The organism is Gammaproteobacteria bacterium, assembly GCA_029862005.1.
Classification (GTDB): domain Bacteria; phylum Pseudomonadota; class Gammaproteobacteria.
This window is the reverse complement of sequence record JAOTYD010000004.1, coordinates 115344-173014: the sequence shown is the minus strand read 5'-3', so window position 1 is coordinate 173014 and position 57671 is coordinate 115344. Positions and strand designations below refer to the sequence as shown.

The 57671-nt window shown below is 53.9% G+C and carries 56 protein-coding genes and 1 tRNA gene (2 of these 57 cut by a window edge); 27 read left to right on the top strand and 30 right to left on the bottom strand.

Translation table 11 applies throughout. The features are described from left to right. Positions 1-5 carry the 3' portion of an ATP-binding cassette domain-containing protein gene (locus OES20_04790; GenBank protein MDH3634004.1) on the top strand. The gene continues 1855 nt to the left of window position 1, outside the view, so 5 of the gene's 1860 nt are visible here — the last part of the coding sequence; its start codon lies beyond the left edge, outside the window; it ends in the stop codon at positions 3-5. On the opposite strand, the gene OES20_04785 is transcribed toward OES20_04790, so the two are convergent. Both OES20_04785 and OES20_04780 read right to left on the bottom strand, forming a co-directional pair. Further along, positions 2-1441, bottom strand: a complete 1440-nt coding sequence (locus tag OES20_04785) for a PLP-dependent aminotransferase family protein (protein ID MDH3634003.1) — start codon at positions 1439-1441, stop codon at positions 2-4. The genes OES20_04790 and OES20_04785 overlap by 4 nt on opposite strands. Before the next feature lie 286 nt (positions 1442-1727). Continuing rightward, positions 1728-1804, bottom strand: a tRNA-Arg gene (locus OES20_04780). A gap of 155 nt (positions 1805-1959) precedes the next feature. Between OES20_04780 and OES20_04775 the strand changes: the two genes are divergently transcribed. Then, positions 1960-2433 carry a c-type cytochrome gene (locus tag OES20_04775; GenBank protein MDH3634002.1) on the top strand — a complete coding sequence of 158 codons (474 nt, stop codon included), beginning with the start codon at positions 1960-1962 and terminating at the stop codon, positions 2431-2433. Between the two features lie 55 nt (positions 2434-2488). Here OES20_04775 and OES20_04770 read toward each other — a convergent pair whose 3' ends face one another. Beyond that, the gene (locus OES20_04770) at positions 2489-3994 is read right to left on the bottom strand and encodes a YifB family Mg chelatase-like AAA ATPase (protein MDH3634001.1); all 1506 of its coding nucleotides are present in this window, start codon (positions 3992-3994) and stop codon (positions 2489-2491) included. A 262-nt stretch (positions 3995-4256) separates the two neighbouring features. Between OES20_04770 and OES20_04765 the strand changes: the two genes are divergently transcribed. Both OES20_04765 and OES20_04760 read left to right on the top strand, forming a co-directional pair. Continuing rightward, a complete protein-coding gene (locus OES20_04765; GenBank protein ID MDH3634000.1) occupies positions 4257-4940 on the top strand; it encodes a hypothetical protein in 684 nt (227 codons plus the stop codon). Between the two features lie 67 nt (positions 4941-5007). Then, positions 5008-5220 carry a DUF2892 domain-containing protein gene (locus tag OES20_04760; protein ID MDH3633999.1) on the top strand — a complete coding sequence of 71 codons (213 nt, stop codon included), beginning with the start codon at positions 5008-5010 and terminating at the stop codon, positions 5218-5220. Positions 5221-5248: 28 nt separating this feature from the next. On the opposite strand, the gene OES20_04755 is transcribed toward OES20_04760, so the two are convergent. Then, on the bottom strand, positions 5249-5494 hold the full coding sequence (locus OES20_04755; protein MDH3633998.1) for an accessory factor UbiK family protein: 246 nt from the start codon (positions 5492-5494) through the stop codon (positions 5249-5251). Positions 5495-5637: 143 nt separating this feature from the next. Between OES20_04755 and glnK the strand changes: the two genes are divergently transcribed. From glnK to OES20_04740, 3 genes are all read left to right on the top strand, one after another. Next, the gene (gene glnK / locus OES20_04750) at positions 5638-5976 is read left to right on the top strand and encodes a P-II family nitrogen regulator (GenBank protein ID MDH3633997.1); all 339 of its coding nucleotides are present in this window, start codon (positions 5638-5640) and stop codon (positions 5974-5976) included. Between the two features lie 9 nt (positions 5977-5985). Beyond that, positions 5986-7239 (top strand): ammonium transporter, encoded by a 1254-nt coding sequence (locus tag OES20_04745; GenBank protein MDH3633996.1) that lies wholly within the window; start codon positions 5986-5988, stop codon positions 7237-7239. A gap of 99 nt (positions 7240-7338) precedes the next feature. Continuing rightward, positions 7339-7608 (top strand): YcgL domain-containing protein, encoded by a 270-nt coding sequence (locus OES20_04740; protein MDH3633995.1) that lies wholly within the window; start codon positions 7339-7341, stop codon positions 7606-7608. Here OES20_04740 and OES20_04735 read toward each other — a convergent pair. Genes OES20_04735 through OES20_04725 form a run of 3 tightly spaced genes read right to left on the bottom strand, consistent with a single transcriptional unit; the run spans position 7605 to position 11650 of the window. Beyond that, positions 7605-8915, bottom strand: a complete 1311-nt coding sequence (locus tag OES20_04735) for an FAD-binding oxidoreductase (GenBank protein MDH3633994.1) — start codon at positions 8913-8915, stop codon at positions 7605-7607. The two genes, OES20_04740 and OES20_04735, sit on opposite strands and share 4 nt — an antisense overlap. A 10-nt stretch (positions 8916-8925) precedes the next feature. Continuing rightward, positions 8926-10296, bottom strand: a complete 1371-nt coding sequence (locus OES20_04730) for an aspartate aminotransferase family protein (protein MDH3633993.1) — start codon at positions 10294-10296, stop codon at positions 8926-8928. Positions 10297-10324: 28 nt separating this feature from the next. Continuing rightward, positions 10325-11650, bottom strand: a complete 1326-nt coding sequence (locus tag OES20_04725; GenBank protein MDH3633992.1) for a glutamine synthetase family protein — start codon at positions 11648-11650, stop codon at positions 10325-10327. 352 nt (positions 11651-12002) lie between these two features. Between OES20_04725 and OES20_04720 the strand changes: the two genes are divergently transcribed. Continuing rightward, positions 12003-12164: a hypothetical protein gene (locus OES20_04720; GenBank protein MDH3633991.1), complete on the top strand. Its 162-nt coding sequence runs from the start codon at positions 12003-12005 to the stop codon at positions 12162-12164. Positions 12165-12230: 66 nt separating this feature from the next. Here the strand turns inward: OES20_04720 and OES20_04715 are convergent, their stop codons facing one another. The 5 genes from OES20_04715 to betI all read right to left on the bottom strand — a co-directional run bounded on the left by OES20_04715 (position 12231) and on the right by betI (position 17187). Further along, positions 12231-13070: an ABC transporter permease subunit gene (locus OES20_04715; protein MDH3633990.1), complete on the bottom strand. Its 840-nt coding sequence runs from the start codon at positions 13068-13070 to the stop codon at positions 12231-12233. Further along, the gene (locus tag OES20_04710; protein MDH3633989.1) at positions 13067-14032 is read right to left on the bottom strand and encodes an ABC transporter permease subunit; all 966 of its coding nucleotides are present in this window, start codon (positions 14030-14032) and stop codon (positions 13067-13069) included. Before OES20_04710 ends, OES20_04715 begins: the two co-directional genes overlap by 4 nt. Then, positions 14020-15165, bottom strand: coding sequence for an ABC transporter ATP-binding protein (locus OES20_04705; protein ID MDH3633988.1), 1146 nt, complete (start codon positions 15163-15165; stop codon positions 14020-14022). The genes OES20_04710 and OES20_04705 overlap by 13 nt, the downstream gene beginning before the upstream one ends. Before the next feature lie 64 nt (positions 15166-15229). Continuing rightward, positions 15230-16339 carry an extracellular solute-binding protein gene (locus OES20_04700; protein ID MDH3633987.1) on the bottom strand — a complete coding sequence of 370 codons (1110 nt, stop codon included), beginning with the start codon at positions 16337-16339 and terminating at the stop codon, positions 15230-15232. Between the two features lie 206 nt (positions 16340-16545). After that, on the bottom strand, positions 16546-17187 hold the full coding sequence (gene betI, locus OES20_04695; GenBank protein MDH3633986.1) for a transcriptional regulator BetI: 642 nt from the start codon (positions 17185-17187) through the stop codon (positions 16546-16548). Positions 17188-17339: 152 nt separating this feature from the next. Between betI and OES20_04690 the strand changes: the two genes are divergently transcribed. From OES20_04690 to OES20_04675, 4 genes are read left to right on the top strand one after another with little or no spacing between them, the layout of a single operon-like run. Continuing rightward, entirely contained in the window at positions 17340-18749 is a 1410-nt protein-coding gene (locus OES20_04690; protein ID MDH3633985.1) for an aminotransferase, read from the top strand. A 55-nt stretch (positions 18750-18804) separates the two neighbouring features. After that, positions 18805-20034 (top strand): aromatic ring-hydroxylating dioxygenase subunit alpha, encoded by a 1230-nt coding sequence (locus OES20_04685; protein MDH3633984.1) that lies wholly within the window; start codon positions 18805-18807, stop codon positions 20032-20034. Continuing rightward, a complete protein-coding gene (locus tag OES20_04680) occupies positions 20024-22063 on the top strand; it encodes an FAD-dependent oxidoreductase (GenBank protein MDH3633983.1) in 2040 nt (679 codons plus the stop codon). The genes OES20_04685 and OES20_04680 overlap by 11 nt, the downstream gene beginning before the upstream one ends. Further along, positions 22063-24117, top strand: coding sequence for an FAD-dependent oxidoreductase (locus OES20_04675; protein ID MDH3633982.1), 2055 nt, complete (start codon positions 22063-22065; stop codon positions 24115-24117). The genes OES20_04680 and OES20_04675 overlap by 1 nt, the downstream gene beginning before the upstream one ends. Before the next feature lie 11 nt (positions 24118-24128). Here OES20_04675 and speB read toward each other — a convergent pair whose 3' ends face one another. The 3 genes from speB to OES20_04660 form a co-directional block, all read right to left on the bottom strand. Then, positions 24129-25046, bottom strand: coding sequence for an agmatinase (gene speB / locus OES20_04670; protein ID MDH3633981.1), 918 nt, complete (start codon positions 25044-25046; stop codon positions 24129-24131). After that, entirely contained in the window at positions 25047-26408 is a 1362-nt protein-coding gene (locus tag OES20_04665; GenBank protein MDH3633980.1) for a glutamine synthetase family protein, read from the bottom strand. Between the two features lie 131 nt (positions 26409-26539). Beyond that, positions 26540-27250, bottom strand: coding sequence for a GntR family transcriptional regulator (locus tag OES20_04660; protein MDH3633979.1), 711 nt, complete (start codon positions 27248-27250; stop codon positions 26540-26542). Between the two features lie 188 nt (positions 27251-27438). Between OES20_04660 and OES20_04655 the strand changes: the two genes are divergently transcribed. Then, complete coding sequence (locus OES20_04655) at positions 27439-28191, top strand: type 1 glutamine amidotransferase (protein MDH3633978.1); 753 nt, start codon at positions 27439-27441, stop codon at positions 28189-28191. 22 nt (positions 28192-28213) lie between these two features. On the opposite strand, the gene OES20_04650 is transcribed toward OES20_04655, so the two are convergent. After that, on the bottom strand, positions 28214-29965 hold the full coding sequence (locus tag OES20_04650; GenBank protein MDH3633977.1) for an EAL domain-containing protein: 1752 nt from the start codon (positions 29963-29965) through the stop codon (positions 28214-28216). A 234-nt stretch (positions 29966-30199) separates the two neighbouring features. Here OES20_04650 and OES20_04645 point away from each other — a divergent pair, with 234 nt between their 5' ends. The 3 genes from OES20_04645 to OES20_04635 all read left to right on the top strand — a co-directional run bounded on the left by OES20_04645 (position 30200) and on the right by OES20_04635 (position 35698). Next, positions 30200-31342: a diguanylate cyclase gene (locus OES20_04645; protein ID MDH3633976.1), complete on the top strand. Its 1143-nt coding sequence runs from the start codon at positions 30200-30202 to the stop codon at positions 31340-31342. Positions 31343-31436: 94 nt separating this feature from the next. Next, positions 31437-33962, top strand: a complete 2526-nt coding sequence (locus OES20_04640) for an acyl-CoA dehydrogenase (protein MDH3633975.1) — start codon at positions 31437-31439, stop codon at positions 33960-33962. 74 nt (positions 33963-34036) lie between these two features. After that, positions 34037-35698 carry an AMP-binding protein gene (locus tag OES20_04635; protein MDH3633974.1) on the top strand — a complete coding sequence of 554 codons (1662 nt, stop codon included), beginning with the start codon at positions 34037-34039 and terminating at the stop codon, positions 35696-35698. Between the two features lie 50 nt (positions 35699-35748). Here OES20_04635 and OES20_04630 read toward each other — a convergent pair whose 3' ends face one another. Beyond that, positions 35749-36063, bottom strand: a complete 315-nt coding sequence (locus OES20_04630; protein ID MDH3633973.1) for a DUF1244 domain-containing protein — start codon at positions 36061-36063, stop codon at positions 35749-35751. A gap of 86 nt (positions 36064-36149) precedes the next feature. On the opposite strand from OES20_04630, the gene OES20_04625 reads away from it, so the two are divergent. From OES20_04625 to OES20_04595, 7 genes are all read left to right on the top strand, one after another. Continuing rightward, positions 36150-38162, top strand: a complete 2013-nt coding sequence (locus tag OES20_04625) for a GNAT family N-acetyltransferase (protein MDH3633972.1) — start codon at positions 36150-36152, stop codon at positions 38160-38162. Between the two features lie 24 nt (positions 38163-38186). Next, positions 38187-38726: a DUF924 domain-containing protein gene (locus OES20_04620; protein ID MDH3633971.1), complete on the top strand. Its 540-nt coding sequence runs from the start codon at positions 38187-38189 to the stop codon at positions 38724-38726. A 9-nt stretch (positions 38727-38735) separates the two neighbouring features. Then, the gene (locus OES20_04615) at positions 38736-40073 is read left to right on the top strand and encodes a YihY/virulence factor BrkB family protein (GenBank protein MDH3633970.1); all 1338 of its coding nucleotides are present in this window, start codon (positions 38736-38738) and stop codon (positions 40071-40073) included. Further along, on the top strand, positions 40054-40878 hold the full coding sequence (gene xthA, locus OES20_04610; protein MDH3633969.1) for an exodeoxyribonuclease III: 825 nt from the start codon (positions 40054-40056) through the stop codon (positions 40876-40878). Before OES20_04615 ends, xthA begins: the two co-directional genes overlap by 20 nt. A gap of 37 nt (positions 40879-40915) precedes the next feature. Next, a complete protein-coding gene (gene msrA, locus OES20_04605; protein MDH3633968.1) occupies positions 40916-41539 on the top strand; it encodes a peptide-methionine (S)-S-oxide reductase MsrA in 624 nt (207 codons plus the stop codon). A gap of 92 nt (positions 41540-41631) precedes the next feature. Next, complete coding sequence (locus tag OES20_04600) at positions 41632-41859, top strand: hypothetical protein (GenBank protein MDH3633967.1); 228 nt, start codon at positions 41632-41634, stop codon at positions 41857-41859. Then, positions 41852-44596 (top strand): EAL domain-containing protein, encoded by a 2745-nt coding sequence (locus OES20_04595; protein ID MDH3633966.1) that lies wholly within the window; start codon positions 41852-41854, stop codon positions 44594-44596. Before OES20_04600 ends, OES20_04595 begins: the two co-directional genes overlap by 8 nt. An 11-nt stretch (positions 44597-44607) precedes the next feature. On the opposite strand, the gene OES20_04590 is transcribed toward OES20_04595, so the two are convergent. The 8 genes from OES20_04590 to OES20_04555 form a co-directional block, all read right to left on the bottom strand. Further along, positions 44608-45321, bottom strand: a complete 714-nt coding sequence (locus OES20_04590) for an SDR family oxidoreductase (protein MDH3633965.1) — start codon at positions 45319-45321, stop codon at positions 44608-44610. Then, positions 45314-46312, bottom strand: coding sequence for a DNA photolyase (locus OES20_04585; protein MDH3633964.1), 999 nt, complete (start codon positions 46310-46312; stop codon positions 45314-45316). The genes OES20_04590 and OES20_04585 overlap by 8 nt, the downstream gene beginning before the upstream one ends. Positions 46313-46314: 2 nt before the next feature. Then, entirely contained in the window at positions 46315-47124 is an 810-nt protein-coding gene (locus tag OES20_04580) for a hypothetical protein (protein ID MDH3633963.1), read from the bottom strand. After that, a complete protein-coding gene (locus OES20_04575) occupies positions 47118-47957 on the bottom strand; it encodes a glycosyltransferase family 2 protein (protein ID MDH3633962.1) in 840 nt (279 codons plus the stop codon). Before OES20_04575 ends, OES20_04580 begins: the two co-directional genes overlap by 7 nt. A 22-nt stretch (positions 47958-47979) precedes the next feature. Continuing rightward, on the bottom strand, positions 47980-48312 hold the full coding sequence (locus OES20_04570; GenBank protein MDH3633961.1) for a DUF1820 family protein: 333 nt from the start codon (positions 48310-48312) through the stop codon (positions 47980-47982). 9 nt (positions 48313-48321) lie between these two features. Then, positions 48322-48582: a glutaredoxin 3 gene (gene grxC / locus OES20_04565; GenBank protein ID MDH3633960.1), complete on the bottom strand. Its 261-nt coding sequence runs from the start codon at positions 48580-48582 to the stop codon at positions 48322-48324. Between the two features lie 112 nt (positions 48583-48694). Further along, the gene (locus OES20_04560; protein ID MDH3633959.1) at positions 48695-49018 is read right to left on the bottom strand and encodes a DUF2288 domain-containing protein; all 324 of its coding nucleotides are present in this window, start codon (positions 49016-49018) and stop codon (positions 48695-48697) included. Next, a complete protein-coding gene (locus OES20_04555) occupies positions 49015-49944 on the bottom strand; it encodes a LysR substrate-binding domain-containing protein (protein ID MDH3633958.1) in 930 nt (309 codons plus the stop codon). Before OES20_04555 ends, OES20_04560 begins: the two co-directional genes overlap by 4 nt. Positions 49945-50016: 72 nt before the next feature. Here OES20_04555 and OES20_04550 point away from each other — a divergent pair, with 72 nt between their 5' ends. Next, positions 50017-50472 (top strand): TerB family tellurite resistance protein, encoded by a 456-nt coding sequence (locus tag OES20_04550; GenBank protein MDH3633957.1) that lies wholly within the window; start codon positions 50017-50019, stop codon positions 50470-50472. Here the strand turns inward: OES20_04550 and OES20_04545 are convergent. The 3 genes from OES20_04545 to OES20_04535 are packed head-to-tail and all read right to left on the bottom strand — an operon-like array spanning position 50469 to position 52584. Then, on the bottom strand, positions 50469-51074 hold the full coding sequence (locus tag OES20_04545) for a YggT family protein (GenBank protein MDH3633956.1): 606 nt from the start codon (positions 51072-51074) through the stop codon (positions 50469-50471). The two genes, OES20_04550 and OES20_04545, sit on opposite strands and share 4 nt — an antisense overlap. A gap of 11 nt (positions 51075-51085) precedes the next feature. Continuing rightward, a complete protein-coding gene (gene proC, locus OES20_04540) occupies positions 51086-51904 on the bottom strand; it encodes a pyrroline-5-carboxylate reductase (protein MDH3633955.1) in 819 nt (272 codons plus the stop codon). After that, positions 51901-52584, bottom strand: a complete 684-nt coding sequence (locus OES20_04535; GenBank protein ID MDH3633954.1) for a YggS family pyridoxal phosphate-dependent enzyme — start codon at positions 52582-52584, stop codon at positions 51901-51903. Before OES20_04535 ends, proC begins: the two co-directional genes overlap by 4 nt. A gap of 129 nt (positions 52585-52713) precedes the next feature. Between OES20_04535 and OES20_04530 the strand changes: the two genes are divergently transcribed. The 3 genes from OES20_04530 to OES20_04520 are packed head-to-tail and all read left to right on the top strand — an operon-like array spanning position 52714 to position 56106. After that, positions 52714-53748, top strand: a complete 1035-nt coding sequence (locus OES20_04530; GenBank protein ID MDH3633953.1) for a type IV pilus twitching motility protein PilT — start codon at positions 52714-52716, stop codon at positions 53746-53748. A 28-nt stretch (positions 53749-53776) separates the two neighbouring features. After that, positions 53777-54946, top strand: coding sequence for a PilT/PilU family type 4a pilus ATPase (locus tag OES20_04525; GenBank protein ID MDH3633952.1), 1170 nt, complete (start codon positions 53777-53779; stop codon positions 54944-54946). After that, positions 54946-56106, top strand: coding sequence for a PilT/PilU family type 4a pilus ATPase (locus OES20_04520; protein MDH3633951.1), 1161 nt, complete (start codon positions 54946-54948; stop codon positions 56104-56106). Before OES20_04525 ends, OES20_04520 begins: the two co-directional genes overlap by 1 nt. A gap of 31 nt (positions 56107-56137) precedes the next feature. On the opposite strand, the gene OES20_04515 is transcribed toward OES20_04520, so the two are convergent. After that, on the bottom strand, positions 56138-57415 hold the full coding sequence (locus tag OES20_04515; protein ID MDH3633950.1) for a dihydroorotase: 1278 nt from the start codon (positions 57413-57415) through the stop codon (positions 56138-56140). Then, positions 57412-57671 carry the 3' portion of an aspartate carbamoyltransferase catalytic subunit gene (locus tag OES20_04510; GenBank protein MDH3633949.1) on the bottom strand. The gene runs 718 nt beyond the window's last position, so 260 of the gene's 978 nt are visible here — the last part of the coding sequence; its start codon lies beyond the right edge, outside the window; its stop codon occupies positions 57412-57414. The genes OES20_04515 and OES20_04510 overlap by 4 nt, the downstream gene beginning before the upstream one ends.

Sequence of the window (57671 nt, the reverse complement as noted above, 5' to 3'; positions counted from 1 at the left end):
ACTAGCCGCTACGACATTTACAGACAATCTGCCCGAGGGTCTTGAGCGCATTTTCGTTGGCTTCATTCCACGGAGAACCGCAGTTGATGCGCAGATGATTGCGGAAACCTCGGGTTGCCGAAAACAGAATTCCCGGGGTTATCGCGATATTGTGCTCTAGTGCGCGATTGAAAATATCGATACTGTCACAACCCTGGGGCATTTCCACCCAGAGTACGTTGCCACCGTGAGGGTGCGAAACGCACGTGCCTTCGGGAAAGTTCTTGGCAATCATGAATCGACCGCGCTCGACCTGTTCGCGCATCGCCAACCGCAGGCGTACCAGGTGCCGGTCGTATTGCCCACTGCTCAGGAACTCGGCTAAAGCGAGCTGGTTGATCGATGACGTGGCCGAAGACCAGGCTTGTTTATACTGTAGAAATTTCTTGTAATAGCGACCCGCAATAACCCAGCCGACTCGATGACCCGGCGCCAGGGTTTTGGAAAAGGATGAACAGCTCAAAACGATGTTGTTGAGGTCGTAGGACTTGGCGGGGCGGGGCGGTTTGTCGCCGAAATAGACGCTGCCGTAGACGTCATCCTCGATTAAGGGGATATTGCGTTCGGCCAGCAGGTTAACCAGCGCACGTTTGTTTTCTTCCGGCATCTGGCAACCCAAAGGATTGTTGGTATTCGGAGATGCCATAACCGCTTTTATATCCATGGTGTCAAAGGCTTCTTCGAGCGCTTCCAGGTTCAACCCGGTAACGGGATCGGTTTCTATTTCAACCGCCAGCATTCCCATCTGCTCGATCATGCGAAGAACGGCAAAGTAAGTGGGGGATTCGACGGCGATGATGTCACCTCGCTTCGCCACGGTACGCAGACTGATGGACAGGGCTTCGGTCGCACCCGAAGTGATAATGACATCGTCTGCGCTGATACGGGTGTGGGTATGCGCGTATTGCTGTGCAATCTGTTCGCGTAGTTTGCGATCTCCGGGCGGAAACAGGTAGTCCATGCTTTTTTGAGGGTAACGGCTGACGATGCTGCGCGTGGCCCGGGTCAGCGATTTGACCGGCATGAAATCCATCGACGGATTCGAGGTACCAAACGGGGTTATGCGAGGATCGTTCGCGTTACGAAACACTTCTTCGAAAAGTTCACCGAAACGCACCCGACGCGCCTGGCGCCCGGTTGTGGTCGATTTGGCGATATCGTTTATCTGGTCGTCGAGGTTGTTGACGTAGAATCCGGATTGCGGTTTCGCGGTTAACACGCCCTGGTCCTCGAGGTTGACATAGGACTGGGTTACCGTCGCTATACTGACCCCGAGCTGCTTGCTGAGCTTGCGCAGCGATGGCACTTTATCGCCGGGTTTGAGTTCTCCTTTCTCGATCAATTCGCTGATATAGCGCGATACCTGGTCGTATTTGTAGGTTTCAGGGCGCGAAACTGTCATGTTAGTGGCCAACTGTATTGTAAGAATTTTAAAAAAACTGTAACTGTTATTGTAACAGTTTCGTCGATAGTATTGCATCATTGCCGGTGCGGCGGAAATGCAGAGCCGGTGAATAAGTTAAAACCCCCTCCTCCTCCTCAGGTTTTGACTGATATTTGACCCACCCTTATAAGGGTGGGTTTTTTTTGCATTTTGAACTACTGCGCTCGCATAGGCGCGATAAATAATTAAGCCGTTTCGTAACGCCCAAGCTGAAAACAGCCAGGCCCGCATTGACGGGGAAAAATGGCGCGCTCGGCGGGAATCGAACCCACGACCTTTGGCTTCGGAGGCCAACACTCTATCCATCTGAGCTACGAGCGCATCGAATTTCCTGAGAACCCTGTCAGGGCTGGGCCGTGATTGTAAACCATAGGTGCACTGTTTAGACAGGATCGCCAAATAATTTTTGCGAATTGCCTGCTTTTGGACGATAATGCCCAGCGTTTCTGAACCCGTCCTTTTCCTGGAGACAACCCGTGAGTGAAGCTCAAGTCGAAACTTTTTCGCCTCGTAATATAACCGTCCTCGGAGGTTTGTTGCTGCTCGCAGTTTTTATCGGAGAGGTTGTGATTGGGCAACACAGTGATGAAGAGGTGGTGGTAAAACCGGCAGATACCGTGGAAGACATGACAATGCGCCTGCAGCCAGTTGTTTCCCTCGAAAAGATGCGTTCGAGTATGACCGTTGCGTCAGCGACAGGAAATGCGGCGGATAAATCACCCGATCAACTCTACCAGAGTGCTTGCCTCGCATGTCATTCAACCGGTGCGGCGGGTGCACCTAAAATCGGTGACGCGGCGGCGTGGAAAACCCGCCTTGGCAAGGGTCTCGATGCAATGATTTCCTCGGCGATCAATGGAATCGGGGCGATGCCCCCACGCGGCGGGTCGCAGTTCAGCGATGACCAGATCCGTGCCACCATCGAGTATATCCTGGCCGAATCGAAGTAACATCGGATCCTCCCCGTAAGCAGTGATCAATAAAGCGGAGCAGGTCTCCGCTTTTTTATAGGTGGCGCTTATCTTGCCTGCGATAGGAAATCGCTTCGGCGATATGTGATTCGGAGATTTGTTCTGCAGCGGCCAGGTCGGCGATGGTTCGCGCCAGCTTGAGGAGTTTGTGATAACTCCGGGTACTCAGACGTAACTTATCGATAGCGGTGATCAGGATTCGTTCAGGCTTGCGGCCGAGACGACACACCCTGATGAGTTCCTGGTTTCCGAGGTGGGCATTGATGCATCCCTGGCGTGCCAACTGAAGGTCGCGGGCCACCGCGACGCGTTCCCGAATTTCGCTGCTGGTTTCTACCGTTTTTTGTTGCTCGACAATCAGTTGTCGGTGCTCGATCCGGGCCAGTTCGATCTGGATGTCGATACGATCCAGCAATGGCGCAGATAGTTTATTTCGATATCGATTCAATTGCTCCGGCGAACAGTCACAGACCTGAATCGAATCACAGCCCCCGGGGCAGGGATTCATCGCCGCGATGAGCTGAAATTGTGCCGGGAAATCAGCCTTTCCGGAGGCGCGCGAAATATGTATGCGCCCGGTTTCGAGCGGTTCACGTAGGACCTCGATTGCACGGCGATCAAACTCGGCCAACTCGTCGAGAAACAATACACCATTATGGGCCAGCGAGATCTCGCCGGGTCGCGGATTTCTGCCACCGCCCACCAGGGCGATGCCGGAAACGGTGTGGTGCGGGGACTGGAATGGTCGCTGCAGCCAGTTATCCGGGTTTACCGGCAGCTGGCAAACCGAACGTATCGTCGCGCTGGCCATCGCTTCATCTTCACTCATGGGCGGCAGAATCGTATTCAAACGTTGCGCCAGCATACTTTTACCGGTTCCCGGTGGTCCCATCATCAGCATATGGTGACCACCGGTAGCCGCAATTTCGAGCGCTCGCTTGCCCCTGTGCTGACCGTAAACATCGGCTAGATCAAGGCTCTCACAACAAGGCCTTGAGGGTTGCAAGGGATCAACCCGGGACAAGGTTCCGCCGCCATTCAGGCTGCTGCAAATTTCGGACAGCGAGGTTGCAAGCTGTATCGGTAAATCGCGTAACAGGGCCGCCTCGGGACAATTTTTTGTCGGAATGATCACGGATTGCCCGGCTTTTTTACTTGCGATCAACGCCGGCAGCAAGCCCTTGATCGGACAGCACTCGCCACTCAATGCCAGTTCACCAAAACACGCGGTGTTTGTCAGTGCAGTCGTATTGATCTGTTCTGAAGCTGCCAGGATTCCGAGCGCAATCGCCAGGTCGTATCGACCGCCTTCCTTCGGCAGGTCGGCGGGCGCGAGGTTGACGGTTATGCGTCGGGCTGGAAATTCGAAACGGGAGTTGAGAATCGCCGAACGCACCCGGTCGCGCGCCTCGCGCACTGCGGTCTCGGGGAGTCCGACCACGGTAAAAGTCGGCAGGCCATTGGAAATGTGCACCTCGACGCGAACTTCGGGTGCCTGCATGCCCAGTTGGGCGCGAGTTTTAAGCTGGGTCAGTGACATGTCAGAATCCTTTCTCAAATAATGATGCAGACCTTGTAGAAGCTATCTGCTGGACGCATCCCGCGTCATCGAGTGCAGTTTATCATGGAATTACCTTCGGTCGCCCCAACCCATTAGGCGACCTGGGAATCAGTTGTAGACGAAGGTTTTACCGACTTACCCGAATGCGTCGGAGGTCTATCCCCGATGGAATATTAGTATATTAGACAATAATTATATAATGTAAATACCATTTTTGAGGATAACTTGAGGGTTAATAACTATGAGTTTAAGAAATCAGATTGCCGCAGTAACGGCAACTATAGTGGTATTAGGTTTTACCGCGGTTAGTTCGGTATCTGTCGCTAGCCAGGACCAGGCAAACGCCTCTGAACACAAGTTCGAGCTTGCCAAGCAATATTACGGACAGTGTGTAGCGACGGACGCATCCGAGTTTGACGCGATTAGGCCCCAGCTGAAAGCATTCACCGATATGGAGGTGATGGCGGAGACCATGGCGGATCCGGCCAAGTTCATGAAGCTGATGGCCGTGGTTAACGATCCGCGCACGATTCACGTTATGACCAAGTGCGCCACCGAACCGGTCATGTGGGACACCTGGATGAACGGTATGACCGATTTCAATAAAATGAGCCGTGCCATGGGATATTTCATGAATCCCAATATGTACATGTCATGGATGATGGCGCCGATGAATCCAGCGATGTACCAGCCGATGATGCAGATGGCTGATCCCGCTTATTACACGCGCTGGATGAACGCGATGGCGAACCCGGCGTTTTACCAGCCGATTACGTCACTCGCTGATCCCAGCTGGTATACGCCGCGCGTTAACTGGATGATGAATCCGCAATCGATGCAGCCGATGTTTAACATGATGAACATGGGCGGTTACTTCGCCCCGGTTCCGACTGCCGATAACGCAACCGTCGAACCTGCAAACTAGGTTATAGTAGGGCGGCTGCGGGGATTTCCCTCGCAGTCGTTATCTTTACCAGGTACGGGAGAGAATCATGAAACCGAATATGGGAACCGCGGACCGGACCATTCGCGCTATTATCGGAATTGCGGCAATTGCAGCCTGGCCGCTTGGTCTTTTGGAAGGAACCCTCGGCATCATCGCGTTGGTGGCTGGTGTTTTATTGATTGCCACCGTGGTAACCGGCTGGTGCCCGCCCTACGATCTGTTAGGCATTAACACTGGCACCAAGGATAGCAGGCAGTAGGCCCAGGGGCCGTAGCTGGCCCCGCGAATTATTCCGGCGTTTTCTCGAGTTCCTTCAAGCGGGACTCGACCGCCTCCAGCTTTTCCCGGGTGCGTGCCAGCACGCGAGCCTGGAGATCGAACTCTTCCCGACTCACCATTTCAAAGTTAGCCAGTTGCTGCTGCAGCAGACTTTTCAGGCGCGCATCAAAGTCGGTTTTCACCTGCTGTAATCCCGGCGGCAGTAACTCGTTGATCTTCTCCGACAGTCGGTTAATGGATTGGTTATCAATCATATATGCCCCAATATAGTGCAATAAATTCTAAATTTGCATCGAGATGGTGCAATTTAGGGTTGTTAAGCCCCGATTCTAACCAGAATTTGCGTGTTTTCCCAGAGTCTCCAAAATCGAGCCCTGTTTTTGCGCGGAGATAACTTATGAAAATCATTACAGCGATCATCAAGCCGTTCAAGCTCGATGATGTTCGCCAGGCACTTGGCGAAATCGGGGTGCAGGGTTTGACCGTCTCGGAAGTCAAGGGATTCGGGCGCCAAAAGGGGCACACCGAACTCTATCGGGGCGCGGAATACGTGGTCGACTTTTTACCCAAGGTAAAACTCGAAGTCGCCATCGATGATGATCTGGTTGACCAGGCAATTGAAGCAATTTCCAGTAGCGCCAACACCGGCAAGATCGGCGACGGCAAGATTTTTATAACGACACTTGAACAGGTTGTTCGTATTCGTACGGGTGAATCTGGTCCGGCAGCGCTTTAGGAGGACAACATGGAAAACCAGATTTTTGAGTTACAGTATGCACTCGATACATTTTATTTTCTTGTCTGTGGTGCTTTGGTCATGTGGATGGCCGCCGGTTTCGCGATGCTCGAGGCTGGCCTAGTGCGCTCCAAGAACACGACCGAGATCCTGACCAAGAACGTCGCATTGTTCGCGGTTGCTTGCACGATGTACATGGTTTGTGGTTACTCGATCATGTACGGCGGTGGGGAATTCACGATGTTCCTGTCGGGCATTCTTGGTGATGGTGTTGCCGGTGCAGAAGAACCTGCGACCTATGCGCCAGCCGCCGACTTTTACTTCCAGGTCGTGTTCGTCGCGACCGCGATGTCAATCGTCTCCGGCGCCGTCGCCGAACGCATGAAGCTCTGGGCATTCCTGCTGTTCGCGGTTGTTATGACCGGCGTGATATATCCCATGGAAGGCAGCTGGACCTGGGGTGGGCAGTCCGTCTTCGGTATGTATACCCTTGGTGACCTTGGCTTCTCTGACTTCGCCGGCTCCGGCATCGTACACATGGCGGGTGCCGCCGCGGCCCTGGCGGGAGTGATACTGTTGGGAGCACGTAAAGGCAAGTACGGTAAACAGGGGCAGATTAAAGCGATTCCGGGCGCCAACCTGCCGCTGGCGACGCTCGGCACCTTCATCCTCTGGTTGGGATGGTTCGGGTTTAACGGCGGTTCCGTGCTGGCGACGTCGTCGGTTGAAAACGCTAACGCGGTCGCCGTCGTCTTCATGAATACCAACGCGGCGGCGGCAGGCGGCTTGATCGCCTCTATGATCGTGGCGCGTCTCATGTTCGGCAAGGCCGATCTGACGATGGCATTAAACGGTGCACTGGCGGGACTCGTGGCGATCACCGCGGAACCGTCGACGCCAACGCCACTGCTGGCCACATTGTTTGGTGCCATCGGCGGTGTACTGGTTGTCTTCAGTATCGTGGTCATGGACAAGCTCAAGATCGATGATCCGGTGGGTGCGATCTCGGTGCATGGCGTGGTCGGCCTGCTTGGCCTGCTACTGGTGCCAGTGACCAATGACGGTGCCAGCTTTTCCGGTCAAATTATCGGGGCATTGACCATTTTCATCTGGGTTTTCGTCGCCAGTTTCGTGACCTGGTTAGTGATCAAGATGATCATGGGAATACGCGTCAGCGAGGAAGAAGAGTACGAAGGTGTCGACCTCGCCGAATGCGGAATGGAAGCCTATCCGGAATTCACCGCTTCCGCCACGACGGTTTAATTCGGCACGATAGTCTAGTTGGAGAAAACGGGGTCGGCGTTCTGCCGACCCCGTCTTTTGTGTGATAACATATGGCCAATCGATCATTCAATGTCCGTCATGTTGTGTCATATTTACCGCAGTAACCTCAAGCTTGATACTTACCTTTACCTGCTCGATAAGGACGATTTTTCGATAATTCCACAGGAGTTACTGCGCGTCTTTGGCCCACCCGAATTCAGCTTCAGTTTTGATTTGACCCAGGAAAGAAAACTCGCCAAGGAAGATGCCGCCGAGGTGCTTGAGAATCTCACGCAGCAGGGTTATCACCTGCAGTTGCAGGATGATATCCTGGTCGAGCAAATGCTCGCGATGAAGGCGATGAACTAGAAACGATCCCTGAGCGCGTAGTAACTCATGCCGAGCACCAGTCCCGGCCAGCGCAGCAAATCGCCTCCCGGGAAAGCACGAGTCGGGATCGTGCCAAATAAATCAAAACTTTCGGCCTCACCGGCGATGGCATCGGCAATTAGTTGGCCCGCCAGTGTTGCCATTGCGACACCCTGGCCGGAATAGCCCTGTGCATAATAGATGTTGTGTTGGCCCAGTCGACCGAAATGCGGCATTCGATTCAGCGTCACCGCGAGGGCGCCGCCCCAGGCGTAGTCGATGCGGCAATCGACGAGCTCCGGGTAGATCTCCAGCATAGGTTTGCGTACAAAGTTTGCGATATCGGCCGGGAAGTTCTGACGGTAGTTTTCACCGCCACCGAACAGCATGCGCTTGTCGGCCGAGAGCCGATAGTAATTGACGACGAAACGTGAATCGGCGATGGCAACATCGCGTGGATTAATCCGTTTGAGCAGTGATTCGCCAAGCGGCTCGGTCGCGATGACAAAGTTATTGATCGGCATGATCCTGCCGGCAAGGCGCTGCTCGAGTTTCCCGAGGTAACCGTTACAGGCGAGTACGATGCTGTCCGCCTCGACCACGCCGTGATTGGTCATAATGCGGTTAGGGCTGCCTTCCTGGTAGCTTTCTACAATCGTCGATCGATACAGTTTGGCACCGGCAGCCAGTGCGGCATCGGCGAGACCCAGCGCATAATTGAGCGGGTGTAAATGCCCGGCACCCATGTCGAGGCTACCACCGTAGTAGCTGTCGCTGCCAACCAGCTCAGCCATCGCATCGCGCTCGAGGTATTCGACTTGATCGTAGTCATACTGGCGCCGCAGGAAGTCGACATAGGCTTCAGATTCCTTCGCGTACCCGGATCTATGGTCTGGATGCGCAATCCCGGGTTTCAAATCACAGTCGATGCGATGGTCGGCAATTATTTTTTTAGCCAGATCCTTGGCGGCCTCGGCCAGCTCCCAGAACTGTCGTGCCGCGTCGGCGCCAACCATTTTAGTGAGCGTGATCTGATCCTTGCGTTGGCCGCTGCAGAGTTGACCACCGTTACGTCCGGAAGCGCCCCAGCCCGGCTGACGTGCTTCCAGCAGCACCACGTCATAGCCCCGCTCGGCAAGGTGTAACGCGGATGAGAGGCCGGTATAGCCGCCACCCACCACGCAGACGTCAGCCCGGCGGGAACCGTCTAGTGGTGTCAGCTCGAGAACCCGGTTTTGACTCGCCTGATAGTAGGAGTTTGGGTAGTCTGCGGTGTCGCTGCGATCCTGGACCAGCTTAAAGGCCATATCGCCGCATTCAGGCAATCGCTTTCTGGGTCAGGTCGAGACACTGCCAGGCGCGTTCGATGAAAATATCGATTTCCGCCAGCTGCACGATCAGTGGTGGCGAAATAATCATGGCGTCGCCGACTGCACGCATCACCAGGTTATTCTCGAAACAAAAATCCCGGCAGATTGTGCCAACACCCTGGTCCTTGTCAAAGCGGACAAAGTTTTCCTTGTCCTTGACCAGTTCGAGTGCGCCTAACATGCCCACGCCGCGCACCTCTCCCACGAGGGGATGGTCGGCGAGCTCGCGCCAACGTTGCTGCAGGTAGGGCGCAGTAGCATCATGCACGATTTGTACAATATTCTCGCGCTGCATCAGTTTTATGTTGGCGATTGCGACCGCGGCACAGACGGGGTGACCCGAGTAGGTGTAGCCATGGTTGAACTCGCCGCCCTTGTTGATCAGGACATCCATGACGCGATCGGCAACCATGACGCCGCCGATTGGCAGGTAGCCTGAGGACAGGCCCTTGGCAATGGGCATCAGGTCGGGCTTCAAATCGTAGTAATTGGAGCCGAACCATTCACCGGTGCGACCGAAACCACAAATGACTTCATCGGCGACCAGCAGGATGTCGTATTGTGCGCAGATTTTTTTGACTTCGGGCCAGTAACTGTCGGGTGGCACGATAACGCCGCCAGCGCCCTGGATGGGCTCGGCAATGAAGGCGGCGACCTTGTCGACCCCGAGTTCCTCGATCTTGTCGGCAAGCGATTGTGCCACCTGGCGACCAAATTCCTCTCGATCTATATCCTTGCCGAGTTCGCAACGTTTCGCAAACCAGTTGGGCTGCTCGACGTGCACGATGTCGGGAATGATCCCGCCCTGTTTATGCATCTCTTCCATACCGCCAAGGCTCGAGCCGGCAATGGTGCTGCCGTGATAGGCGTTCTTGCGACTGATGACGACCCGTTTTTCGGGCTTGCCCATGGCTTCCCAGTAGCGCCACACGAGGCGCAGCACGGTATCGTTAGCTTCCGAACCGGAACTGGTAAAAAAAGCATGATTCAGATGCGTCGGGGTAACGTCCGCAAGCAATGCCGAGAGTTCCGCCGCCGGGGGCGTCGAGGTTTTAAAGAATGCATTGTAATAGGGCAGTTGCTGGATCTGCTGATGTGCTGCGTCGATCAGCTCCTGCCGGCCATAACCCATGTTGACGCACCACAGGCCCGCCATCATATCGAGCAGCTGGTTACCGTCCGAATCGGTCAGGTAAATGCCCTTGGCCGATTCGATAATGCGCGGCGGCTTCTGCAGCAGGTCGTTCGGGTTGGTAAACGGGTGCAGGTGATGGGCGCCATCCTGGGCCTGCCATTTTTCGGTGTTACTGGTTTTCATTGCGGTTGCCTGACTCATAGTATTCACCTCAGACTTTTAACAGTAGATGCTCCCGTTCCCAGGGGCTGATGACATTAAGAAAGTTATCGAATTCGACCTCTTTGACGCCAACATAGACATCGATGAAAGCGTCACTGAGCACGTCGCGCAATTCCCTGCAATCGGCAAGGCGCTGCAGCGAATCGTACCAGTGCCTCGAGAGTTGCATCGGTTGTTCGTAGGCGCTGCCGGTGAGCGCTTCGGTTGGTTTTAATCCCTGCTTCATGCCGATGAGACCACAGGCAAGCGACGTCGCAATTGCCAGGTAGGGATTAACGTCGGCGGATGCGATACGGTTTTCGACGCGCATCGACTTCGGGTTGTTTTCGGGGATGCGAAATCCCGTGGTGCGGTTGTCGTAGCCCCAGTGAAAATTGATCGGTGCCGACATCTCCCGTACGATGCGCCGATAGGAGTTAACGTAGGGGGACATCAGCGCCATCGCCTCCGGCAGATAGCGCTGCAGCCCGGCGATGTGGCTCAGCAGCAAATCGTTGGGCATGCCTTCCGGCGTCGAGAAAATATTTTCGCCCGATTCGATATCCTCGACGCTTTGATGTATATGCATCGCGCTGCCGGGTTGCGCCTCCATCGGTTTGGCCATGAAGGTGGCATACAAATCATGGCGCAGCGCGGATTCGCGCACGGTACGCTTGAACAGGAAGGCCTGGTCGGCGAGTTCCAGTGGATCGCCGTGCAGCAGGTTGATTTCCATCTGGCCCATGCCTTCCTCGTGAATCAGCGTATCGATTTCAAGCCCCTGTCCCTCGCAAAAGTCATACATGTCATCAAACATCGGGTCGAAGTCGTTGACCGCATCGATGTTGAACGATTGCCCGCTGCGCTCGGCCCGACCGGTGCGTCCCACCGGCGGTAACAGCGGATTCTTGGGATCGAGGTTTGGCTGCAGCAAGTAAAATTCCAGTTCTGGCGCGACCACCGGCTTCCAGCCCTCGGCGCGATAAATCTCCAGTACATTGCGCAATACCTGGCGCGGAGAAAAGGAGATCGGATTGCCTTCCATGTCGAAACAGTCGTGTATCACCTGGGCCGATGGTTCCCTGGCCCAGGGCAGCAAGCGGATCGTGTACGGATCGGGATGCAATACCATATCAACGTCGAGTGGATTAATTTCATCCGTGATATCAGGGTAATCACCGGTAACCGATTGCATGAAGATGGACTGGGGCATGCGCAGCGTCGTGGTGTCGGTGAATTTCGACGCCGGCATGATCTTGCCGCGTGCGGCGCCTGCCAGATCGGGCACGATACATTCCACTTCGGTAATCTGGTGTTGCTCGATCCAGTCTTTCATTTAGGGTCACGCGGTTGCAACGATGGAGCCTGGTGACAGGCGCCAGTCAGCAGTCGATAGCAATCAAGAATAGTTGAAAATCGGTAAACCGGGCAATTGTGATCACAAAAATATGCAAAGTCAAATTGTTGTTCTAGGCGGTGACGGTTTACTTAGTTTTGCTTGCGAATTAAGTAAACTGCCTCCGTTAATGAGGGATAATGGAAACCAAAGTCACCGAGATAGTTTTAATATTGTGCGAGAAGATTCTGATCACAAACGGAGGCCGTCGCCAGGGATCGGGACCAGGAGCCTAATTACAACCTGGGTCAAGATCTGTGTTTTTATCCTGGTCGCTTTAATCGGTTTAAAGTTGCTCGGCTTGCAGATATTCGTCAGGATTGATTTTGACGATAAACCCGTTCACGCGGCGCTAACGGAAATCGAGACCTACTATCTTCCACTGGGCCTGATGCTGGTTTACCTGGTGGCAGCATGGTTATGGGACATGTTTCTTGGCCCGAAAGATGATTAGCCTGTCAGTCCGGCGGACCGGACGCGGGGATGGGGCCTTTCGGGGTCACATTTGCCAGAATAATGCTTAAGCTTCCTCGCTCATACTTAACTCCAACGCGCGTTGTTTTTGCTGGCGGAACATGATCCATGCCGCGAGTAATACCCCAATCGCTACGACGAGAATGATGATCGTCGCGAGCGCATTGATATCGGGCCTCAAGCCTAAGCGTACGCGTGAGTAAATCAAAATCGGCAGCGTTGTTGCTCCAGGGCCGGTTACGAAACTCGCGATTACCAGATCATCCAGCGACAGGGTGAACGACAGCAGCCAGCCGGCCAGCATGCCAGGCGCGAGCAACGGCAAGGTAATATCGATTAGGACACGCAGGGGTTTGGCGCCGAGATCCATCGCTGCCTCCTCGAGGTCCTGTGCCATGCCAGCGAGGCGCGACTGAATGATGACCGCGACGTAGGCCATCGAAAAGGTGATGTGCGCGATTGTAATGGTCGTGAAACCGCGCTCATTGGGCCAGCCGATGGAATTCTGCAGCCAGATAAACAGCAGCAGTAATGACAGACCGGTAATGACTTCGGGCATGACCAACGGCGCCGAGATCATGCCGGTGAACAGCGTGCGTCCCTTGAAATGCCCGAAACGCACCAGGGCGAGTCCGGCGAGGGTACCGAGAATGGTCGCGAAGCAGGCATTTACGGTCGCGATTTTCAGGCTTAGCACCACCGCTTCCCAGATTTCCGGACTGTCGAACAGTAATTTCTCGTACCAGCGAACGGAAAATCCACCCCAGACCGGAACCAGCTTGGAATAGTTGAACGAGTAAACGATCAACATGAAAATGGGAATGTATAGAAACGCGATCACGAAGCACACCGCGGTGATCAGGAAAGTGGAGAGTCTGGCATTCACTTGCCTTCAACCTCCTTCGCCTGGATATGCTGGTACAGCATCATCGGAATGACCAGCACCAACAGCAAGGCGATCGCGACCGCGGACGCCACCGGCCAGTCGATATTCTGGTGGAATTCGTTGTACAGCACGCGGCCAATCATCAGCACGTTACCGCCACCGAGCAGGTCCGGGATGACAAATTCACCGGTTGCCGGGATAAACACCAGTAGCGAGCCCGCGATGATGCCCGGCAGTGTCATCGGCAAGGTCACGGTAAAAAAAGTTGTCATCGGCCTGGCGCCGAGGTCGGCTGCCGCTTCGAGGAGGGTCCAGTCGAGTTTTTCCATGTTGGCGTAGAGCGGCAGGATCATGAACGGCACATAGGTATAGACGATGCCGACGTAAACCGCGAAATGGGTGTACATCATGCGTAGCGGTTCGAAGCCCATCCAGGTGAGGATGTCGTTGATCAGGCCCTGGTCGTTGAGGAGGCCCATCCAGGCGTAGACGCGCAGCAGGAACGAAGTCCAGAATGGCAGGATGACCAACATTAACAGGATATGCTTGACGGTATGATTGGAGCGCACGATGGCATAAGCCATCGGGTAGCCGACCAACAAGCACAGGATGGTCGATATAGTCGAAATCTTGACTGAACTCAGATAAGTGTTGACGTAGAGATCGTCTTCCCACAGGTAAGCGAAATTGTCGACCACGACGCGGATTTGCATGACGCCCTCGTCCGCCCATTGGATCAAATCGGTGTACGGCGGGCTCTTCAGCGTGTATTCCGCGAAACTGATCTTGAGCACGAAGAAAAACGGAGCCAGGAAAAACAACAGCAGCCACACAAAGGGAACCAGTAGAACCAACTTGCGCCAGTGATGTTGTAAAAAATGAGTCAGTCGATGATGCAGCCGGTCTTGCGTCGTAACCTGCTCCGCGACAGCAGTTTCCGCCGGCGTGCTCACTTGGTCAATACCACCGAACTGGAAGGCTCCCAGCTCAAGTAGACTTCCTCGTCCCAGTCGATTGGTGGATTGCCGTCCTTTGGTCGATTCAGATTGGGCGATGTGATTTCAACGATGCGCTGATCTCCAATCAGGACACGATAGGTCGAAGTTCCACCCAGGTAACCGATATCGCTTACCATGCCTTTGATGTTGTTGGTGCTGGATTCACCGGGAGCTTGTTTGGAAATTTTTATCTTCTCCGGTCGTAGCGCGACCCAGACTTTACTGCCTTCCGGGATCGACATGCCGTGATCGATATAAAAATTACACGCCGGATCCTTACTCTCGACGACAACGTGATCAGTACCGTTTTCGGTGACACGGCCCTCGAACATGTTGGCGTTACCGATAAAATTGGCAACCAGGCGTGAATTCGGGAATTCGTAAATTTCGGTCGGGGTGCCGATTTGCTGAAAGCGCCCGACATCCATGACTGCGATACGGGTCGACAGGGTCATCGCTTCTTCCTGGTCGTGGGTTACGACGACGAAAGTGACACCGAGTTTTTCCTGGAGATTCATTAACTCGTATTGGGTTTGTTCCCGCAAACGCTTGTCGAGTGCGGCCAGTGGCTCATCGAGCAGCAGCATTTTGGGTTGCTTGATCAGCGCGCGTGCCAGCGCGACGCGCTGTTTCTGCCCGCCCGATAGCTGGTGCGGTTTACGCTTGCGAAACTGGGTCAGCTCGACCATCGCCAGCATCTCCTCGACGCGCTGGGCAATCTCCGCTTTTGAAGTGCCGTCGCGCTTCAAACCATAGGCGACGTTGTTTTCCACCGTCATATGCGGGAACAGCGCGTAGGATTGAAACATCATGTTGACCGGGCGTTCGTAGGGCGGGACATCGTTCATGTTAACGCCGTCGATTAAAATCGAACCGGAGGAGGGGGTTTCGAAGCCGGCGAGCATGCGCAGCAGCGTGGTCTTGCCGCAGCCCGAGCCGCCGAGCAGGCAGAATAACTCACCCTTAAAAATTTCAAGATCGACGTTATCGACCGCGGTGAAGTCGCCGAAGTGCTTGCTGACGCTTTGCACCTTGATGAAGGGTTCGGCGTCAGGGTCGAGCCAGGGACGGTCGTTATAATCTACCTGCTGTGACATATTCTCCCCATTATATGCCGACCAAAAAAATACCGGGGTGACTACTCACCCCGGTTTCGTCTTGCTAGTTTCCGGCCTTGAAGTTGGTCCAGGTCCGGGTGCGGACGCGTTCCGCCTTGGGCGGTAGGGGATTGAGCGTATACATGGTTGAAACTTGTGCCGCGGTCGGGAAAGCAGCTGTGCTGCTGGTAACCGCTTCGTCGATCAGCTTTTGTTGCACTGCGGTCTTGTTGGCGGTCGCATACCAGGTGTAGTTACTGTCGTTGGCGCCAACCTGCGGACGCATCATGTAGTTCAGGAACAAGTGTGCGTTCTCGATATTCTTGGCATCCCCGGGGATGACCCAGCCATCGACCCAGAAGTTCGGAATCGCCGGCAGGAAGAAATCGAGAACCACTCCGGTATTAGCTTCTTCAGCACCGGACATTGCGAGTAAGCCATCAGGCCCCCAGGTGACGGCGACACAAAACTCTTTTTCGGGCATGCGTTGATAGGCATAGTTATCAAAGGTTTTGATGTACGGACGAACCTTTTTCAGCATCTCTTCGACCTTCTGGTAATCGGCTTTGTTGGTTGAGTCCGGTTCCATTCCGAGGTAGGCGAGCGCCATCGGGATGACATCGGTGGGTGAATCGAGGAAAGAAACGCCGCATTTAGCCAACTCCTTCATATGCTTGGGGTCGAAAATCATATCGATCGAACCGATCGGTGCCTCCGGGTAGGTTTCCAGTACCAGTTCCCTGTTATAGGTCACGCCATGAGTGCCCCACATGAATGGCACGAAATAATTGTGGCCCGGATCCCACTTGCTGCCGATCTGCGCCATGACATCGGGGCTCATGTGTTTGAAGTTACTCAGTTTGGTCTTGTCGATTTTGCGTAATATGCCGCCCTTGGCCAGGCGCGCTACTTGCGAAGCCGCATGCGAAACCACATCGTAACCCGAGTTACCGGCGAGTAATTTAGAGTCGATCGCTTCGACGGATTCGTAGGGTGTGAAGGTGACGTCGATGTCATACTCTTTAGCAAAATTCTCGATGGTGTCCTCGGCCATGTACTCGGCCCAGTTACTGACGTTGAGCTTACCGGCTGCCGACGCGATCGACGCGCCTGTTAGCATCGCGACAGCGGTCAAGCCAACCAGCGTGGATTTTAAGGTAGTGTCTTTGTTCATAATTCCTCCTCGGAATTTCGTACTAGTTTTGAATGCCAAACTTATTATTGTGTTTTCAGTCTGTACGCTGGCTTAACGGCGCAAGGGAGCTGAAATATATTCGTAACGCGAAGACCTTAGCATAATGACGAATAGCCTGTCACATCAATAGTTTGAACCGATGTTAACATAAAAAAATCTGTTTTTGTGATCACATGAATTCGTATTCAGCACCTCCTCAGATTTGGGTAAATCGTATCGAATAACTCAAACACGGCCCGAATCGCGCGGTTGCGCTTAAATCCAGGTGGGCCTATGAGAAAGTTTTGCCACAGGCCGTCGATCATGCCCTCGATGCTGAGTGCGGCGGTTGCTGCTTGCAGGCGTGCGCCATGCTGAGCTTCAATGGCCTCGCATAGCGACAACAACTTGTCCGAAAACGCTTTATCGTGAGCGCCACAGACGCGCATGTACTTCGGCCGCGAGCGCGACTCGCCCCAGAAAGCAAACCAGACGCTGATTTTCCTGCGGTTACAGATCTGTGGTGCGAACGATGCCTTGATGAGTGCGCAAAGCTGGGCTAGTGGATCCGAATCGGCGGCTGCCAGTGCCGATTGCCAGTTTGACAGGTATTCATCGCTGAGATAGCGCAGGGTCTGGTCGAGTAATGCTTCCTTGCTTTGAAAATGGAATACGACGTTTCCCTGCGACAGACCGGCGCGTTCGGCAATGCGGGCGAGCGTGGTTTGTGACATGCCGAGCTTATCGATGCAATCCATGGTCGCATCGATCAATTGCCGCTTGCGAAAATCACTCTGGCTTTTGCGATTACGCCCGGCGAAATTTTTTTCGGTAACAGGTGTTGCCAAGATTTATAACCCTGTAATAATTGGGGGTAACCTTACCTATTACTGAGTAAATGGTCAATAAAAATAGCTATATTATTGAAATATATTGCAAAAATATAATAAATAAATAAAATACATGAACTATTGACGAATATTCTCGGGGGCGTACAGACATGAGCACATCAGCAGAACTCAAGCAAAACGACAATTTATTCATTCATCCCTGGGACGATATTGTCAAAATCGGCGGTCATCAACGCACCCTGTTAAATAAGGGTGAGGGCGTTTACGTAACCGATAGCGAGGGTAACCGTCTGCTCGATGCGCCTGCTGGCATGTGGTGTGTCAATATCGGTCATGGCCGTGAAGAGATGGCGCGGGCGGTTTATGACCAGATCATGGAGCTGCCCTACGTCTCGCCGTGGTCGATGACCACGGGGCCCGCGGCGGAGTTTGCGGCAATGATTGCGGAGCAGTCACCCGGTGATCTGAATCATGTTTTCTTTACCACCGGTGGTTCGACCGCGGTCGACTCGGCGCTGCGCTTTGTGCAGTTTTACAACAACGTGCGTGGCAAACCGAGCAAGAAAAAAATCATCGCGCAAAAGCGGGGTTACCACGGCAGCACCTATCTCGGTGGCAACGTTTCCGGCAAGGAGCGCGACAAGAACAACCTCGATATGGAAATTGGCCTGGTGCATCACATCGAAGCACCGCATCCGCTGTACAAGCCTGCGGATCAGTCTGATGCCGACTTTCTCGATGCCTGCGTGGCGAATCTCGAGAATATGATTGCCGAGGTAGGCGCGGACAACTGTGCGGTATTTGTAGCCGAACCGATTCTTGCTTCGGGTGGTGTCATCGTGCCGCCTGAAGGCTATCATCAGCGTTGTCTCGAGGTCTGTCGTAAAAACGATATGCTCTACCTGTCGGACGAGGTCGTCACCGCATTCGGCCGGCTCGGCCACTGCTTCGCGTCGGAAGACGTGTTTGGCATTGTCCCTGACATTATTACCACCGCGAAGGGGTTGACCTCGGGCTATATCCCAATGGGTGCTTTCCTGGTTTCTGATCGACTGGTTCAGGAGATCAAGGACCAGGGCGGTGATTCGGTGGTGTTCTCAAATGGTTTTACCTACTCGGGACATCCGGTCGCAGCTGCCGCTGGAATCAAGAACCTGGAAATCATGCTACGTGAAAACCTGTTCGAACACGCACAGGAAATAGGGCCATACATGCAGCAGCAGATGCAAACCCTGCGCGATCTGCCGATTGTCAGTGACGTGCGTGGCAAGGGATTGATGGCCTGTGTCGAATGCGAGTTGAAGCAGGGTAGCGGCGATCTGGCCATGGACTATGAAGTCGGCAACCTGATCGATAAGCATTGCCAGGCGATGGGATTGATTGTGCGGCCGATCATCAATATGTGCGTGATGTCACCGCCATTGACCATCACCAAAGAGCAAATCGATGAGATGGTTTCAATTTTGCGCCAGGGAATACTGCTGGCAATGGAAGAAGTGAACTCGCTGGAGGCGGATCACCAGTCCGGCGGTCATCACCATCCATCTCCGGCTGCCTAGTCAGCAGGCATTAATTCGAACAGATGTGGTTCCAGGTATCCCTCGAGGTTAAGTGATGAAATTTGTATCTGCACAGGAAATATATCAAGAGGCGGGTAGCCGCAAAGGCTTGCCTGCCTGGACTTATAACAATGACGAATTGACCCAGCTCGAAATGGAGCAGGTATTCCTGAGCAACTGGATGTTTGTTGCGCATATTTCCGACCTGCCCAACAGCGGCGACTACCAGTGTTTCGCGATGGCCAACGAACGCGCCGTCGTGGTGCGCGACCAGGGCGGGCAAGTGCGAGCATTTCATAACGTTTGCCGGCATCGCGCATCGCGCGTCGTCGCCGACGACAAAGGACATTGCGGCAAGGCTTTCATCTGCCCGTTTCACGGTTGGTCATACAGCCTGGATGGCACGCTTAAAAACATTCCGAAGGCAAACGCTTTCCCCGAAATCGACAAATCGCAGTTCGGACTTAAGCCGCTCGACTGCGAAGTCTGGCAGGGCATGATATTTGTGCGTTTCGGCGGTGATGGTCAATCAGTCGCTGAGCTTTTTGCCGACGCGGCGGAAGAAATCGGGCTTTATCGCATCGACGAAATGCAGCTGCTTGACGAACCCTATCAATACAATTTTGATCTCGACTGGAAAGCGGTACTCGATATCGACAACGAGGGTTACCATGTGCCGGTTGGCCATCCCGAGTTGTTCGACCTGGTAGGCTCGACTTATACCGATCAACCACTCGAGGGTAGCTTGAACCGGACTTATGGCGTTATCAATCAGCGCAAGCATCGCCTGCAGCGCAATCGTGACTACGTCGCGGCATTACCCGCGGAAAGTTATCTGCCGGAGTCGCATCAAAATCTGTGGATCTACTGGGGTCTGTTTCCCGGTTTCGTGCTGACGCTGTTCCCTGACCAGATCGAGATTTACCAGATTTACCCGACCGGGAACCAGCAGAGCGTTATGGCGGGCGTGACCTATGCCCTGCCTGACGACCGCCCCGAAATGAAAAAAGCGCGCGAACTCAACCGCGATATCAACTCGGATGTCGGCAAAGAAGATATACGACTGATCGAGTGGGCGGCCGCAGGCATGCGCTCGAGCGCGTTTGATGGTGTTCTACTATCGGATCTGGAACTGGGGATAGGTTCGTTTCAAAACCGATTGCGCGAAATATTGCCGGTGGTTTCACTTGACGAGGCCCCCGCCGCGGGCAGCCTGCGGCAGGTTAACGAACGCCTGTTAGCCCAGGGGAAAGTGGCGGCCGTAAACTTAGTCCATGACGCGTGACCCGCGCTACGATCCGCTGTTCGAGCCACTGAAAATAGGGCCGGTTACAGCTCCCAACCGGTTCTACCAGGTGCCGCATTGTTCCGGCACGGGCTATCACCGACCGCAAATGATGGCCGCGATGCGTGGCGTCAAGGCAGAAGGTGGCTGGGGGGTAGTCTGTACCGAGTATTGCTCGATCGATGCGAGTTCCGATGATACCCCCTATCCGCACGCCAGCCTGCGCGATGATGACGATGTTTGCAACCTGCGGTTGATGACAGAGAAGGTGCATGCACACGGCTCGCTCGCCGGGGTAGAGCTCTGGCATGGCGGCCATCGAACGGCCAATCTCTACACTCGCGAGGTTGCGATCGATGTGAGCAGTTTGCCGAATGATGCCACCGCGGGAATCCCGGTACAAAGCCAGGCCATGAGTAAAACTGATATACGGGCGTTTCGAAAAATGTATCAGGATGCTGCACGCCGCGCGGTCGAAGCTGATTTCGATATTGTCTACGTTTATACCAATCATCATTACCTGCTGCATAATTTCCTGTCGACCAGTTTAAATCAGCGCAACGATGAATACGGGGGGTCGGTCAAGAATCGTACCCGCCTGTTGCGCGAGGTTATCGAAGACGTCCACGAAGCGATTTCACATCGCAGTGCGCTTGCCGTACGCTTCTCGATTCCGATTGACTATGAAAACGACCCCGACGAGCTGCTCGAATGTTTCAAGCTGGTCGCTGAAATGCCCGATTTATGGGATATCACGGTGACCGATTACAGCTACGAGATGGGCAGCTCCCGTTTTGTCAAAGAGGCGGCGCACCAGGATGCCGTGGCTAAAATCAAGTCGATGACGAGCAAGCCCGTGGTCAGTGTTGGCCGGTTTACGTCTCCGGATACAATGCTGACGCAGATCAAGGGCGGGGTGCAGGACTTCATTGGCGCCGCGCGGCCGTCGATTGCCGACCCGTTTCTACCGGCCAAGATCGACCAGGGGCGCCTCGAAGATATTCGCGAGTGTATCGGCTGTAACGTCTGTTATGCACACGACACCCTCGGTGCGCCGATTCGCTGTACGCAGAATCCCACCATGGGTGAAGAGTGGCGCCGCGACTGGCATCCCGATCGTATCGAAGCGCGCCATGCCGATGAGTCGGTTCTGGTCGTTGGTGCCGGGCCTGCAGGTCTCGAAGCCGCCTGCGCGCTCGGCCAACGAGGTTACCGGGTTATCCTGGCCGAAGCCGGGCACGAGCTCGGTGGACGGATCAACCGGGAATCACGCCTGCCCGGAATGTCCGAATACAAGCGCGTACGTGACTGGCGCCTGGGTCAGCTGGTACGTATGGCAAACGTCGAAATCTATCCGGATAATCGGCTTGATGTGGACTCGATTCTTGAGCTCGATAGTCAGCATGTCCTGCTTGCCACCGGTGCGCACTGGCGCAGCGACGGCGTTGGGCGCTGGAGTGACACGGCCTTCGCCGGCTGCGAGCAGGACAACGTGATCGGGGTTGAGCGAGTCCTGGATGGATTGGTACCCGGCGGACATGTGGTTATCTACGACGATGATCATTATTATCTGGGCAGCACGATCGCACTTAAGCTGTGCGCGGATGGTGTAAAGGTGACCATGGTTACCCCAAAAACCATGCTTGCTGACTGGAGCCAGCATACCGAGGAGCATTCATTGACCATGAAATCATTGATCGAGGCCGGAGTCGATATCATTACCGCCAAAGGGCTGGTTGGCTGGGAATCCGGTACCGTCAGGCTGGAATGTGTTTTCAGTGGAGTCCGGTCGAGTATCGAAACGGATTACCTGGTTCCACTAAGCACGCGCATTCCAAATGACGAATTATGGCAGCAACTGGATGCGCGGCATGATGCATTTCGGGCAAAGGGAGGACTGTCGCTGCAACGTATAGGTGATTGCCAGGCACCCGGCATCATTGCGGCGGCCATCTATGCGGGACACAAGGCGGCACGCGAACTGGGACAGGATGAGGTCAAATCCAAACGTGATCGAGTGGTGGTGTAATGGTCAGAGATCCAAAATACGATATTTTGTTCGAGCCGGTGCAGATCGGCCCGGTAACGGCGCCGAACCGGTTTTTCCAGGTACCGCACTGTAATACGCTCGGCCATGGCCGTCCGCGCGCCGAAGCAGCCAATCGACGCGTCAAGGCCGAGGGTGGCTGGGGCGTGATCTGTACCCAGGAAGTGGAAATTCACCCGAGTGCCGACATTTCGCCCTTTATCGAGGGCCGTATCTGGGATGAGCGCGACATTCCCCAGCACCGGCTGATGACCGATGCGGTGCACGAGTACGGCGCACTTGCCGGGATTGAGCTTGCCTACAATGCGCTTCACGCGCCGAATCACTACAGCCGTATTGCGCCGATGTCGCCAAGCGGGACCGTCGCGCACGGGAGCCACCCGATCCAGGCCCGTGCGATGACCAGGCGCGACATTGCCGATGTGCGCCGCTGGCATGTAGAGGCGGCGCAACGGGCCAGGCAGGCCGGTTACGATATCGTCTACGTTTATGCCAGCCATGATATGGGCCTGTTGCAGCATTTTTTCAAAACCCAGTACAATCAGCGCAGCGATGAATATGGCGGTAGCCTGGAAAACAGGGTCAGACTCACGAAAGAGATTCTCACCGACGTCAAGGAAGCTGTTGGACATGACTGCGCCGTCGCGTTTCGTTTTGCGACTGATGAGTTACTGGGCGCTGACGGTTTGCGGGCAGAATCGGAAGGGCGCGATATCGTCGCTATGCTCGCCGAAATTCCGGACCTCTGGGATGTCAATGTCAGCGGTTGGGACAACGATTCGGCGACCACGCGCTTCGAACCCGACGAGGGTTACCAGGAACCTTATACCGCTTTTGTCAAAACCCTGACCAGTAAGCCCGTGGTCGGCGTTGGCAGATTCACGTCTGCGGATGCGATGGTGTCGCAAATCAAACGCGGGGTGCTCGACCTGATCGGTGCGGCGCGACCCTCGATTGCTGATCCATTTTTACCCCGCAAGATCGACGAGGACCGTATCGAGGATATTCGTGAATGCATCGGCTGCAATATTTGTGTGGCACAGGACAACCTGGCGGTGCCGATTCGTTGTACCCAGAATCCAACCCAGGGAGAAGAATGGAAGCAGGGCTGGCATCCGGAAGAAATCGAGGCCGCGGTCAGTGAAGATCAAGTGCTGGTCATCGGTGCCGGTCCGGCAGGGCTCGAGGCTACGCTGCAGTTGGCCAATCGCGGCTACCAGGTAACACTGGCCGAAGCCGGCGAGTTACTGGGTGGAAGGGTCACGCGTGAGAGCGAGTTGCCCGGGATGGCGAGCTATGCGCGCGTGCGTGACTACCGCGAGCACCAGATCAGGCAAAAACCCAACGTCGAAATCTACCTGGGCAATCACCTGAGTGCGAACGACGTTATCGAATTACAGGTACCGCATGTGTTGGTTGCCACCGGCGCGCACTGGCTCCGGGACGGTACCGGTCGCAAACATGCTTTTCCGATTGAAGGCGTCGAAAACGTCTCGGTGTTAACCCCGGACGATGTGCTTGCCGGTGCAGAAATCGGTGGCGGGGTACTGATTTACGATGACGATCATTATTATATGGGCAGTACTATCGCCGAGCTTTGTCGTACCCGGGATCATGAGGTCTGCCTGGTGACGCCACAATCGAAGGTGTCGAGCTGGACCGAGTACACACTGGAGCAGGAGAAAATACAGGCAAGATTGCTGAATCTGGGCGTACAGATAATCGTTTCGCACCAACTGCTGGAAGTTGCCGAGGGTAAGGCAACGATTGCGAATATTTACAGCGATCGGCATCAGCAGCAACTCGATTTCGAGACCCTGATCATGGTGACTTCGAGACAACCGGATGACGTTTTGTACCACGCGTTACTGAGGCAGGAGCATCGTTTCAAAACCCTGCGCGCAATTGGCGATTGCAACGCACCGGGTACCGTCGCGGCCGCGGTTTACGACGGTCACTCGGCCGCGCGGCACCTGGAGTCAGAACAGGATATCTACGCGCCCCTGTTCGCTCGTGAAATGCCCGCTCTGGATTGAATACGGTAAGCCTAGGACTGGTTCGCGGCAAACCGGTAAAGCATCTCGAGACCCAGCGTGGCGCCTGCCAGCGACGTGAGTTCGGCGTGATCGTAAGACGGTGCCACTTCGACCAGGTCCATGCCCACCAGGTTTACTCCGCTCAGGCCGCGGATAATTTTAAGCGCGCGGTCCGTGGATAATCCGCCCACGACCGGGGTGCCGGTGCCGGGTGCATAACTCGGATCGAGGCAATCGATGTCGAAAGTGAGGTAGCAGGGGCTGTCGCCCACGCGCTTATGGATACGCTCGACGATGGCTTCAACGTCGAGATCATTGGCAAGCGCCGCACTGACCACTTCGAACTCGTGCCGGCTTTCGGTGTACGTGGTGCGAATCCCGACCTGGATACTTTTATCGGCGTCGATAATGCCTTCGCGCGGCGCGTAATAAAACATGCTGCCATGGCTGCAGTTCGACCCGGGCTCGGCATAGGTATCGGTGTGGGCATCGAAGTGAATCAGCGCCAGCTTGCCATGCTGCTGGTGATGGGCGCGCAGCAAGGGCAGGGTGACGAAATGATCGCCGCCGAAACTGATTGTCGCTTTACCGGCTGCTAGCAGCGGGCCGTAGTGAGCTTCTACTTCAGCAAAAAATCCCTCGGTGCTGCCAGTCGGGAACTCAAGGTCGCCATAGTCAGCGACGCGAATCCGGTCACGCAGGTTGAAATCCCAGGGCCAGCGCTGTTCTTCCCAGGTCAAAAATGAACTGGCTCGTCGTATCGCAACCGGTCCGCTGCGGGTACCGGAGCGTCCGGTCGTGCCGAGGTCGTAGGGCAGTCCGACCACGAATACGTCGGCATCATCGGGATTACGCGACAGGGGCCTGCCCAGGTAACCATAGACATTGGCGTACATGGAATCGCCGGTGGTGAAGTCATTCTCGCTCATTTACAGGTACCAGTCGTATTCTCTGGGGCTGATGAAATTCTGGAAAGCCGCGGCTTCAGCGCTACGGTGACGACAGTATAGTTCGACGAAATAGCGACCCATAATATTCTTCAAGGCTTCATTTTCAAACGTTGTCGCCAGCGCTTTAGCCATGTCGAGCGGCAGGTTTTCATCGCGCCCGGTTACCGCTGCCGTGGTCGGAGCGCCCGGATCCAGTTTTTGCTCGATGCCGTGTAACATTCCGGCAAGGGTGGCTGCCATGGCCAGGTAGGGATTGGCATCCGCACCAGGAACCCGGTTTTCGACGCGCCAGGCACCTTGCTTGGCCAGTGGGATACGAAACGCAACGGTGCGATTTTCATCACCCCAGGTCAGGCTTACCGGTGCACAGCTGGTGCCGCCGCGATAGCGGCGGTACGAGTTTATATTGGGTGCCCAGAACGACATCGACGCCGGCATTGTCGCGAGCAAACCCGCGATCGCCTGGTGCAGTCGCGGATGCGCCTTGTTACCCCGGGCAAAGATATTTTTACCCTTATTATCAACCACGCTGATATGCATGTGCAGCCCGTTGCCGGCATGTTCCAGCATCGGCTTGGCAATAAAACTGGCGCCCATTTTATGTTTCTTGGCAACCTCGATCACGATTCTTTTGAACAAACAGGTTTCGTCGGCAGCTCGAAGGACGTCGGCATGATGATTGAAATTAATTTCGAATTGACCGGGCCCGAGTTCCGACGAAATTGCCCCGGTATCGATATTCTGCAATTGACAGGCGTGCAGGATATCGTCAATGACTTCCTCGAAATCTCCAATACGCGTGTTCGACAAAACGGTCGCGGTATCCGGGCGACCGGTTTTTGGATTGCGTACTAGTTGTATCCGGCCTCTGGCGTTGCGCTTTGCCTGGAACAGGTAAAACTCGAGTTCGAACGCAACCATCGGTTGCCATTTCCTGGCAGCGAATGCGGATAGCACTTTATGCAAGACCTGGCGTGGTTCGAAATACGAGGGCTCATCCGCGCTGCAGGTTGTTGCGAGCACCTGTGCGCGTGGCCTGTTGCCCCAGCTGGTCAGACACAGGCTGCCGGGCACGAGGTAAAAGTGCCCATCGGGATCACCATCATCAATCCCGTAATGAAGCCCGTCCAGTGGTTCACCAAGTGTGCTGAGAACGAACATACTTGCTGGCATTGCGAGGCCTTCCTCTGCGAAAGTAGTCAGTTTGCCGACCGGGTAACGCTTGCCGAAAAAATGCCCGCAGATGTCAGAGGCCAGAACCTCGAACTGTTTTACGTCGGGATTTGCCTTCAGGAAGCGGTTGATTTCACGTTTGAGTCGAGTGCTGTCTGGATGTTTCATAGAAGTCTGTGCCGATCCTTACGCGGGATACTTTGTGATCACGGAAAGTATCGATGGTGGCAATTCCAGACCAGTTGAAATACGATGATTTTTAAAAATAGTGATTACTAAATTTCGCCCACGACCGATGATCAGGCGACCCCCTCAAAGTAACTATGAATGCCTTCAACGGTGTTGATTGATGCGATTCCGTCGCGAATATCAGCCTCGATTGCACGCCGCAAGCCAAACAGATTTCTCTGCCGCAATGCCTCGAGGGCCTCTACATGACGATCAACCAGGTAAACTTTTTCCAGTTTGCTGATCGCGATGCGTGAAAAGGGACCGAGCTGCAACCACAGGCTTTCGATTAAAGGAACCGAGATCTGAAAAGGATTGGCGCAATACAAATGGCGATGAAACGCCTGATTGTGGAGGCTGATATTATCGACATTGTTTTGCTCGACGGCGGCATCAATTTTTTCATCAAGCTTTTCTAGAATCTCGATATCCTGCTGTTTTATATAGGGTAAAGCGCCTTCTGCAGCATGAGTTTCGAGCAGTATGCGCAGCTCACAAAGCTCGCCGAATTTCTCTGCGGTCATTGCCGGGACGATGACGCGGCGATTGTTTTTTACCTCGACCGCCCCCTCGCATGTCAGGCGATGCAGTGCCTCGCGGATCGGCATCGGGCTGACCTGCAGGATTTCGGCGAGACCTCGAATGGTCAAGGGTTTGCCCGGTTCGATACGCCCGCATAACAGGTTATTTCGAAGTAACTGGTAGACCCATTGGTGAGTTTTCAAGTCATCCGTTTTTTTTGTCATCAACAGCTTTAAATCGTCTGGATCGGTTGACTTCATGCCTTTTGTCCGTGGGCGGGTAGGCGAATTATTTAATCACAAATGCAGGGTCACCACCAATAGTAGTGTTGCTAAGGGCTCTGTATGATCGTTAAAATATGATCACATTATCAGGATGCGCACGTTAAATTATATCGGCAACCAGGGTCGGGTGTTATATTCACGCCCCTGTTGATTAGGAAACACTCATGAAAATCGGAATCCTCGAAGCAGGTCTGCTGCGCGAAGAAATGGCGACTCGCTTCGATCCTTACCCGGTCATGTTTGAACGCTTTCTCGGCCTCGGCGGAGATGATCTCGAATTCGCGTCATTTTGCGTGATCGGTGGAGAAATGCCGGCATCGATCGATGTTTGCGACGGCTGGTTGATCACCGGTTCACCCCACGGTGTTTACGATAATCTCGACTGGATGTCTCCGCTAGCTGATTTCGTTCTGGCGCTTGCGGGCAGCAATATCCCGTTGATCGGTGTGTGTTTCGGACATCAGATTATCGCCCAGGCACTTGGCGGTGAAGTGGTCAAGTCGGATAAAGGCTGGGGTGTCGGTTTGCACCAGTATCGAATCGATCAGCACCATTCCTGGATGGGGACGGATACAGATCCGATCAGTATTTACGCCTTTCACCAGGACCAGGTCATAAAATGTCCGGATACCGCAGCGGTTTTTTTAAGCTCCGAGTTCTGCCCCTTTGCAGGACTCAGTTATGGCGATTCGATTATCAGCCTGCAGGCGCATCCCGAGTTTGAAGACGACTACGAAACGGCATTGCTGGAAGCATACGGCGGAACCGTGGTGCCTGCGCAAATAGCGCAACAGGCGCTGGCGTCAATGAGCGGCGGTAAACATGAGGATCGACAACGACTCGCCGACTGGTTTGTCTCGTTTTTCCTGTCACGCCAGCAACGACCGCAGGCACAGCCATCCCGGCAGGCGCAATAGCAGTGTCCGCAATATTGTTGATTTAAGACTGGGCCTGGATCGGCCGCTCGAGCTGATCGATTAAAAATTCCTCGAATTCCGCGCGCGGCATCGGTTTACCAAAATAGTAACCCTGCAGAAAATCGCAGTTCAGCGATTTCAGGTAATCCCATTGCTCGGCGGTCTCGACACCCTCGGCGATTACTTCGAGGCGCAACCCGTGGGCCATTGCGATGATTGCCCGTACCAGCACCGTATTTTCCTTGTCACCGGGCAGGTCCATGATAAAGCTGCGATCGATTTTAACGGTACTGACCGGGTAATTTTTCAAGTAGCTAAGGGCTGAAAATCCGGTGCCGAAGTCATCCACCGAGAGCCTGACACCGCAATCGCTGATTGCGTTGATGTAGGTATTCACTTCGGGGGAATCGTCCAGTAACAGGCCCTCGGTGATTTCCACTTCCAGCAGATCCGGTTTCCAGGCGTGTGTTTCGATCTGGTCCTTGATCGTGTCAAACAGCATATTGTTACGAAACTGGATCGATGATGCATTGACGGCGATGCGCAGCCCGATACCAAAACGCTCATTCCAGTCAGCCCCGGTTTCAATCGCCCTGGATAACACCCAGCATCCCAGCTCGGGTATCAGGCCGGCACTTTCGGCTGCCGGTATGAATTCGTCGGGAAATACCTGACCCAGGGTTGCGCTTTCCCAGCGCAGCAAGGCTTCTGCCGAAACCACCTGGCCGCTCTCGCCGTGGACGATCGGCTGAAAAAATACCGTAAACTCGTCGTTCGGTAGTGCCTTGCGCAGGTTATCCTGGAGTTCGCGCTGGCGGTGGGCCTTGATGTTGATGTCTTCGGTGAAAAAGCGGAAGGTATGCTTGCCCTGGTTTTTCGCCTGGTACATGGCCTGGTCGGCATGGTGTAACAGGGTCTCCGCGTCTTCGCCATGATCCGGGAAAAGCGCAACGCCGATGCTAGCTCCGACCGAAATGTTCTGCCCGTTGAACTCGAGCGGCTGCGAGGCTTCGGTAAGCAGTTTTTCAATCTTGGTAATTAACGTAGTCTCGCTGTCGATGTCGGTCAGCAACACAATGAATTCATCTCCACCGATTCGGGCGATGGAATCGGTCTGTCGCACAATGCTTTTGAAGTTGGCGGCGACCTGGATCAAAAGCTGGTCCCCCGCTTCGTGACCGAAGTGATCGTTCACGTGCTTGAATCCATCCAGGTCCACGTAGATAACGGCACTTGAGAAATTGTAGCGCTTTGAACGGTAAATCAACTCGTTCAATTCCTCGTACAGGCCTCGACGATTCGACAGGTTGGTCAAAGGGTCATGTGTTGCCAGGTGCTCAACGCGATGCTCGGCCGCACGTCGTTGCTCGACCTCCATTTCGAGACCATGTCGTAGCGACCATAAATCGAGAAATACCCGCACCTTGGAGATCAGTACCGTTTTTCGTATCGGTTTCTCGATGTAATCGACAGCGCCGGAAAGATAGGCCTTTTCGATCTGGCCATCGTCCTGGGTTGCCGTGATAAATATGATCGGTATCGAGCGTGTCCTTTCATTTTCATGCAATAGCCTGGCGACCTCGAATCCATCCATCACCGGCATCTGGACGTCAAGCAGAATCAGCGCGATGTTATCTTCCTTCTCCGCTGCCAACAGGGCCTGTTCACCGGAATCGGCGGTAACAATCTGCGCCTCGATCGGCTTCAATAACACGTTGAGGGCAACTAGGTTGGCTCTGGTGTCATCGACTATAAGAATCTTGGCTTCGGGCATCGTTTGTTTTAGCTATCCACGCGTATCGTCCGGGCCGCCAGTTCAAGGCGACTGGCTGCAGTATGCTCAGGGTTTCTATCGGCCTGTCTGGAGAATTATTAAGTTTTCGATCAAATTTCAGGCCGATACCGGTCAACGCAAGGGAATAAGCAATTTTTTCCCGATTCCGCGAACGATACCCAAGCATCCGCTTTAATCGACTATAGTCTGTTGAAGAGTCCGAATATGTAATCAATGTCCGAACCAGAACAGAAACCCACGATCCTGCTGGTTGCCAGTTCGGCACACAGTATCAAGCTTGTCAGTAAGCACCTGCAGGAACATTTCAGCTTGCGAACGGCCGAGGATGCAGAATCAGCCTGGGATTCTCTGCTCGAAGATCGCGAGATCGTGCTGCTCATCGGCGAGCTGGAACTTATGATTAGCCAGTTTGGCCTGCTCGAAAGAATCCGCAGCGCAGGCGATAGCTGGCTCGCGGCAACCCCGATACTGTTACTGGTAGGGGAGAATGATGATGACGCGGGACGCGAGCTTGCCTTTCAGATGGGGGCGACCGATTTTATCAATCTTCCCTTCGCCAGCAGCGAACTTACCGCCAGGGTGCGTTTACACGCAAATCTCTACCTGCAAAATGCGGCAGAGACTGCCGAGGAAGTGCACCAGGTTTCCGACACGGATTTGCTGCAGCAGTTATCGCAAAAGAATTTCTTTTATTCGCGGGCACACCAGGAATTGTCATTTGCGCAAAGACATCGGGGTAATTTCAGCCTGTGCAAGCTCGGGCTCGACAATATTAAATCGATTATCGAGGTTTTCGATAAAGCGACGGCAACCACGGTCATTAAAGGGATCGCGGGGATGATCCAGCAAACCCTGCGCCGGGAGGACTCCCTGTGCTATCTCGGCAACGCCGAGTTTTACCTGCTTTATCCCGCAACCAACGGAATCGGAGCGACCAACGGCATCAATCGTATTCTTAAGCGGGTTGCCGGCTCTAAAATGCGTATCGCCGACAAGCAGAAGGTACACGTGACGCTGAGTGGGGCCGTGTTTAGCTGTTTGCCAACCGAGAGTAGTGATCTCGAACAAATTTATGCCCGGCTTGATGCGAATCTCGACAAGGCCCGATCGGCGGGCGGCAACCGGGTGATCAGTTCGTCTGCATCGATTGACGGGCGACACCTGTCGGTCGATCGGGCGTTAAGATTGATCGAGCAGGGTGGCGTCGATGAACTCAGGGCGGATGCAGCACCCCTGTTATCAAGTGTCCTGCCGCTGCTGGAGTTCGCTGACGGAGTACTGCAACTTGGCTTGAAGTCGGTCAACCAGAAACTCCGCGAAAAGCTTGGTACCCGGTCCGGCCAGGATTCGCAGTAATAGTTGCAATTTGAAACTTTGTATTGCTGGCGGTGCCAAATTATTATACTGTTAGCACTGCTTAACTGATCCGATAATATTCGAGTTCCCCTAGATGAATATTCTACTTCTGCTGGGCGCGCTGTTTGCGTTATTTTATGCCATCGCCCGTCATCAAATTCCATTTCGGACCCTGGCCCTTATTACCCTGCTATTTCTCGTGATATTCACGCTGGCGGGCGGGTTCAGCTTCTTCTGGGGACTGATATTCTGGGTTGGATTCCTGGTGCCGGCCGTGCTGCTGGGCTTGCCGCACATTCGTCAACAGTTTCTGAGTCGCCCCTTGCTGCAACGCATTCGCAGGGTACTGCCGGCCATGTCCGAAACCGAGCGGGATGCCATTGAAGCTGGCAGCGTCTGGTGGGAAGCGGAGTTGTTTCGGGGTGCGCCCGACTGGAAGCTGTTACAGAACTACAAACTGCCGGTGCTCAGCGATGAAGAGCGGGCGTTTGTCGAGGGTCCGGTAGAACAGTTGTGCGCGATGATCGACGACTGGGATATCACCCATAAGCGCCTCGATCTACCACCCGAGATCTGGGCATTTCTGAAGCAGCATCGTTTTTTCGGCATGATCATTCCCAAACGCTACGGTGGCCTTGAATTCTCGGCCTATGGACACTCGGCCGTGGTAATGAAAATTGCGGCACGCAGCATTACCGCGGGCGTTACCGTCATGGTCCCCAATTCGCTCGGGCCGGCCGAGCTACTGTTGCATTACGGTACCGACGAGCAGAGAGATTACTACCTGCCGCGTTTAGCCGATGGACGTGAAATCCCGTGCTTTGCATTAACCGGCCCGTTTGCCGGTTCCGATGCCGGCGCTATTCCTGACCACGGCGTGGTTTGCAAGGGAGAGCACGAGGGTAAGCAGGTGCTGGGCCTGCGCTTGAACTGGGACAAGCGCTACATCACGCTTGGCCCGGTGGCAACTGTGCTTGGTCTCGCGTTCAAGGCCTTCGATCCGGACGGCCTGCTGGGCGACCAGGAAGAACTGGGCATCACCTGCGCATTGATTCCGTCGGACACTCCCGGGATCACGATCGGCAAGCGACATTTCCCGCTGAACGTCGCTTTTCAGAACGGGCCCAATAGCGGCAGAGATGTTTTCATTCCGATGGAATACCTCATTGGCGGACAACAGAATATTGGTAACGGCTGGCGTATGCTGGTTGAGTCTTTGTCGGTGGGACGCGGTATTTCATTACCGGCCGTCGGTGTCGCGGCCGGCAAGGCGAGCGCGCGCACGACGGGTGCATATGCTCACGTACGCAAGCAGTTCAACACGTCGATCGGAAAATTCGAAGGTGTCGAAGAAGCCCTGGCCCGAATCGGCGGCATGACGTACATGATGGAAGCTGGGCGGTTGCTGACCCTGAGCGCACTGGACAGTGGCGAAAAGCCGTCGATTATTACGGCGATACTGAAATACTACAATACCGAACATATGCGCCAGGTCGTCAATGATGCCATGGATATTCACGGTGGCCGCGGTATCTGCATCGGGCCTTCCAACTATCTCGCCCGTGCCTACCAGTCTATTCCGGTTGGTATCACCGTGGAGGGTGCCAACATACTGACCCGCAGCATGATCATCTTCGGACAGGGCGCGATTCGCTGCCATCCTTTTCTGATAGCGGAAATGAAAGCCGCGATGTCGGATGATGAGTCTGCTGCCGAGGAATCTTTCGACAAGGCGCTACGCGGTCACGCCGAATATTTTTTGACCAATTACTGCCGCGCTTTCGTGTACGGTATCAGCGGTAGCCGTCTTGCACCGGCACCTTACCCGGGCCGTATCGGTGACTACTACCAACGACTGGGGCAGATGAGTGCTGCCTTTGCCGTCTGCTCCGACCTCGTGCTGATGGTCCTGGGCGGCTCATTCAAACGCAAGGAAATGCTGTCCGGTCGATTTGCCGATTCACTGGGCTACATGTTTTACGCCTCGGCCGTGTTGAAAAAATTTGATGCCGATGGTCAACCGCGAAGTGACTTACCACTGGTCGAATGGTCGACCAAGTACTGTCTGTACCAGGTGCAAATGGCACTCGACGAGATTTTGCGTAATTTTCCGATCAAGTGGCTGGGCGTGCTGGTGCGTCATAGCATATTTCCGCTGGGGCTCAATTTGCGCCAGCCCAATGACTCGCTCAGTCACCGCGTCGCGGCGCTGCTTATCCGGCCGGGAGAGGCACGCGATCGATTAACCGATGGTATATACAGTACCGATGATCCTGACGACCTGACGGGTTGTCTGGAGGATGCGCTGCACAAAGTCATAAAAGCCGAACCCATAGAACGACGCTTGCGCCACGACGAGGTGGAGCAGCATGGGCTTGAAGATTACCAGCAATGGGTGAACCGGTTGAAAAAATCGCAACAGGTTACGGACGAAGAAGCTGATATACTGCTGCAAGCGAGAGCAGCGACGGCTAAGGTGGTCGCGGTTGATGACTTTACGTCTGACGAGATGAGAAATAAAATGGCTGCAACTAAAAAGGCGGCCCCGAAAAAACGCACGACCAGTGCACCGAAGAAAAAAGCTACGAAAAAGACTGTAAAAAAGAAACCTGCAGCTTAGTAACAGCGGACCAGGGGATTGACCAAGAATCCGTACCCGCCACAATAAAACAATACCGTTGCCAGTTTGGGGGTGTGCAAGTGGAGAAAGTCTGGTTAAAAAGTTATCCTCCCGGGGTTCCGGAAGAAATTGATATCAATGCCTATGCGTCGGTTACCGACGTGTTTGAACAGGCGATCAAACAATTCGGCGACAAGCCCTGCTTTTCCAATCTTGGAACGACCCTGACCTACAAAGAGATGGATCGGTATACCGACCAGCTCGCGAGTTACTTGCAGAGTCTGCCCGGCCTGGAAAAGGGCGATCGGGTAGCGATCATGATGCCCAACGTGCTGCAGAACCCGATCGCAATATTCGCGACGTTGCGGGCCGGGTACACCGTCGTTAACACGAATCCCCTGTACACACCGCGAGAACTCGAGCACCAGTTATTGGATTCCGGCGCCAGGGCCATTATCGTAATGGAAAACTTTTGCCACACGCTGGAAGAAGTCATCAACGAAACACCGATTCAGCATGTTATTACCACCCAGCTTGGCGATATGCTGCATTTCCCGAAATCACTGATCGTGAACCTGGTAGTCAGGTACGTGAAAAAAATGGTACCCCCATTTTCGCTGCCGCAACGCGTGACCTTCAAGCAGGCACTGCAGCGCGGGTCAGTCCAGCCGCACAAGGCGGTAGCCTGCAATCATGATGATCTTGCATTTCTGCAGTATACCGGCGGCACCACCGGGGTGGCCAAGGGTGCCATGCTCTCGCATGGCAATATGATTGCAAACATGCAGCAGGCCTCGGCTTGGCTGGCAGATACGGTCGAGGAAGGGCAGGAAGTCATTATTACCGCGCTTCCGCTGTATCACATATTCTCGCTAACCGCTAACTGCCTGACCTTTATGAAAGTCGGTGCGCTCAATTACCTGATAACCAATCCGCGCGACATGCCGGGCTTTGTCAAGGAACTAGCGGGCCTCAGATTTACCGCAATCACCGGCGTGAATACGCTGTTCAACGGCCTCATGAATACGCCCGGATTCGAAGCCATTGATTTTTCAAATTTAAAACTTACGCTCGGTGGTGGTATGGCAGTACAGCAACCGGTAGCCGAACGCTGGAAGAAACTGACGGGCGCCCCGTTACTAGAGGCCTATGGATTGACCGAAACCTCGCCAGCGGTATGCATAAATCCGTTAACCCTGATGGAATACAATGGCAGCATCGGATTACCGGTGCCCTCTACCGAAGTTTCAGTGCAGGATGACGATGGAAATATTCTGCCCCAGGGAGAGGCCGGGGAACTGTGCGTGCGTGGTCCACAGGTTATGCAGGGTTACTGGCAGCGACCTGAGGAAACCGACAACGTGATCTCCAGTGATGGCTGGTTAAAGACCGGCGACGTCGCAACAATGGATGAACAGGGATTCTTCCGCATTGTCGATCGCCTCAAGGATATGATTCTTGTGTCCGCTTTCAATGTTTACCCGAACGAAATCGAAGCTGTAATCGCTGCTCATGATGGTGTGCTCGAGGTGGGTGTTATCGGTCAACCCGACAAGGATAGCGGCGAGGTAGTCAAGGCGGTAATTGTTAAAAAGGATCCAGCGCTCGACGAGGCATCGGTCATTGCGCATTGCCGCGAGAATCTAACCGGATACAAGGTGCCTAAAATAATAGAATTCAGGGACGAACTACCGAAAACCAACGTCGGAAAAATACTGCGACGCGAACTGCGGTAATCTGCGTCCGCGGGGGATTGCAATCCCTGTGTAAGCAATTCGTCCGGTGCCTAGTATCCGCTAATTTTTGCGTGTAACGGGCTGGTCTCTTGGAAGCGCCGCATTTGTTCATCACTCGCACCGGTCTGGTAGTCGCGCTTCCAGTCTTCGATACTCATACCGTAGACGTATTTCTGGGCGCTCGCGTAGTCAAAGTCGGGCTCGATTTGTTTGGCGGCCGCGGAGTACCACTTGGACAGGCAGTTACGACAAAAGCCGGCGAGGTTCATCAGATCGATGTTTTGCACGTCGCTGCGCTGTTGCAGATGGGCTACCAGGGAACGGAATGCGGCTGCTTCAGCCTCGGTTTGCTGATCTTTTGTCATGATTTGTTACTCACCTATAATGAGACGCTTTTTTTAACACAAAAATCTTGATGCCGGCAAACGATATAAACCGATGGATGACCTCCTTGCTAGATCACCTGCAGCTCAGCCGGCAGCGTCAGCTGGTTGCACTGCAGGGATCAGAATCCTGGTGTGACGAGCAATTGCAGCAGTTGATTATGCTGGATGAGTCGTTGCTGCTGGTGTCCGATCGTAAAATTACGGCGACCGCGATTCCATTCGGCAAGGCCGATGCCTGTCTCGGCAGTGAAGCCCGGCTCGTGGCTCTGGATCTGTTTAACGGCTTTAATCCCGACGTTTTATGTATTGTCGCCGGGCTGGTGCGTGCGGGCGGCGTTTTACTGTTGCTGTCCCCGCCGGTCAAGGACTGGGACCTGAGTTCTGACCGCTATGCCTGCTGGCAGGGTGAGACCCGGTCGCTGCAGGCCCGTTTTGCCGACTATTTTTTTGGCTTGCTGCAACAGGATGAAGATATAGGAATCCTGGTGACGCCCGAGTTTGACTTTGCTGCGAGCACTTCATTCCCGGTCCTGGCGGCATTGCGGCAAACACCAATCGAGCATGGAAAAACTGCCGGTCAAGTTGATTGCCTGCGGCGCATCGAGCAATGGATTGCGGGAGGCCAGAGCGGTATTGTGCTGATCAGTGCCGAGCGCGGTCGCGGCAAAAGTACCTGCCTGGGGCTTCTGGTCGAGCGCTTGCAGCCAGCTTGCCGGGTACTGGTAACGGCAAACTCGAAACAGACTTGCGCGCAGTTGCTTCAGCTGGTGCCGGATGCCGAGTTCAGGGCACCCGATCGGCTCATGCAGGTTGGCCTCGGAGCCGACCTGCTGGTGATCGACGAGGCAGCGATGATCCCGCTGCCGATGTTACGCCAGCTGGCCAGGCTCTACCCGAGACTGGTAATGGCAACCACCAGTGGTGGATACGAGGGGACCGGGCAGGGTTTTATGCTGCGTTTCGTTAGGGCACTGGACTCACAGAAGCTGATGCAACTTAGCCTCGAAAAACCGGTGCGCTGGTGCCAGGACGATCAACTGGAAGCCTGGCTCAATCGCATCTTGATGTTGAAGCCAGGTTCGTTCAAACAGTCTGTCCCGGTTGCGGATGCGAGCGCCTGTGAGTTGGGACTGCTGGAAGATCCGGGGAATCCAGCTGATTGGTCGACGCTGCGGCAGGTTTACGGATTGTTGAATATGGCACACTACCGCACACGGCCTTCAGATTTACGCATGTTGATGGAGAATCCTGACCTGGTAGTCTTGGTTGCGCGCCAGGGGGACGTCGTTGTCGGCGCCGTGTTGTTAAATATCGAGGGTGGCCTCGACGCGGATTTGTGTCGGGAGGTTTTTCTCGGACGACGCCGACCGCGGGGTCATCTGCTGGCGCAGATGTTGACGGTCCAGGCGGGTTTGAAGGATTTCGCCAGCTACCGTGGGGTACGCGTGCAACGCATCGCGGTGGCGGAAACACATCGGCGTCTGGGTATCGGGACGCGGCTTCTGGATGAATCACTGCAGTATGGCCGGCAGAATTCGATGGATTATCTCGGTGCCAGTTTTGCACTCGACCCGGAAACGACAGGTTTCTGGCAGCAAGCCGGATTTTCGCTGGTCCATGTCAGCTACGCCCGGGGTAAATCCAGCGGAGATCAATCGATCGTAGTGCTGCGATCGATCGCGCCGCAAATCGTTGCCGAAATCGAGTTGTTGCAGCAACGTATAGAGCGGCAGCTGCCGACCTGGATGACCCAGTTTCTGCAAACACTGGATGCCGACCAGGTCGTATCGCTGTTGCGTTTTTCCGGGTTTCAGACTTCGATCAGCGCGCTGGAACAACTCGAAGTCGAAGCCTTCGCCCGGGGCAACAAGGGATTTGAACTGTGTTTCGCGAGCCTGCAAAAGTGGGTCATGCAAGAACTAGCGCGTTCAGCGGGGCAATCAGATAGTTTGCTCGTTGAAAAAGCGATCCAGAACCGCAACTGGGAGCTGCTGGAACGAGAGTCAGGCGCAGAAGGGCGTAAGTCTTTGCAACAGCGACTGCGAGGGCTGGTCGATGCCCTGTTAAAAGACTGCTAACATGGCTTGCCGAGCGAGGATTTGATGCCACAACAAGTAATCGATTTCTGGTTTTCAGACGAAACGCGAAAACTCTGGTTCAAGTCGACGCCAGAATTTGATCGGGAGTTGACCGCGCGTTACCAGGATACCTGGGAACGGGCAAGCCGCGGTGAGCTTGATCACTGGATGCAAACCGCGCAGGGTTGCCTGGCGCTGGTGATCGTTCTGGACCAGTTTCCACTGAACATGTTCCGCGGCACGGCGCAAAGCTTTTCCGGTGAAGCCAGGTCACGCGAAGTCGCCGCGAGCGCTATCGAGCGGGGTTTTGACAAGACACTGTCAGCGGAACAACAGTCATTCCTGTATATGCCGTATATGCATAGCGAAGTCCTCGACGACCAGGTGTTGGCACTGCGGCTGTTTGATCAGCCCGGGCTCGAATCGAACCTTCGCTTTGCGCGTCATCACCATGCGATCATCGAAAAATATGGACGTTTCCCGCACCGCAACGCTGCCCTCGGCAGGGACAGCACCGGGGCCGAAATCGAGTACCTGAAATCAAAAGAGGCCTTTACGGGCTAGGCTGGTCTGATGCTCGAACAGCTAAACCAGTATATCTGGAGCTATAACGCCTGCGACGCCAGCAGGGTTCGCTCGCCATGGCGACATTTACTGCAAATACTGACGATGGTCGGGCGCGACCTGAAGGATGGCATGATTACGCTGCGCGCGATGAGCCTGGTCTACACCACGCTGTTAGCCATGGTGCCCCTGCTTGCCGTCAGTATCTCGGTACTGAAAGGATTCGGGGTCCACGACCAGCTGGAGCCGACACTGGTGAGCCTGCTGGCGCCACTCGGCGAGCAGAGCATTGAGATCAGCGCCCGAATCGTCGGCTTTGTTGACAATATGAAAATCGGCGTGCTCGGCGCGGTGGGCGTAGGATTGCTGATCTATACGTCTATCTCCCTGATTCAAAAAATCGAATCGGCGTTTAACTACACCTGGCGGTTGCAGCAGGGTCGCAATCTGGTTCAGCGTTTCAGTGACTACCTCAGTGTCATCATGGTAGGCCCGGTTCTGATATTTTCGGCGGTCGGTATCACCGCTTCGCTCAGCAGCAACCAGATTGTTGAATTTCTGAACACGCTACCCTATATGAATGAGCTGCTGCGGCTGTTTGGAAAACTGCTGCCCTACGTACTGGCCATCGCCGCGTTTACCTTTGTTTACCTGCTGGTGCCGAATACCCGCGTAAAATTCGGCTCAGCACTCTACGGTGCTGTAATCGCCGGAGCCCTATGGCAAACCACCGGTATTCTTTTTGCTTCATTTGTCGGCGGCTCTACCAGTTACACTGCGATTTATTCCGGCTTCGCTATCCTGCTTATGTTTATGATCTGGCTTTACCTGAGCTGGATCATTTTACTGATCGGAGCCAGTATCTCGTTTTACCATCAGAACTCTGAACAGCTGCAGCAAAAACGGATCGATTTCCATCTGAGTGGCCGTTTACGTGAACAATTGGCGCTGCAGGCGATGGTAAACATAGCCCGCGCGCATGATCAGCGATCCGCACTAGTCCCCAGTCTTGAAAATCTTGCCAGTAACCAGCGAGTGCCGGTAGCGGCGCTCAAGCGAATGCTGGATGCCTTGCAACACGATGGTCTGGTTCAGCGGTCAGCACAGGATCCACCGTTATATCTGCCGGGTTCCTCGTTGCGGCAAATCAAGCTTGTCGATATTCTGCAAAGTGCACGTAAAGCTGAAGATAATGGCCACAACGATATCTGCCAAAGCGATGCAGAGGTTTCAAACTACCTGAGAGGGCTCGAACAGGCGCTCGAATCGCACATGGGAGAGGAGTCGCTGGCTCAGTTTATACAAAGTTTTGAGGATGAATCCCGGCATGAAGATAGTCTCGTTTAACGTTAACAGCCTGCGCCAGCGCCTGCATCAACTGCAGAGCGTGATCGACAAACATGCTCCGGAATTTATTGGTTTGCAGGAAACCAAGGTGCAGGATCAGGAATTTCCATTGGATGCGATCACCGGGATGGGCTACCAGGTTATATATGCCGGGCAGAAAACCCACTATGGGGTCGCGTTGATGTCGCGCCTTCCCTGTAGTAATGCCTGCTATGGATTCCCGGGAGATCCGGAGGATGCGCAAAAACGATTTATCGGTGGCGAATTCGAAATGAACGGGGATCCGCTGATGGTTTTCAATGGCTATTTTCCGCAGGGCGAGAGCCGCGATCACCCGGTCAAGTTTCCGGCAAAGCAACGCTATTATCGGGACCTGACTGATTTTCTGGGTGCCTACGATATGATGCGGACCCCGTTGATCCTGATGGGCGACTACAATATAGCGCCGCAGGATAGCGATATCGGTATTGGCGAAGATAATGCCAAACGCTGGCTGAAGACAGGTAAAACCAGTTTTCTGCCCGAGGAACGCGAGTGGTTCCAGCGCCTCGAGTCACTTGGCTTACATGATGGCTTTCGCTTGTGTCATGCGCAAACCGATGATCTTTTCAGCTGGTTCGATTATCGCAGTCGAGGATTCGAGCGAGAGCCAAAACGTGGTCTGCGCATCGATCATTTGCTGGTTTCGGAACAACTTAAATCGTCTGTGGTTGATGCCGGGATAGACTACGATATCCGGGGCATGGAAAAACCTTCAGATCATGCGCCTGCCTGGATCGAACTAAACCTCGCTGTCGGCGTCTGACTGTACGCCGCTGGTACAAAATAATCAGGAGACCCACATGTTTGGTAGACCGACTACAATCCCTTCAGCCGAACAGGCCCTGCCCGGGCGTAACGAAGTAATGCAATTTGATCCAATCCATGTTGTTCTTGGAACCTCGATGGTGGAGCCGTTCCCCGAAGATTGCGAACAGGTCATTCTAGGGATGGGTTGTTTCTGGGGTGCCGAACGCAAGTTCTGGACCCTTCCCGGGGTGTACACAACGGCGGTCGGCTATGCCGCGGGCCATACTCCGAATCCAACATACCAGGAAGTCTGCACCGGCATGACAGGACATAACGAGGTGGTTCTGGTGGTTTATTATCCGGCGCAAATCGACTTTTCCAGTCTGCTAAAGACTTTCTGGGAGTCACATGATCCAACCCAGGGTATGAGACAGGGCAACGACATGGGAACCCAGTATCGGTCAGGAATTTACTATCTTCATGACAACCAGTGCGAGGCCGCGCAGCAAAGCCTGGAGCAATACCAGCAAAAGCTTCATGCCGTGGGACACTCGGCGATAACCACCGAAATACTGCCGGCCGGACCGTTCTATTATGCCGAGGAATATCATCAGCAGTATCTCGAAAAGAATCCGGCGGGCTACTGTGGCCTCGGTGGGACCGGAGTAACCTGTTAGAAGATTATTTAAAAAGATCGCCCAACCACAGGATAATTATAATTATTGAACTATTATAACTAGATCTAAATCCAGCTAACCTGGCTCTTGCTATGACGAAAATAGACGTTTGCCGATCCCTGGCAGCGGGGTTGGCTGAAGTTTTGACGGCGGCCTTTTCAATCTTACTCCTGGCGCTGCCTGCAGCCGACAAACCATCTCCTATTGAAAATCCCCAGTTGCAATCGCTTGCAATGGCGATCGACTCTGAAACTTTTACCTGGTTTCGGGGTGGACGCGGCGAATGGCAGGATAAGGGTTGTCCGTCCCTGATTGGATAGAATCTTGCTATCGCGTATCTACAGTTTTAAATTCATCATCGGCTTCGCGTTGCTTTGGCTGGGTGCACTTGCTTATGGTCTGGCGATATACAGCACGCACGTGTATCGCAATCAGGCGATCGAGGCCCAGATTGAATCAATTCAGTCACTGCTCGAGTACGAAAGCAGTGAAGCCATCCAGCAGCTTTACGATGATCAGGAAGCGTATGCGCTGAAACTGCAAGCCGAGGCGCCGTTCAGAGAAGCGCTGGAGCGTCTTGATACTGCGATGACGGAAGCCTGGCTAGAGGAAACTTATACCCGTTATCAGTCATCCGGGGGCGCCTTCAACCTGAAAGCCATTATTGTACGTGATCTGTCAGGGAATATCCTTGCGCACAGGACCGATGAAGGTCAGAACGGTTACGCCGGTTGTCCCACGATGTTACGGCCAATCGGCGGATCGCCAATCCCGCTGGTAACACCGAAGTATTCACTGTGCAACTTCGGCAATCAGCTTTTCAGTGAGGTGCTGGTACCGGTCGGCATTCCGGAACCAGTGGCCTACCTGCATACAGTGGCCTATGCAATCGAGGGATTGAAGCGAGTGGAGCGCAGCACCGGGGTGCCTTTAAAAATAATCCACGGCACTGGCGGAAGGCTCTACCAGTCGGAGCGCTGGGTCGACCTTGCAGCAGGTACTCATATATATCCGAGTTACAGGCTTTACGGCGATGATGCATTTCTGGGCGCGACCATCAGTGCGGCAGTAGACCAGCAACCCATAATTGACCGACTGAGCAAAACCGAAACCAGTTTTTTCTTCATAACCACAATTGCGACCGTCTCGGCGCTGGTGTTGGTGCTGATTTTATTGAATCGCGCCTTCATGCCGATGAACAAGTTGCGGAATTCGGTCGGCGCCTTATTGACGGGTAAGTATGCATCGATAAGCGAAGAAAAGCTGCCGAGAGAATTAAAAGACCTGGTCGTCGCTTATAACGAAATGGTGGAGGGCCTCGAGATGGAAACCATATCGCGGCGACAAATCGAGGAAAAGCTGCGATCGGAAAAAGACTTCATCTCCACGACGCTCGATTCCATTACCAACCCGGTCATCGTTATCGATTCCAAGGACCGTATAAAACTGGTTAACCCGAGTGCTGAAAAGCTGTTTGGCGACAATCAAGCTGAATTGATCGATACCCCGATTCACGAGATCCTTATCCTGTATGCGAATCGACAAACCACGCGCATCGTCGATCTGACACAGCTGCTGAGTCGTAAACTCTCGATCAGCTCGATGTTTTTTTACGATCCTGACCGCAATATCGTGGAACTGGAATTTTCGGCATCACCGATGATCGATATGGAGGCCGAGGACGTTGGTTACGTTATTATTCTGAAGGATGTTTCGGAGGACCGTAAGTTACGCCGTAAGCTTAATTACGAGGGTAGCCACGATCAGCTCACCGCGTTTCTCAATCGCACCGCATTCGAACAGAAATTTGAGGGCCTCGTGACCGAGGACAGTAATACGACCGTTCAACATGTTCTCGCTTACCTTGATGTCGATCAGTTCAGGATCGTCAACGAAACCTGCGGCAGTGCGGCCGGGGATTTATTGTTGAAACAGATCAGTACCATGATAAAAAAGCATGTGCGCAAATCGGATATCGTGGCGCGTCTAAGTGGTGATGAATTCGGCATTATCATGCCCTTCTTCGAGATGGAACGTGCACTGCAGACCATTCAGAAAATTATTATCGAAATTCAGCATTCGGGTTTTATCTGGAATGACCAGGAATACAAGGTGACTGCAAGTATCGGTGTCATGGCCTTTGGACGGATGAGTGATGAATACGCGGAGTCCTACTCGAAAGTCACAACTGCCTGTTTCCTGGCCAAGCAAAATGGTGGCAACCAATACCACTTCATCGATGAAAACGATGAAAAGGTGATGGCACAACAGGTTTCCATGGAATGGGTCTCGGGCATCATGGAGGGTTTTTCCGATGATCGCTTTTGCCTTTACGTGCAGCCGATTGTATCCATCGATAAGAATGAAAAGCGTACCCACTACGAAGTCTTGATTCGCTACCGTAGCTCCGATGGCACTATTATCTCTCCCAATGACTTTCTGCCACCGGCCGAACGCTACAACCTGATCGAGCGCATCGACAGCTGGGTCGTGGGCAGCGTTATTGCGTGGCTGGAAGAGCACCAGGAAAAGATTGGCGACGTGATGTTTTCCGTGAATCTTTCGGGGCGCAGCATCGGTTCCCAGACTTTTCATAATTTCCTGCATGAAAGCCTGGTCGAAAGTAGTATCGATAAGACTTCGTTGTGTTTTGAAATTACCGAAACCGCGGTCGTGGATAATGTCGAGCGCTCGGTGGAATTCATTAATTCGATTAAACAACTCGGCGCCAAGTTTTCGCTCGACGATTTTGGTACCGGGCTATCCTCGTTCAGCTATCTCAAGCAGTTCCCGGTGGATTATTTGAAAATTGACGGCGAGTTCGTGCGCGATATTCTTGAAGACGACAAGAGTTTCGTTTTCGTGCGCTCGATGACCGAGGTAGGGCACGCGCTGGATATGGAAGTGATCGCTGAGTTCGTCGAGTCTGATACGATGTTCGACAAGCTGCGTGAGGCAAATGTCGACTACATCCAGGGTTACACTGTCGGCAAACCGGTTGCGATCCAGACCTTGCTCGAGCAACTCGATAGCCCCGATTCAAAAAAGGTTGGATAAACGACGGTTGATCAGGAACGCTTGCCGAAATTGATCGATTTCACACGGGGCGAAAGATTGACTTCATCGAAGACGATGTCTTCGCTGGATTGCAAAATCTGCAAGATCACTGCGGCGACGTCGTTCACCGTGATCGCGTTTTCAGGTTCCGGCCCCGGCTCGAACGACAGGTCATCGAAGAAAGGGCTGCGCACCATACCGGGATTAACCAGGCTAACCTGGATGCCGTCACTACCGCAATCCTCGCGTAGAGACTGACAAAAGCCGCGCAGGCCATACTTGCTGGCGCAGTAGAGCGCCCCCTTGCTGCCTGCCGTAAGTGCTGATTCAGAGCCTATAAATATAAGACGCCCCCTGCCTCGCCGCCGAAGAGCGGGCACCAGGCTGCGGCATACCACCATAGCACTGGTCAGGTTCACGCGAATCAAAGTTTCTATTTGCGCGATTGAAAATTGTTCGATAGATCCAAAATGGCCCTGTCCGGCAGCATGAATAAAACAGTCGATTTCGCCGGCATTGAGCACTTCCTTTATCTTTGCGTCCAGGCGTTCGAGATCGCCAAGATCGAGCGCCACGGAGCTGAATTTGTCGTGTTCGAGCTCGGCCACCGGGCCCTGTCGACTCAGGCCGATAACCTGGTACCCCTGGCTCAGCAGCAGGTCTGCGGTCGCGAGCCCGATACCGGAACTGGCACCTGTGATTAACGCGGTTCCGGAATCAGCCATGCCACTCGCAAGGGTGATAGGTTTGGCGAGGAATATGTTTCAATAACTGGAGCTCGCAATACTCGATCATTTCCCGCTCGCGCTCATGTGGATAACTGATAATACCATTGCCGAGAGTTGTGTCCTGTGCAAACAGGGGCTCTTCCGGGTAAAGCCGCGCAATCCTGCGGAAATGATCACGGGTCAGACGGAAACTGCCGAGACTGACCGAGTGTAGTTTCTGTGGATCGACGCTGGTAAAAATCTCGTCCAGCAGCCTGACGAACGCCGGCTGATAGTCCCGGTGATAAACAACGGGATCAAAACGCAAACCGACCGCCCATCCGGCGTCGACCAGCTTCCGTATGGCGTCGACACGCTTCGCAATCGAGGGTACGCCATGCTCGAGCTTCTGGTGACTGATGTGGTCGGTGAAACTAAATGCCGTCACGATGCGCTCGCAGGGATCGAGTTTAAGCATCGATCGAACCTGGGTACTTTTGGTGCGCAGTTCCATCCATGCGTTGTCAATCGACGTCACCAGGGGCAGGAAATACTCGGTGAAGCGCGTCATCGGTTCATTCGCGAGGCTGTCGCAATCGTATCCCGAGAAAAACCACACCGTTTGTCCCGGATGATTTGCGGTAACCTGCCTGATCTGCTCGCCAAAGTCTTCGTAGTTGATAAACAGTATCTGATGCGCGGACTGGTACATGCCTTGCAGAAAACAGTATCGGCAATCGTAGATACAGTTCAGCATATGCGAAAAATAATAATTGTGGGGGCCGCCGAGTCCATAGCCTTCCGGTGCCGCCAGCACGTGACCCTTGTTTTTGCGTGCGATTATGAGGGCGGGATTTTTTTTCTGCAGGCGAAAGTTCTGCGCGCGCGGATTGAAAACCTCGCCATACTGTTCGATTTCAACAATGGGCAAGTTGCGCATGCGTTCGAGTATTTTCCGGGTCCTGGGATGGTCGCGAACTTCGGACTCAATATAGATGCTGCTCACCATCGTCAAAGCCCATCACTATCCTGGTAGCCAAGCTGTTCCAGGGCGTTGATGATGGCTGAAGCGGAGCGATAGCCCTGAAGTTCCTGAAATATTGTTTCCGAGCTCATATTCCGATTCATCAGGTAGCGCCATAGCACACGTAGCCGGTTCTTCTGGGTCTGACTGAAATGGGTCATCGCTTTTAGCTGTTGCCAGGATTCGGTGGTAATTGCGAGTTCAGCAACTTCAGCGTTGAGCGCAACCAGGTTGCCTGCCTGTTGGGTGATTGACTCGATATTCTGATGGATTAAGTCACTTACCTGCTGTCGGTTTTTGCCGGTTTTTTGATGCTGATTGTCACTGACAATCTTGATGCATTGTGTCAACTCGGCGCTGCTGAAGCGCAATGCACTATACATGAAACCGCTGGCTTCCATATCAAACAGGGTTTCGTGCTGGTAATTGTCGCCGGGTTGACTCAGCGTCAGGCACGGGCTGCCCGGTAACACCGGGCGACCGCAGGCGACGGGGTAATAACGCTGTCCACTGTCGGCATCGATTACCTGGTTAAGCGAAAATGCTGAACCGATCGGGTGTTTTCCACTACCGGCGATGCCCAGGTTGATCCACGCGTTCGAGGCTTCGTCGTGATGCCTGGCCGCAATCCACGCGCAGGCGGCGGCGCTTGCGATCTTGCCGATGCCGCTGACGATGCAAAGCGTGTTGTCGCCACGATAAAGTTCGAAGGCGTTGTCATCGTGCGATTTTTTCAAGCGGTAATAATCGATGATCGGCTTGGCTTCGCAGTGCAATGCGCAGACCCAGATTAGCATTGCATCACCCGTTCCCGACACCAGCTATCACGCAGCGTAACAAACTCCTCGATAAGGGTCCGGTTGCGATGCTTGACTGCGCCCTTGATCAGGATATCCAGTTTGCCTAGCAAAGTCGCCTCGGCAGCGCAGAAATACTCCGGCTGCAGTGCCGATGTTTTCAGCAGTCGGTACAGTGCGCGAATACGAAAACGATCCATGGCAGGGTGTTGCCTTGAAAGCTGGTCCTGGTGCCCCCCGTACTTGGTGATTAGCGCCTTGTCGATGTAGTTGACGGGATATTGGTGACACAATCGCAGCCATAGATCATAGTCCTCGCAGGCCGGCAGATTTTCGTCAAACATGCCAACGGATTGCAGCGCTGTTTTGCTGATCACCGAAGCCGAGGGTGATATCGCACACAGGGGCAGGCAGTTCTCGAAGATCCAGCCCCCGCTCTTACGGTGCTTGTGCTTCGGGTTGACGCGAATCCCGCGGCGGATCCAGATTTCATCCGAGTGATACAGCACGAACTCCGGCTGCTGCTGCCAGGCTTTCCGCACTTGCTCAATTTTTTGCGGCATCCAGCTATCGTCGGAGTCCAGCAAGGCGATCCATTCGAACTGCGCGGCAACGATACCGCGATTGCGGGCCGCGCTGACGCCGCGATTCGGCTGGCGAAGAATTTTAACCTGGTGGAACTGTTGATCGACCATATCGCTACTACCATCGGTCGAACCATCATCGACGAGGATAACCTCGTCAACCGTCGAGGTCTGATCAAAAACCGATTGCAGTGCCCGCGCAAGCGTAGGCCTGCGATTGTAGCTCGGAATAACGACGGAAATACGCATGGCTGCCGGTGGCAGTGCCTGCCTAGGTTTTCTGTGGAATAGTTGCTTGCCCCGGGAAGTTGGTTACCGTTGAACCGTCATTGTCCAGGATGCGGTTCTTGCCGCTGCTTTCAACTTCATCGATGCGAATCACCGCGAAATGCGGCACATAGGTATGCTTCACGTTGCCAAATTCATGCTTGAGCTTCTCTTCGGCGGGATCAATCAGGAGCTTGGAATGCTCGCCAAATATGATTTCTCCAATCTCGATAAAGCCCGCCATGTGCGACTGGCCGACTTCATGCGCATAGAGCTCATAAATCTTGTTGTTGTTATGAAACTGGATGCGAAAAGTAGATTTTATTGTCTTCGTCATGGTGACAAACTAGTCCGACTGCATTAACGCGTCAAGCTCACCATCCATATGCAGCTCGGTGAGCTCGGTAAAACCGCCGATGGATTCACCATCGATAATAATCTGTGGCACCGTGCGTGCGCCCCCGGTCTGTTCAGCGAATTGTTTCATAGCTGCCTGGTCTTCGTCGATACGAACCTCGTCAAACGCAATCTTCCATTTGTCGAGCAAGGTCTTGACATTGGTACAATACGGACAGTTGGCGGTGCTGTAAACGGTGACTCGGGACATGTCGGTTTAGCCTAAAAACTGGCTCGCAATTCTACTACAGAAACGAACCGCTACCATAGTATCTGTCGCGAGCTGTCGGGGGTATGTAAATCCTTTCTTTAAACCGCCTGTCTCAGGATTCCTTGCTGATTACCTGTACCAGCACCCAGGGCTTGACGACCACGGCCCACAGCGAGGCGTCACTGGCCACCCAGTTCCCGGCATCTTCATCAGTCACTGGAAAAACCTGCAGGGCTTCGGTCCAGATCTTCACCTGTTCGATATCGTCCTCCTGTAATGCGAAAGCAACGTCAACCAGATCGAGTTCGGGGGTAACCAGCATGACTTTGCCGGCTGCAAAAAAGCGCTGCAATTCCAGCCACGGAATTTTGGCGGTTTCACTAATTATCCTGGCGCGCTTGAGCTCGCGGTCCTGCCGCAGTAATTCCTCGATCACGCAACCGACTGGATAATGTCAACGCCTTCCAATGGGCTTGTCTGGATCGTATCGCGAATCGTGAATATCGCCTCTTTTCGAGGATAGTGTTTGCGCCATGCGACCGCCACGGTGCGGTGGGGCGAGGGCTTCGCGAACGGCTTGACCTCGATCAGGGATTCGTTTTTCCGATTGTGCAAGATACTACTGCGCGGCAATACGGTGATACCCGTGCCAGCTGCTACCATGTGGCGCATGGTTTCCAGTGACCCCCCCTCGAGAGTGCGGGTCAGCTCGCTGTCACCCGACATGCAGTCAGGGCAAGCTTTAATGACCTGGTCGCGGAAGCAATGTCCCGCGCCAAGCAGCATTAAATCCTGCGAGGCCAGGTCCCCCGGTTGAATCTGGTTACGATCCTTCCATTCATGATTCGGTGGTAGCGCCACGATAAAGGGTTCGTCGTAAAGCGGCGCCGTCTCGATCCCGGGTTCATCGAACGGGTAAGAAATGATGATGGCGTCCAGCGATCCCTGCTTGAGCGATTGCAACAGATTCGCAGTGAAATTTTCTTCAATGATGAGTTTCAACTTGGGCGCCGTTTTGCGCAGCTTGGGAATCAGACTGGGCAGCAGGTAAGGACCGATGGTATAGATAACGCCGAGCTTGAACTGGCCCGATAACGGATCCTTTCCCTGCTGTGCAATCTCCATCAGTATCTGCGCTTCCTGCAGCACGATGTAGGCCTGGTTGATCACCTGCTGTCCAATTTCTGTAATACGGATTTCGTTTTTTGAGCTGCGCTCAAAAAGGCGCACATCCAGTTCTTCCTCGAGTTTCTTTATCGCGATACTTAAGGTAGGCTGACTGACGAAACAGGCCTGTGCAGCTTTCCCGAAATGATTCTTCTGAGATACAGCGACGATGTAACGAAGTTCGGTTAGCGTCATATATAGATAAAACTTATTAATTCTTGTGATAGATTTTGCATAAAACCATCGTGTTTGCAATCAATTATTGCTATGAGAAAAATTTTACTCAAATTCCTGACCATCGAGCGTATCGAGACCAGCCTGGAAGACATTGAGCACGCACTGCAAGTCGCGACCGCGGTACTGCTGGTCGAAGTTACGCGTGCTGATTTCATCGTTGATGCCTCGGAAAAACTCAAGCTTCGCGAATTACTGGAGCAGCAATTTAACCTGTCCGAAATGGAGCTGGAAGCGCTGCTGGAAAAAGCAGAGGACGATGCTGACCGCATGGTTTCTATCCAGCACGTTACCCGCTTACTCAACGAGCACTACGATCATGCCATGAAACTGCGGATTGTCGAAATGATGTGGCAGCTGGTCTATGCCGATGGCGAAAAGGATCACTACGAAGAGCACCTGATACGGCAGGTTGCCGAATTGCTCTACCTGTCACACGGTGAATTCATTCAGGCCCGGCACAAGGCCGAGGTCAGTATCGATCGCTAGAAATTGCCGAGAACTATAATTGGCGGCACGATCAGCATTTTTGCGACCAGTATCAACAGGGTGCCAAACAGGGGCGACAGGTCGAGCCCGCCGATCGGTGGGACTAATCTACGGATTGGCTTGAGAACTGGTTCTGCCAGCTTGTGTACGAGTCCGATTATCGGATTGTATTGACCCGGGCTGATCCAGCTTAGAATGACCTGGATTATGACGGCGACCAGAAAAACGGTCAGTACCAGTGCAATCAGGTCTGCGATGCAGAATACCAGCAGGCCGGCATAGCTGACGCCTTCAATCGGTGCCATCATCCCACCGATATGGACCGCCGGGATCGACAATGCGCGCATCAACAGGAACTTGGCATAAATCAATACCAGGCACAACACGACAGACGCGGTATCCTGTCCCGCAACGCTCGGGATGATGCGACGTAATATCCGCAGCGGTGGTGTCGTCACTTTGACGATAAACTGGGAGACCGGGTTATAAAAATCGGCGCGTAACATCTGCAACAAAAAACGCAACAGCACCAGCAAAATGTATAAATCGAACAAGGTGTTAATGATCAGCATTAACGGTGATGTCAAATAAGCCGAACCCATATCGCTGCTACCTACTCTTTGGTTAACTCGTGCGCCAGTTCCAGCGAGCGTTGATGTGCTGCCGCGGTGGCCCTGTCGACCAGCTGGTATAGTTGATCCTGCTGAAAGGAGATTATGGCCTGTTCCGTGGTGCCTTTTTTTGATGTTACCTGGGCGCGCAGTTTGACCACGTCTTCATCCCGGGCCATGGTCGCGGCGCCTAACGCGGTCTGGCGCGCGAGAGTCGCGGCAGTTTTCTGCGGTAAACCCAGCTTCACGCCGGCTGCTTCAAGCAGCTCGATAAAGTAAAAAAAGTAAGCAGGCCCGCTTCCGGATATGGCAGTCACCGCGTCAAGATCGGATTCCTTATCGACCCAGATACTGATACCAACCGCCTGCATAACGAGCCGGGCAGCCTGCTGATGGGCTTCAGTCGCGCGCGCGTTGGCATAGAGGCCCGTCGCGCCAAGCTGCACGAGTGCCGGGGTGTTCGGCATGCAGCGTACGATGGCCCTGTTACCCCCGAGCCAGTTATCGATCGCCTCTGCAGGCACGCCTGCGGCGATGCTGATAAACAGTTGGTCGGGATTTGACGCTAACCCGGAAAGGCTCTCGCAAACCGTGCGCATGACCTGTGGCTTGACCGCAAGCATGACGATGTCGGCGGTGCTCACAGCGGCCAGGTTGTTATCCGAAGTATTGATCTGGAAGCGCTCCTGCAGTTCCTGCAGTCGTTCATGATTTATATCACATGCGGTTATCCGGATTGCTTCATGCTGGTTCGCGATCAACCCACCGATCAGGCTGGTTGCCATATTACCTGCACCAATAAAGTAAATTGACTGATTCAATCCCGTTCCCCGAAAATAGCGGTCCCAATTCTCACTAGTGTTGATCCCTCTGCGATCGCAGCTTCCATATCCTGTGTCATGCCCATCGACAAGGTATCACAGTCAATCCCCTGTTGCCTTAACGAGGTCAGGGCCGCGGACAGGTTGGCAAAGGCAACGCGCTGCAATTCGAATGTTGCTTGTGGTGCCGGAATTGCCATGAGTCCCCTCAAGCTGATGCCGGGTAACTCGTGAATCTGCATTGCCAGGCTCGGCAACTCGGCAAGGTCAATACCTGCCTTGCTGGATTCGTGATCGATATTGACCTGAATGCACACGTTGAGTGGCGCCATGTCTGCGGGACGTTGTGCGCTGAGACGTTTGGCAATCTTGGCACGATCAATACAGTGCGCCCAGTGAAATTCTTCGGCTATGTGACGGGTTTTATTGGACTGGATAGCGCCTATGAAGTGCCATTGAATGTCGAGATCCTTCAGTTCCTCCATTTTCTGCAGCGCCTCCTGCAGATAATTTTCACCGAAATCCCGTTGTCCCAGTTGCCACGCAAGGCGTATATCGCTGGCTGGCTTTTTCTTGCTGACGGCGAGCAGTAATATCGATTCTGGATCCCGGTCGTGGGCCACTGCGGCCTGTACTATCTGCTCGCGAACCTGATTTAGTTTTTTTCCCATGTTATTCATATGTTTTGCTATAGTCATCTGTTAACACAAGTTAGTTGCGAGCGGATCGATTATAACCGTTTGCTGGTGGGCGAAAAACAAAACCCGCCATGAATTCTATACTACCTGTAATACGATAAAGGAAACTCCATGGATATTGCTCAACTCCTGGCTTTTGGCGTCAAGCAAGGCGCATCTGATTTACATCTGTCAGCGGGATTGCCACCGATGATTCGTGTCGATGGCGACATACGTCGAATCAATGTCCCAGAGATGGATCACAAGCAGGTGCACGACATGATTTATGACATCATGAGTGACAAGCAGCGCAAGGATTATGAAGAATTTCTGGAGACAGATTTTTCATTCGAAATCCCGGGGCTGGCACGCTTTCGCGTCAATGCCTTTAATCATAATCGAGGATCGGGTGGTGTGTTTCGTACCATCCCGTCCAAAATCCTGAGCCTGGAGGATTTGAGCGCGCCAAAGATATTTCAGGAAATTTCTGAATATCCTCGCGGTATCGTACTGGTAACCGGACCTACCGGGTCCGGGAAATCGACCACCCTGGCAGCAATGGTCGACTACAAGAATGATAGCGAGTACGGCCATATTCTAACCGTGGAAGATCCTATCGAGTTTGTTCACGAGAGCAAGAAATGCCTGGTCAATCAGCGTGAAGTTCACCGTGATACCCTCGGCTTTAACGAAGCCTTGCGCTCGGCATTGCGAGAAGATCCGGATACGATCCTGGTGGGCGAGATGCGCGACCTCGAAACCATTCGACTGGCACTCTCAGCGGCTGAAACGGGGCACCTGGTTTTTGGCACCTTGCATACCAGTTCAGCGGCCAAGACCATTGACCGTATTGTTGATGTTTTTCCGGCGGCTGAAAAAGCGATGGTGCGCTCGATGCTGTCGGAGTCTTTGAAAGCGGTAATTTCACAAACGCTGATGAAGAAAATCGGTGGTGGTCGGATAGCCGCCCATGAAATCATGATTGGAACGCCAGCGATTCGCAACTTGATTCGAGAGGATAAGATTGCGCAAATGTATTCGGCGATTCAGACTGGCCAGAATGTCGGTATGCAGACACTGGATCAAAACCTCAAAACCTTGCTTGCGTCGGGAGTTGTTGCCAAGGATGAAGCACAGCGTAAGGCAGCAAACCCCGATGCCCTGTAATCTCGGCTTGCAGTCGTAGAGGATTTCAATGGACCGTAACAAAGCAATCAGTTTTATGCACGACCTGCTCCGCATGATGGTGAGCAAGGATGGTTCGGATTTATTCATTACTACCGGATCACCACCGGCGATGAAAGTCGACGGCAAGGTGATGGCGGTTTCCAAGCAAAACCTCTCGCCCAATCATACGCAGATGTTGGCGCGTTCGATCATGAACGACAAGCAGGTTTCAGAGTTTGAAGAAAACCAGGAGTGCAACTTCTCGATTGCGTTACCCGGCGTGGCCCGTTTTCGTGTCAACGCCTTCGTGCAGCGTGGCAGTTCGGGCATGGTACTGCGCATCATCAATTCTGAAATACCAACTTTTGAAGATTTAAACCTGCCGCCGATATTGAAGGATATTGCCATGACCAAGCGTGGGCTGGTAATTTTCGTGGGTGGTACCGGTTCGGGTAAGTCAACATCGCTTGCGTCGATGGTCGATTATCGCAACCGCAACTCGCAGGGCCATATCATCACGATTGAAGATCCGGTGGAATTCGTGCATGACCATCAAAACTGTCTGGTCACGCAGCGCGAGGTTGGCGTGGATACCGAATCTTACGCGATTGCGCTGAAGAATACTTTGCGCCAGGCGCCGGATGTGATTCTGATTGGCGAGATTCGTGATCGCGAAGCCATGGATCACGCGATCGCCTTCGCCGAGACCGGGCATCTCTGCCTTTCAACACTGCACGCTAACAGCACCAACCAGGCGCTGGACCGGATCATCAACTTTTTCCCGGACGAACGCCGCATGCAGCTGTTAATGGATTTATCGTTGAACCTGAAAGGGCTGGTATCGCAGCGCCTGATCCCGAAGATTGATGGCGTCGGTCGTATCCCCGCGATCGAGATTATGCTGAACACGCCTTTAATGGCTGACATGATCTTCAAGGGCGAAGTCCACGAAATGAAATCCCTGATTGCAAAATCGAACGAGGCGGGTATGCAGACCTTTGACCAGGCGCTGTTCGAACTCTATGAGACGGAGCAGATTACCTTTGAAGATGCATTGCGTAATGCCGACTCGGTGAATGATATTCGACTGCGCATCAAGCTCGAAAGTGATACCGCACGCAAGACAGGGGTGGTTGAAGATCATCGTGAATTTGAACTCGAGGAAACCGATGATGAGCAGGCGGGAGGTATGATTTGATGGCGAGAGAACCGACCACGGCCCTGCTCGAGCCTTATCTCAAAATCATGGTGGACAAACAGGCGTCCGACCTCTATTTCGTGACTGGTGCACCGCCCAATATGAAAACTCAGGGTAATACCGCCCCGATCGCCAAGAATGCCTTTCAAGGTGGGCAAGTACAAAAACTGGCTTACAGCCTGCTCAACGACGAGCAGGTCCGTGATTTCGAGATCAGCCGTGAACTGAACCTGGGTTTCACGCTCAACGACGTGGGTCGTTTCCGGGTCAATATTTTCATTCAGCGTTCGGAAGTGTCGATGGTTATCCGCTATATCAAGTGGGAGATACCAACGCTCGATGAGCTCGGGCTGCCGCAGGTGCTCAAGGAAGTGATCATGAATCAGACCGGCCTGGTGCTGGTAGTAGGGTCGACCGGCTCGGGTAAATCGACCTCGCTTGCGTCGATGCTGGATTACCGCAACTCATCAGTTGGCGGACATATTCTGACAATCGAAGATCCGATCGAATTCGTTTTCCGTCACAAGAAGTCTGTTGTTTCGCAACGCGAAGTCGGTATCGATACCCTGAGTTACGAAAATGCGCTGCGTGAGGCACTGCGTGAAGCTCCGGAAGTTATCATGATCGGTGAGGCACGGGACCGGGAGACGATGAAGGCGGCGATCGAATTTGCCGATACCGGGCATCTCGCGCTGACCACCCTGCACGCGGTAAACTCGAACCAGGCGATGGACCGGATAATGAACATGTTCCCGACCGATACACGTGAACAGTTGCTGATGGACTTGTCACTTAACCTCAAGTGCGTCATCTCGCAACGCCTGGTGCCGGGCATGCAGGGCAAGCTGGCCTGCGCGGTCGAGATCATGATGAACACACCCTATATTTCAGAATTGTTGCGTGAGGGTAACTTCAACGAGATCAAGGAGATTATGGAGAAAGGCGATACCACCGGTATGCAGACCTTCGACCAATCGCTTTATGATCTCTACAAGTCCGATGCGATCACGATCAAGAATGCGCTTGCCTATGCAGATTCGAGCACCAACCTCGAATGGAAGATCAATTTTGGCGGTGACCACAAGTCGCAGGATACGCGCCACAACCTCAATCAGCAGGGCGACCTGGAAGAACTGAGTCTCCCCTCCGAAGAAGGTTAATCCAAACCTCCCAGGGATGATTGTGAACTAACTATGCGGTGTAAACTACGGCGCCGTCGACCAGGGTGTGGGTCACGCTGCCGTTGAAATCCCAGCCCTCGAACGCGGTATTCTTGCCCTTGGAAATGAACTTGCTGGCACTGCAGATCCAGTGCGACCCCGGGTTCACGATAATCAGATCCGCGACTTCGTCGATGCCGATCCTGCCACCGGGCAGGCCCAGAATGAGCGCAGGGTTAAGAGTCAAATTGGCGACTACTTCGGGCAGCGAAACGACATCTTCTTCGACCAGGCGCAATGCCAATGCCAACAAGGTGTCGAGCCCGCTGATTCCGGATTCGGCAGAAGGGTAGGGTTTTAGCTTGGCATCAACCTCGTGCGGCTGGTGATCCGAACACAGGCAATCGATGGTACCGTCGGCGATCCCCTCGCGCAAAGCATCGCGGTCGGACTGACTGCGCAGTGGCGGAATCGTGAACATGTTGCTGTCAAAATCTCCGATGTCGTGATCGGTCAGGAAAAGTTGATGGATTGCACAGTCGGCAGTGATCGGTAATCCCTTGGCCTTGGCGCGACGAACCATGTCGACCGAGCGTGCACAGGATAGCTGTCCGATATGCGTACGCGCGCCGGTTTGTGCGACCAGTTCGATATCCTTTGCGAGTGCAGCGGTTTCTGCGGCTTCGGGAATCGCGGGCAAGCCGAGTCGGGTGGCGATGGCGCCTTCATGTGCGCAACCGTTCCCCAGTAGATCGTGGTCGAGCGGCTGAATAATAACCAGGGACTGCTGGCCCGCGGCATAATCCATGGCGCGACGTTGCACTAGGTTACTGGCAAACGGGCTCTTGGCATTGCTGAACGCGATACAGCCGTTGGCACGCAGGCTCGCCATGTTGCTGAGCTGTTCGCCGCCGAGACCGCGAGTTATTGCGCCAATCGGGTATATGCGCGCCTGGTGGCCGAACATTTCGTTGCGGTGATGAATCAGTTCGACAGTGGCCGAATTGTCAATCGGTGGTTGCGTGTCGGGAGGAATACACAGGCTGGTGATGCCGTTTTTGATCGCGGCTTCTGTTTCACTCTCGATATTGGCTTTTTCCGGTTCGCCGGGATCACGTAAACGCGCCTGGCAATCGATCAGACCAGGCAGTATCCAGTGATCGGTGGCGTCGATGGTTTGCCTGGCCTTGAAGCCTTTTGGTGCTGAACCGATGCCGACAATTTTTCCATCCCGCAAAAAGAGATCTGTTTTGCGTACCGTCGCTTCCAGTGGATCGACGACCTGGCCATTGTTAATTCTCAGGCTCATGTGTCACCTGATTGCAGGCCGGATTGACCGACGATCATCGACATGACCGCCATGCGTACCGAGATTCCGAAGCTGACCTGCTGCAGAATGACCGACTGGTTGCCATCCATCACGCTCGATTCAATTTCGATGCCGCGATTTGCCGGTCCCGGGTGCATGACGATGGCATCGGGTTTGGCAAGTTCCAGGCGCTGCTGCGATAAGCCGAACTTGCGGAAGTACTCCTTTTCGCTGGGGAGCAGGGCACCGCGCATGC

Bases quoted from the DNA above. Each gene is read 5' to 3' on its own strand.
- OES20_04785 (MDH3634003.1), bottom strand. From the start codon at position 1,441: ATGACAGTTTCGCGCCCTGAAACCTACAAATACGACCAGGTATCGCGC.
- OES20_04770 (MDH3634001.1), bottom strand. From the start codon at position 3,994: ATGTCACTGACCCAGCTTAAAACTCGCGCCCAACTGGGCATGCAGGCA.
- OES20_04765 (MDH3634000.1), top strand. From the start codon at position 4,257: ATGAGTTTAAGAAATCAGATTGCCGCAGTAACGGCAACTATAGTGGTA.
- OES20_04760 (MDH3633999.1), top strand. From the start codon at position 5,008: ATGAAACCGAATATGGGAACCGCGGACCGGACCATTCGCGCTATTATC.
- OES20_04755 (MDH3633998.1), bottom strand. From the start codon at position 5,494: ATGATTGATAACCAATCCATTAACCGACTGTCGGAGAAGATCAACGAG.
- glnK (MDH3633997.1), top strand. From the start codon at position 5,638: ATGAAAATCATTACAGCGATCATCAAGCCGTTCAAGCTCGATGATGTT.
- OES20_04745 (MDH3633996.1), top strand. From the start codon at position 5,986: ATGGAAAACCAGATTTTTGAGTTACAGTATGCACTCGATACATTTTAT.
- OES20_04740 (MDH3633995.1), top strand. From the start codon at position 7,339: ATGTTGTGTCATATTTACCGCAGTAACCTCAAGCTTGATACTTACCTT.
- OES20_04735 (MDH3633994.1), bottom strand. From the start codon at position 8,915: ATGGCCTTTAAGCTGGTCCAGGATCGCAGCGACACCGCAGACTACCCA.
- OES20_04730 (MDH3633993.1), bottom strand. From the start codon at position 10,296: ATGAAAACCAGTAACACCGAAAAATGGCAGGCCCAGGATGGCGCCCAT.
- OES20_04725 (MDH3633992.1), bottom strand. From the start codon at position 11,650: ATGAAAGACTGGATCGAGCAACACCAGATTACCGAAGTGGAATGTATC.
- OES20_04705 (MDH3633988.1), bottom strand. From the start codon at position 15,165: ATGTCACAGCAGGTAGATTATAACGACCGTCCCTGGCTCGACCCTGAC.
- OES20_04700 (MDH3633987.1), bottom strand. From the start codon at position 16,339: ATGAACAAAGACACTACCTTAAAATCCACGCTGGTTGGCTTGACCGCT.
- OES20_04690 (MDH3633985.1), top strand. From the start codon at position 17,340: ATGAGCACATCAGCAGAACTCAAGCAAAACGACAATTTATTCATTCAT.
- OES20_04685 (MDH3633984.1), top strand. From the start codon at position 18,805: ATGAAATTTGTATCTGCACAGGAAATATATCAAGAGGCGGGTAGCCGC.
- OES20_04680 (MDH3633983.1), top strand. From the start codon at position 20,024: ATGACGCGTGACCCGCGCTACGATCCGCTGTTCGAGCCACTGAAAATA.
- OES20_04675 (MDH3633982.1), top strand. From the start codon at position 22,063: ATGGTCAGAGATCCAAAATACGATATTTTGTTCGAGCCGGTGCAGATC.
- speB (MDH3633981.1), bottom strand. From the start codon at position 25,046: ATGAGCGAGAATGACTTCACCACCGGCGATTCCATGTACGCCAATGTC.
- OES20_04665 (MDH3633980.1), bottom strand. From the start codon at position 26,408: ATGAAACATCCAGACAGCACTCGACTCAAACGTGAAATCAACCGCTTC.
- OES20_04660 (MDH3633979.1), bottom strand. From the start codon at position 27,250: ATGAAGTCAACCGATCCAGACGATTTAAAGCTGTTGATGACAAAAAAA.
- OES20_04655 (MDH3633978.1), top strand. From the start codon at position 27,439: ATGAAAATCGGAATCCTCGAAGCAGGTCTGCTGCGCGAAGAAATGGCG.
- OES20_04650 (MDH3633977.1), bottom strand. From the start codon at position 29,965: ATGCCCGAAGCCAAGATTCTTATAGTCGATGACACCAGAGCCAACCTA.
- OES20_04645 (MDH3633976.1), top strand. From the start codon at position 30,200: ATGTCCGAACCAGAACAGAAACCCACGATCCTGCTGGTTGCCAGTTCG.
- OES20_04640 (MDH3633975.1), top strand. From the start codon at position 31,437: ATGAATATTCTACTTCTGCTGGGCGCGCTGTTTGCGTTATTTTATGCC.
- OES20_04630 (MDH3633973.1), bottom strand. From the start codon at position 36,063: ATGACAAAAGATCAGCAAACCGAGGCTGAAGCAGCCGCATTCCGTTCC.
- OES20_04620 (MDH3633971.1), top strand. From the start codon at position 38,187: ATGCCACAACAAGTAATCGATTTCTGGTTTTCAGACGAAACGCGAAAA.
- OES20_04615 (MDH3633970.1), top strand. From the start codon at position 38,736: ATGCTCGAACAGCTAAACCAGTATATCTGGAGCTATAACGCCTGCGAC.
- xthA (MDH3633969.1), top strand. From the start codon at position 40,054: ATGAAGATAGTCTCGTTTAACGTTAACAGCCTGCGCCAGCGCCTGCAT.
- msrA (MDH3633968.1), top strand. From the start codon at position 40,916: ATGTTTGGTAGACCGACTACAATCCCTTCAGCCGAACAGGCCCTGCCC.
- OES20_04600 (MDH3633967.1), top strand. From the start codon at position 41,632: ATGACGAAAATAGACGTTTGCCGATCCCTGGCAGCGGGGTTGGCTGAA.
- OES20_04590 (MDH3633965.1), bottom strand. From the start codon at position 45,321: ATGGCTGATTCCGGAACCGCGTTAATCACAGGTGCCAGTTCCGGTATC.
- OES20_04585 (MDH3633964.1), bottom strand. From the start codon at position 46,312: ATGGTGAGCAGCATCTATATTGAGTCCGAAGTTCGCGACCATCCCAGG.
- OES20_04580 (MDH3633963.1), bottom strand. From the start codon at position 47,124: ATGCTAATCTGGGTCTGCGCATTGCACTGCGAAGCCAAGCCGATCATC.
- OES20_04575 (MDH3633962.1), bottom strand. From the start codon at position 47,957: ATGCGTATTTCCGTCGTTATTCCGAGCTACAATCGCAGGCCTACGCTT.
- OES20_04570 (MDH3633961.1), bottom strand. From the start codon at position 48,312: ATGACGAAGACAATAAAATCTACTTTTCGCATCCAGTTTCATAACAAC.
- grxC (MDH3633960.1), bottom strand. From the start codon at position 48,582: ATGTCCCGAGTCACCGTTTACAGCACCGCCAACTGTCCGTATTGTACC.
- OES20_04555 (MDH3633958.1), bottom strand. From the start codon at position 49,944: ATGACGCTAACCGAACTTCGTTACATCGTCGCTGTATCTCAGAAGAAT.
- OES20_04550 (MDH3633957.1), top strand. From the start codon at position 50,017: ATGAGAAAAATTTTACTCAAATTCCTGACCATCGAGCGTATCGAGACC.
- OES20_04545 (MDH3633956.1), bottom strand. From the start codon at position 51,074: ATGGGTTCGGCTTATTTGACATCACCGTTAATGCTGATCATTAACACC.
- OES20_04535 (MDH3633954.1), bottom strand. From the start codon at position 52,584: ATGAATAACATGGGAAAAAAACTAAATCAGGTTCGCGAGCAGATAGTA.
- OES20_04530 (MDH3633953.1), top strand. From the start codon at position 52,714: ATGGATATTGCTCAACTCCTGGCTTTTGGCGTCAAGCAAGGCGCATCT.
- OES20_04525 (MDH3633952.1), top strand. From the start codon at position 53,777: ATGGACCGTAACAAAGCAATCAGTTTTATGCACGACCTGCTCCGCATG.
- OES20_04520 (MDH3633951.1), top strand. From the start codon at position 54,946: ATGGCGAGAGAACCGACCACGGCCCTGCTCGAGCCTTATCTCAAAATC.
- OES20_04515 (MDH3633950.1), bottom strand. From the start codon at position 57,415: ATGAGCCTGAGAATTAACAATGGCCAGGTCGTCGATCCACTGGAAGCG.